This is a genomic window from Pantoea graminicola, from assembly GCF_048452665.1.
In the GTDB taxonomy this organism is placed as follows: domain Bacteria; phylum Pseudomonadota; class Gammaproteobacteria; order Enterobacterales; family Enterobacteriaceae; genus Pantoea.
The window spans coordinates 630,733-687,915 of sequence record NZ_JBLWSJ010000002.1 but is presented as its reverse complement, the minus strand read 5'-3'; the positions used below and the strand labels follow the sequence as shown (position 1 = coordinate 687,915).

Here is a 57,183-nt window from a genome sequence, read left to right as displayed (position 1 = left end):
AAGACCGGCTTCTGGCTCGGTTGAAGGTGGGTTGTGAGCCATGTGGATAACTGAAGCATGGCGTCCGCGGGGGCTATGCCGGTGGTAGCCAGTGCCTGAAGGTTAAATCCCGTCACTGCCAGCGCCTCAGGATCAAAGCCAGTGCAGTCAGGCTTCAACTCGGCATAAAAACGCACGTCGGGCGCATGCACCAGACAAGCCCCAATGGAAAGCAGACTAAATAATCCCGGGACCGGGCCGGATGTTTCAATATCGACTGAAACGAAAATCTCGCTAGCATTCATAATCACTCCTGCGATTGAGGGCACTGCTATTTGGCTTGTAAAAGAAAACGATACGCTATTACGGGTGGTAAGTATCTACCACACCACCCTTTAACTAATGCCTTTATCAGACTAAAACCATATGCGAACTTCCGCTGTTCGCTCAAAGCAGACTGTCAGATTTGATAGTCTGCTGCCAAATAAAACTGTCAGGTCAAGTCTGAGCTAATACAGATAAAGCGCCTATGGCTGGCGCTTGTAACTATGTCATCCGACGAGCCTTATACCTCGAATACCATCTCCAATCATATTTCCACGATCCGCAGCCATTACAAAATCAGCCCACCACTGCATCATCGGGCGGCGCTGCTCAAGGTAATCGCTTCGGTTATAGGCTCGACGTACTTCATTCTTGTCAACATGGGCAAGCGCAGCCTCAATCACATCGGGTGGAAAGCCTTGCTCATTAAGAGCTGTGCTTGCAATAGATCGCAGACCATGTGACACGAGGATACCGCCGAATCCTGCTCTCTTAAGCGAAGCATTTACCGTTTGGCTATTCATTGACTGAGTAGGCTTCAAACGACTTGGGAAAATGAATTCCCGATTGCCACTTAACGGTTTCATCATTTCCAGAACAGCAATGGCTTCATCTGACAATGGAACAGTATGGTCGCGGTTCATTTTCATGCGTGCTGCAGGAATCTTCCACTCTCGCGCTTCCATGTCTACCTCTTCCCAGCGAGCTTCAGCCGCTTCAGCAGGGCGGGTAATAGTAAGAAGTTGCCACATGAACAGGCAGCGTGTGGAAAGGCTAATGCTGGCTGTTCGCATTGTTTGCATCAGTTGAGGTAGCTGGTCCGGTCGAATGCTGGGCATGTTCTTTTTCTGAGGCTTCTCGAAGGCTTTACCGATATTAACGCTGGGAACAGCATCAATCAGCCCTGTGTTTTGGGCATAGATCATGACCTCATTAATGCGTTGGCACAGTCGACGAACGGTTTCCAGTGCTCCTCTGGCCTGAACAGGTTGAACGGCCTGAACCAGTGTGTGAGCTTTAATATCTGTAACGCTAACGTCCCCAATTGCAGGAAAGACATCTCTCTCAAGAGAGCGCCAGATATCTTCTGCATAGTCCGCTGTCACGCTTGCTTTCTTCACATTCCACCAACGTTCAGCTACGAGCTGGAAAGTATTGGTTTTGGCTTCAATTGAACTGCGCAGTTGTTCCTGCTGATGTTCCTGGGGATCAATTTGTTTCGCCAGAAGAGAGCGGGACTCTGCCCGATAGTTTCGGGCATCGGCAAGGGTAACTGACGGGTAGGGACCTATGCTCTTCTTCGCACGTTTCTTAGTGACAGGGCGAATGTAGCGAAACTGCCAGATTTTACTTCCGCTGGATTTGATGAGTAGCTCAAGGCCATCACCATCCTAGAGAACGTAGTCTGCTTCTTTGGGTTTGGCGGATTCGATTTCTTTAACGGATAGAGGTTTGGTTTGTCTTGCCATTACCGGGTTTCCATAGTTTTAGGCACCTCAAAAACAATAAAGCTTTATGAGGTGCCTAACAAGGTGCCTAAAAGGTTCGGATTTAATTAGTTGGCTTCAGACTTCGCGAAACAAATTGAGGACACAAAAAAGCCCGCAGGGCTTGTGCCGTGCGGGCTTTCAGGACTTCTGCGGATGGCACTGGAACCATCTTTGAAGAATTTTGGTGGAGCTGGCGGGAGTTGAACCCGCGTCCGAAATTACTACACCGTCGGCACTACATGCTTAGTCAGTTTTTACATTCGCCGGTTAGCTGCGAACAGACACGCCACTAACAGACTATCCTGATTGGATTTAACGCTTCAACCCCAGGCAAGGCATCCACGCGATCTCTTTTGGGTTTGACCTCTCTTGATCCCCGTCTTAAGAGCGGAAGCTAGGGAGAGAGGGCTCAGAGCAGGTTATTAAGCTGCTAAAGCGTAGTTTTCGTCGTTTGCGACTATTTTTTTGCGGCTTTTTACGAGGCAAACCGCCCCTCGGCATGCTCCTAAGGCTTCACAATCCCGTCGAGTCCAGAATCAGCCCCAGAACTTCAAATACTAGCAACTAAACAGCTTAAAATCCAGTGGTTAGCGCGCTGAATTCTTCATAATACGTGCTTTATCCAGCTTCCATTCGCGGTCTTTGATGTCGTCACGCTTGTCGTGCTCTTTCTTACCGCGTGCAACACCAATCTTCAGTTTGCACCAGGCGTTCTTCCAGTACAGCGACAGCGCCACGATGGTGTAACCTTCGCGATTGACGCGGCCATAAAGGGAGTCAAGTTCACGTTGCTTCAGCAGCAGCTTACGGCTGCGCGTCGGGTCACAGACCACATGGCTGGAGGCAACGGCTAAGGGTTGAAAGGTTGAACCGAACAGAAAGGCTTCCCCATCGCGCAGCAGAATATAGCTGTCGCTGATGTTGGCTTTACCGGCACGAAGCGATTTGACTTCCCATCCTTGTAACGATAATCCCGCCTCATACTCCTCTTCGATGAAGTATTCGTGACGGGCGCGTTTGTTCATGGCAATAGTGGCAGAACCGGGTTTGTGTGCTTTTTTCTTTGTCATAGTGCGGCGTATTTTACATCACTTAGTCGGTTATCGCATCCCCAGTCCAGCAGGGCGGCAGGAAACGGGATATTCTAGCACACCCTTACTCAGGGACATTTTTGTTTAATCGCTGAAAATGCTATTATTCAGCGGTTTCGTGATGAACAGGAACCATTATGGCTCAGATTAGTCGTTCGGCGCTGGTCCCGTTTAGTGCCGGGCAGATGTACCAACTTGTAAATGATGTGGATGCCTATCCGCAATTCCTGCCGGGCTGCACCGGTAGCCGCGTACTGGATGCGTCTGAAAATGAGATGACCGCGTCGGTGGACGTGTCGAAAGCGGGCATCAGCAAAACATTTACCACCCGCAACACCCTGACCGACAACCAGAGCATTCATATGCAGCTGGTTGACGGGCCGTTCCGCAAGCTGACCGGCGGCTGGAAGTTCGTCTCGCTGGGCGATGACGCCTGCAAGGTTGAGCTCAGCCTGGAGTTCGAATTCACCAATATGCTGGTTGAGATGGCCTTTGGACGCATTTTCAAAGAGCTGGCCAACAGCATGGTGCAGGCGTTCACGCAGCGCGCCAAAGAGGTCTACCGTGCCTGATGATATCACCGTCGAGGTGGTCTATGCGCTGCCCGATAAGCAGTATCAACTCTATGTGAAGGTGGAGCAGGGCAGCACGGTCGAACAGGCCATCAACGCCTCCGGATTACTTGAGCTGCGTCGGGAGATCGATCTCAGCAGCAACAAAGTGGGCGTTTACAGCCGTCCGGTGAAGCTGGATGACGTGATTAATGAGGGCGATCGTATCGAGATTTATCGTCCGCTGATTGCCGATCCTAAAGAGCTGCGGCGTCAGCGCGCAGAGCGCGCGGCGGAAAGCAAAAAGTAGGGCCATGTCGCGCCAGTGCTGGCGGATAACGGCCATAAAAAAAGGCGCTCAGTGCGCCTTTTTGCTGTCTGTCGTGCAGACTCTCCGGGATGCAGACGGTCTGCTGTTCGATCAGTTGCCGCTCTGGGAGAGATTCTGCTTGTTATCGATGTTGGTCAGTACACCGTTGCCATCGAAGGTCAGCGTCAGCGTCTGCTGTTTCACATCTTCATGACCCGGCTCCTGACGGAAAATGTAATACCAGACGTTGCTGCCGAACGGATCTTTCATCATCGGTGTGCCCAGCGTATAGGCCACCTGCTGCTGTGTCATACCGTTATGGATCTTGGCCACATCGTTGGCAACCAGGTAGTTGCCCTGGTTGATATCAGGACGATAGACCACGCGCTCTAAGGTGGAACATCCGGCGGTCATCATTAACATTACCACTGCCGCGGCAGTCAGCGTTTTACAGCGCATCTAAACATTCCTTTTCCGGGGCCAAACGCCTTTAACAGGCGGTTTCTTGCCATCAAAATCTGAACTCTGCCTGCGGCAGGCTTTATTACTCTGGCGACATAAGTGCCGATGATAATAAACCTTTTCGCTGTTGGAAACCTCTACAGAGCAAGCATATGACCACGGTGGGTTAAAAAAGTGCGCTGCTATGCGGCTAAAAGTTCTTTTGCGTTCGCCAGGGTATTGCGGGTGACCTCGCTGCCGCCCAGCAGTCGCGCCAGTTCCTGCAGACGCGCCCGCTTGTCCAGCGGCTGCATGTGGGTTTCGGTCATCGCGCCATCGGTCTCTTTACTCACGTAGAAGTGCTGATGACCACAACCCGCGACCTGCGGCAGGTGCGTCACACACATGACCTGCGTGGACTCGCCCAGCTGACGCAGCAGTTTACCGACCACCGCAGCGGTCGGGCCGCTGATCCCGACATCGACTTCATCGAAAATCATCGCCGGGGTTTCCATTTTCTTCGCGGTGATCACCTGAATCGCCAGCGCGATACGGGACAGCTCACCACCGGAGGCGACTTTGCCCAGCGGCTGCAGAGGCTGGCCCGGGTTGGTTGTCACCTGGAAATCGACGCGGGTGGCACCGTCTGCGGTAAGCTGGTCCGGATTAAAGGCCAGCGCGATGCGGAACTGGCCATGCGGCATAGAGAGCAGATGCATACTCTGGGTAATCAGCTGCTGCAGTTCATCGGCGTAGTGACCGCGCTGCTGATGCAGCTGCTCCGCGCTTTTCAGGGCGGCCTGATAGTGCTCGCCAACCAGCGACTGCAGGCTCTCCTGGTCGCTCTCATGCTGTGACAGCAGCTCGGCTTCTGCCAGCAGCTGCTGATGCAGTTCAGGCAGACCTTCCGGCGTGACGTGATGCTTACGCGCCAGGGCAATCTGACGCGAGATACGCTGTTCCAGTTCATACAGGCGGTTCGGATCCAGATCCAGGCTGTCGCAGTAGTGGCGCAGCTCGTCGCTGGCTTCGCTCAGCTGAATCGCCGCCTCTTCCAGCAGGTTGTGCACGCCGTTCAGCTTCTCATCCAGCGAGGTGAGTTCAGCGATCATCTCACGCGCGCTGTAGAGCAGACTGTGAAGGTTGTTGTCATCGCTGTCAGCTAACAGTTGCAGCGCCTGCTGACTGGTGGAGAGCAGCTGGCCGCTGTTGGCCAGACGCTTGTACTCTTCGTCGATCTGCTCATATTCGCCCTGCTGCGGCGCAAAGTCATTCAGCTCTTTCAGCTGATACTGCAGCAGCTCGCGACGTGCTTCGCGCTCCTGCGCCTGCTGCTGATGCAGCGCCAGGGTGCGACAGCTCTGGTGCCAGGTCTGATAGCTGGCGCGCATCTGCTGCAGCAGATCGTCGTGACCGGCATAGGCATCCAGCAGATGTTTCTGGTGATCGGGCTTAAGCAGAAGCTGATGGGCATGCTGACCGTGGATCTGAATCAGTAACTGGCCGAGATCGCGCAGCTGAGAAAGCGGCACGGCCGTGCCGTTGATAAAGCCGCGGGAGCGACCGTCTGCACTGATGACGCGGCGCAGCAGACACTCGTTGCCGTCATCCAGATGGTTTTCTGTCAGCCAGCGCTGGGCAGAAGGGGAGGATTTAAGCTGGAAGCGGGCGCAGAGATCGGCCCGGCTGGCACCCTGACGCACCATGTCGGCATCGGCACGACCACCCAGACATAACCCCAGCGCATCGATCGCAATGGACTTACCGGCACCGGTCTCACCCGTGATTGCTGTCATACCGCGTTGGAAATCAATGTCGAGCTCACGAACGATAGCAAAGTTACTGATGGTCAGTTGGGCCAGCATAGGTTCACCTGTACGAATAAACATATATGGTTTTTCATACAGTATAAACTGGTTTTTTATCCAGTAAAGAGGGGAGGCCGGATTTCAGAACAATTTTTTTGACCAGCCCAGTTTAGAGCTCAGCGTATTGAAATAACTGTAATTTTTTGGGTGAATCAGGTTGAGATGATGGGCGCTGCGCCGGATAAGCACATCCTCACCTTCCTGGATCGGCAGTGCGATCTGGCTGTCGCAGCTGATTTCCAGGTCGCTGCGGCGCGAAGAAAAGCGCAGGCGAATGGTGCTGCTGCTATTGATCACCAGCGGTCTTGCCGAGAGCGTATGCGGGAACATCGGCACCAGCACGATAGCTTCCAGAGAAGGTGTCAGGATAGGCCCGCCCGCAGAGAGAGAGTAGGCTGTCGAGCCGGTCGGCGTGGAGATAATCAGTCCGTCGGAGCGCTGAGAGAAGGCGAACACTTCATCGATATAGACTTCGAATTCGATCATGTGCGCGACTTTACCGGGATGCAGCACCACCTCATTGATGGCGGAGCCGATGCGCGGCGAGCAGTCCGACTTACAGACCTGCGCTTCCAGCAGAAAGCGGCTCTCGACGAAATAGTTGCCCTGCAGCACCTCATCCAGCTGCTGCTGCGCATTGTCCGGGTCCAGGTCAGTCAGAAAGCCCAGGTTCCCGCGGTTAATGCCGATCACTTTGATGTCATAACGCGCCAGCACGCGCGCCGCGCCCAGCATGTTGCCGTCACCGCCGACCACGACCGCTAAATCCGCCTGCTGACCAATCTCCGCCAGCGTGCCCGTTTCTACGTCGTGAAGCGACAGCTCCTGCGCAATCTGCTTCTCAACGATCACTTGATAACCTTTGGCCGTCAGCCAGCGCCAGAGCATCTCATGCGTGGTTAACGCGGTGGGATGGCGCGGATGACCCACAATACCAATGCAGTTAAAGTGTTTGTTCATCTGGTCGGTGTTCCTTATAAGCCAAAACGGCAAGGCAATGTGATAGGTTCCCTTGAATCCGTCATACCAATCCCCATAATAAGCCAACCAGCGAAATGAATGTGCAAAACGCGGAGAAATTCATGAGTAGTAAAGAACAGAACACCCCAAACGAGCAAGTCTCAGACGAAATTCAGCAGGATCAGCAGCAACCTCAGGACGCGGAGACAGCAACAGAGGTGGATCCGCGTGATGAGCGTATTGCTCAGCTCGAAGCTGAATTAGCGCAGTCGCAGACCGGTGTACGCGATGCTCAGCTGCGTGCGCAGGCTGAAATCGAGAACATTCGTCGTCGTACTGAGATGGACGTTGAGAAGGCGCACAAGTTCGCGCTGGAAAAGTTTGCCAACGAACTGCTGCCGGTTATCGACAGCCTGGAACGTGCGCTGGAAGTCGCGAACAAAGAAGACCCACAGCTGGCGTCGATGATTGAAGGGATCGAACTGACCCTGAAAGGCCTGCTGGGTGCCGTGCGTAAGTTCGGTGTCGAAGTGGTCGGAGAGACAGGCGTGCCGTTCAACCCGGAAGTGCATCAGGCGATGTCGATGATGGAGTCTGAAGAGTTTGAGCCGAACCATGTCATGCTGGTGATGCAGCGTGGCTATACGCTGAATGGTCGCCTGCTGCGTCCGGCGATGGTGGCGGTGGCCAAAGCCAAAGGCTGATTCATCCCGGAATCCCTGACACGGCCGCGCACTGACGCGGCCGTGTGCGTTCTGGCGTTAAGCCGGTAACACCGGCGTCCAGTCCACCGGCTTTTTACCGGCCGTAGTCAGCAGTTCATTGGTGGTGGAAAAGTGTCTGCTGCCGAAAAAGCCGCGATGCGCGGAGAGCGGCGACGGATGCGGCGCGTGCAACACATGATGGCGCTGGCGATCGATGATGCTGCCTTTCTTCTGCGCGTGGGATCCCCACAGCAGGAAAATCACCCCTTCGCAGTGCTGATTGATCGCCGCGATCACGTTGTCCGTAAACGTCTCCCAGCCGAATTTCGCATGAGAATGCGCTTTCCCCGCCTCAACCGTTAACACCGTGTTCAGCAGCAGCACACCCTGTTTAGCCCAGCTTTCGAGAAAACCGTGATCAGGCTTCTCAAAGCCGGGGATATCCTGCACCAGCTCTTTATAGATATTCTGCAGCGATGGCGGCACCTGAACGCCAGGCAGCACCGAGAAGGCCAGGCCGTGCGCCTGATGCGGGCCGTGATACGGATCCTGCCCCAGGATCACCACGTTAACGTCTCCCAGTTCCGTCAGGCGAAAGGCGTTGAACACATCTTTCTGGGGCGGATAGACGGTCACGCCCGCCGCACGTCGATCGGCGACCTGTTTCAGCGTCTCGACAAAATAGGGTTTCTCTTTCTCTTCGGCCAGCACGTCGTGCCAGGTCAGCTTCTCAGCCATATTTCACTCCCTTCGCGTTAATGTCAGTAATCTTAGCGGTTCCGGACACAGAGCAGAAGGTAAAATAATTTGAAAAAATACAAATTAAGTTGAAGGTGAGGGCGTTGTGAGATCAAGGGGTTAGCGTGAAAGGCGCTTTTATGGCTGATTAATATTGATACAGGTCAAAGCTGCCATAAATTTAGGGTGGTATACCGGGGCCTCAAAATTGATTTATTCACGTATTACCCGGGAGACGCAATTATGATCACTGGAATCCAGATCACTCAATGCAGCAATGCAGAATTACTGAACTCATTCTGGCTGCTGGACGAAGAGAAAGGCGAAGCACGCTGCCTCTGTGCCAAAGCGGGCTATGAAGAAGATCAGGTCGTCGCCATCCGTGAACTGGGCGAATTTACTTACCGTGAAGTGCCGGTTGAAATCAAGCCTCAGGTGCGTGTGGAAGGCGGACAGCATCTGAATGTCAACGTTCTGCGCCGCGAAACGCTGGAAGATGCCGTTAAGCATCCGGAAAACTATCCGCAGTTGACCATCCGTGTGTCAGGCTACGCGGTGCGTTTTAACTCCCTGACGCCAGAGCAGCAGCGCGACGTTATTACCCGTACTTTTACTGAAAGCCTTTAAGCGCCTGAGTTTACGGGTGCTGAAAAAGAGCGCAAAGCGCACACAGCAACTATTAGCAGACAAATTAAGGGGATAGGGCATCTGACTCTGGATGCCCGGCCAACACTCTTTTAAAGCGCGTATGCTGACCGTAAAAACGGGATGAAAGGGCTGTTACTCTCTGTTAAATAAAAAAAATCGCCTCCTGTGAGGCGATTTTTTTATTGCGGCGACGATTTATTCCGCATTCTCGTTCGCTGGTGCACTGCCGCTTGCCTTGCGGCGTTTGCCGACATTTTTCGCGTCGCGATGACGTTTCTTCACGCGCGGTTTTTCCGTTTCGCTTGCTTTCTTCTCGGCACGCTTCGCCAGCACCTTTTTCGACGGTTTTCCGGTAGTTTTAGGACTCGGTGCGCGCGTGACCGGGCGCAGCTCATCAATCACACGCGCTTTGATCGGCTCGTTCACGTAACGGGTGATCTTGCCCAGCAGAACGAAGTCATGCGCCTCAACCAGCGAAATGGCAATGCCTTTACGGCCCGCGCGACCGGTACGGCCAATGCGGTGCAGATAGGTATCGGCGGTGCGTGGCATGTCATAGTTGAAGACGTGGCTGACCTCCTCAACATCGATACCGCGTGCGGCAACATCGGTCGCCACCAGCACGTTTACGCGACCTTCGCTCAGGCGTTTAATCGCTTCGTTACGTTTGGCCTGCACCATTTCGCCTTCGAGATAGCTGGTGCGAATCCCCGCTTCGTGCAGCCAGCTCACCAGCTCATGCAGACGTTCACGCTTGCGCACGAAGACGATGCTGCGCGTGACATCCGGCTGTTTCAGCAGGTGGATCAGTAATTTAGTCTTGTGATCCAGATCGTCCGCGCGATAGTACCACTGCTGGATCTTTTTACGTTCGCGGCGGCTTGGATCGGCCTCCAGCTCCACCGGATCGTTCAGCAGACGCTCCGCGAAGTCGCGGATGTTGTCGCCTTCCAGCGTGGCGGAAAAGAGCAGCGTCTGTTTGCGCCAGCGGGTTTCTGCCGCGATGGTTTCGATATCCTGGGCAAAGCCCATATCAAGCATACGGTCCGCTTCATCCAGCACCAGCGTCTCGACGGCGCGGCAGTCGAAGTTCTCTTCTTTGATGTACTGCAGCAGGCGGCCGGTGGTGGCGACCACGATGTCCTGGTTTTCGCTGAACACTTCAGCGTGGTTCATATAGGCCACACCGCCCGTGATGGTGGCGATATCCAGATGGGTATGTTTCGCCAGCTCACGCGCATGGTCGGCGACCTGCATCGCCAGTTCGCGGGTCGGGGTCACGATCAGGATACGTGGCGGGCCGGATTTCTTGCGCGGAAAATCAAGCAGGTGCTGCAGCGCCGGTAACAGATACGCGGCCGTTTTCCCGGTCCCGGTAGGTGCCGAACCCAGAACGTCGCGGCCCTCCAGTGCGGGCGGAATTGCAGCAGCCTGGATCACTGTTGGGCGCGTAAAGCCTTTTTCCTGCAACGCTTGTAGCAGGCTTTCGTCAAGTTCGAGTTCGGAAAATGTGGTTACTGTCATGGTCTACCTCAGTTTGGGGCGCTGATTATAGACAGATCAGACTGAATCTTCATCTGTTAATCCGTTCCGGCTGTGTCCGGCGTTGTCTGTTACGTGAAATCACGCTGTTGTCACGTTACACTCATGCGCTGCCGGACGGCAGGAAAAATCGATGGTAGTGACGAATGATGCAGGATAAGCCGCGTAAACGGCCACAGTTAAACAATAACGGATTTACCTTTAAACAATTTTTTGTCGCACACGACCGCTGTGCGATGAAGGTGGGCACCGATGCCATTCTGCTGGGGGCCTGGGCGCCGGTTGCCGGGGTCAGGCGCATTCTTGATATCGGCAGCGGCAGCGGACTGATCGCGCTGATGCTGGCGCAGCGCACACCCTCAAATGTCGCCATCGATGCGGTGGAGCTGGATGCCGACGCCGCGCAGCAGGCGCAGGAGAATGTCCAGCAGTCACCCTGGCCGGCGCGTATCGCAGTTCATCAGCAGGATATCGCCAGCTGGGCGGAAGCGTGCGATAAACGGTATTCGCTGATTGTCAGCAATCCTCCCTATTTTGCGCCGGGCGTAGCCTGCGCCAGCGCGGCCCGCGACAGCGCCCGCGCCACGGCCTCGCTGGACCATCAGACGCTGTTGCGCAGTGCGGCGTTACTCATCGAAGAGGAGGGGATGTTCTGCGTGGTGCTGCCCGTGGACATTGGTCAGACATTTATCACGCTGGCGCAGGCCGATGGCTGGCATCTGCGCTTCCGGCTGGACGTGGCGGAGTATGCTCATCGTCCGCCACACCGCGTCGTGCTGGGGCTCTCGCCGCAGGCCGGAGAAACGCTGCTGGAGCGCCTCGCTATCCGCGCGCCCGACACCCGCTATTCGGATGAGTGGTGCGGCCTGACGCAGGCGTTCTACCTTTTTATGTAGCCAGAAGGGGCCAGCACGGTCGGCAGCGCCTCCGGCAGCAGTGCCGGATAGTCGCGGATAAAGTGCAGGCCGCGACTCTCTTTCCGCGCCAGCGCACAGCGCACCATCAGTTCCGCCACCTGCACCAGGTTCCGCAGCTCCAGCAGATTATTGGAGAGGCGGAAATGACGATAATATTCATCTATCTCATGCTGAAGCAGATTAATGCGGCGTAACGCCCGCTCAAGCCGCCGGGTCGTGCGGACAATACCGACGTAATCCCACATGAACAGCCGCAGCTCGTGCCAGTTGTGCTGGATCACCACGCGCTCATCCGCATCATCCACCTGGCTCTCATCCCAGGCGGGCAGCTCTGTGACGGCCTCAATGGCGGGCAGGGTACGCATCAGCTCTTCGGCGGCAGACCAGCCGTAGACCAGACACTCCAGCAGCGAATTGGACGCCATGCGGTTTGCGCCGTGCAGGCCGGTGTAGCTCACTTCACCGATGGCAAACAGGCCGCTGACGTCGGTCTGTCCATGCTGGTCGACGACCACGCCGCCACAGGTGTAGTGCGCGGCGGGCACAATCGGGATCGGCTCTTTGGTGAGATCAAAGCCAAAGGTCAGCAGCTTCTCGTAGATCATCGGGAAGTGGGCGCGCACAAAGGCTTCGGGCTGGTGGCTGATATCCAGATACATACAGTCGACGCCGAGCCGCTTCATCTCATGGTCGATGGCCCGGGCGACGATATCGCGCGGGGCCAGCTCTGCGCGTTCATCGAAGTCGGGCATAAAACGGCTGCCGTCGGGACGCAGCAGCCAGGCCCCTTCGCCGCGCAGGGCTTCGGTTAACAGGAAATTCTGCGCCTGCGGATGAAACAGGCAGGTTGGATGAAACTGATTAAACTCCAGATTGGCGACCCGGCAGCCCGCACGCCACGCCATCGCGATGCCGTCACCGGAGGCGATATCGGGGTTGGTGGTGTATTGATAGACTTTGGCCGCGCCGCCGGTGGCGACCACCACGGCTCGCGCCTGACAGGTTTCAACCTGCTCGCGATTCCGGTTCCAGATCCAGGCCCCTATCACCCGGCGGGGGCCAGGCAGTCCGCTTTTATCTGAAAGGATCAGATCGACCGCGTTGGTGCGCTCCAGAATCCGGATGTTGGGATGGCTTAGCGCCTGGCTTACCAGAGTGGTTTCCACCGCGTGGCCGGTGGCGTCCGCGCTGTGCAGAATACGGCGATGACTATGGCCGCCTTCACGCGTCAGGTGATAGCGCATATCGCCAGCGGCCTGGGGATCGAGGTCAAAGGCTACGCCATTGTCGATCAGCCACTGCACGCAGTGACGCGCATTGCTGGCCACAAAGGAGACCGCCTCGCGGTCGCACAAGCCTGCGCCAGCAATAAGCGTATCTTCGATGTGTGACTCGATGCTGTCTGTCTCATCAAATACCGCAGCAATGCCGCCCTGTGCATAGAGCGTCGAGCCTTCATTAACCTGCGCTTTACTGAGAACGGTCACCTGATACTGCTTTGCCAGCCGTAACGCCAGCGACAATCCGGCAGCACCGCTGCCGACAATTAAAACATCACACTGATAATCCGGGGTTGTTTTCATCATAATGTTTAATTTACTAAACAGGACCTGACCTGAGCATAAGCCCGAACGGGTCTGCTGTGAAGTATTTTAAACAGCGCAGGGTGTGTTTTGGCGAACGGCTTTCTGAATCCGAATCTGATCAATGAGTTAAAATGGTGCGCTTCTTCGTCATGTTTTTTATAGCAAACGCATAAAACCTGACGGATTTAATGATGAAAAAGCTGTTGTCATAGGTTACTCTGCCAGCGATTTGTGCTCCTTACACTGAACGAAAACGAACAACCCGTGTAACGGCCATCGGAGCAGTAAATATCAGGGCGAAAAGTGAACTTCGCACCACATCACAACTCTAAGCGCATGCTTGCTCAGAATGATGAGATGTGCTGGCAGTTACTTTATGCATTTAGAATTTGGGGAGACATTACCTCGGATGAGCGAGCAGTTAACGGATCAGGTCCTTGTCGAGCGGGTACAGAAGGGAGATCAAAAAGCGTTTAACTTACTGGTGATTCGTTACCAGCACAAAGTGGCGAGTTTGGTTTCACGCTATGTTCCTTCGGGCGACGTGCCAGACGTAGTACAGGAATCCTTTATTAAAGCGTATCGCGCACTGGACTCTTTCCGGGGCGATAGCGCGTTTTATACCTGGCTGTACCGCATTGCGGTTAACACAGCGAAAAATTACCTGGTTGCTCAGGGGCGTCGTCCGCCATCCAGCGATGTGGATGCGATTGACGCGGAAAATTTCGAAAGTGCGAGTGCATTAAAAGAAATTTCGAACCCTGAGAACTTAATGTTGTCTGACGAATTGAAACAAATTGTCTTTCGTACCATCGAGGCGCTACCCGAGGACTTGCGTATGGCAATCACCCTCAGGGAACTGGACGGTCTGAGTTATGAAGAGATCGCCGTCATTATGGATTGCCCGGTAGGCACTGTTCGATCACGTATCTTTCGTGCGCGAGAGGCCATTGATAACAAAGTTCAACCGCTTATCCAACGTTAGTGATAACGGCTACTGGAAGGGTACATAGGCATGCAGAAAGAAAAACTTTCCGCTTTAATGGATGGTGAAACCTTAGACAACGAGCTGTTTTCCGCCCTGTCGAAGGACGCAGAATTACAGAAAAGCTGGGCGAGCTATCATCTGATTCGCGACACAATGCGCGGTGATGTTGGCGAGCATCTGCATTTTGATATCTCTGCGCGCGTTGCGGCGGCCATTGAAAAAGAGCCGCTGCGTACGGTGACTACGCTGATCCCTGAAGCTCAGCCAGAACCTTCCCGCTGGGAAAAAATGCCGTTCTGGAAAAAAGCGCGTCCGTGGGCTGCGCAACTGACCCAGGTGGGCGTCGCGGCCTGTGTTTCTCTGGCGGTCATTGTGGGTGTTCAGCACTACAACCAGCCGCAGGGCAGTGCCACGCAGACATCCGACTCGCCGGTCTTCAACACGCTGCCAATGATGGGCAAAGCCTCTCCGGTCAGCCTGGGCGTACCTTCTGATGCGTTTGATACCAACAGCGCCAATCAGCAGGTGCAGGACCAGCGTCGTCGTGTAAACGCTATGCTGCAGGACTATGAACTTCAGCGTCGCCTGCACGCGGATCAGCTGCAGTTTGAAACCAGTGCGCCAAAACAGGCACAGGTTGATGTTCCCGGAAACCAATCATTAGGACAGCAGCAGCAGTAATGAAGCCGCTTTGGTATGCTGTTAGCCTGCTGGCAGGCAGTCTGTTCTGGTCATCTGCGGCCCCGGCGCAAACCTCTGCGTCCGGGGCGCTATTGCAGCAGATGGAGCAGGCAAGCCAGAACCTCAACTACGAATTCGCCTATATCAACGTCTCCCGCATCGGCATTGAATCGCTGCGTTATCGTCACGCGGTGATCGATAACCGGATTTTTGCGCAGCTGCTGCAGATGGATGGACCGCGCCGGGAAGTGATCCAGCGTGGCAACGATATCAGCTATTTCGAACCCGGACTCGATCCCTTTTCCCTTCCCGGCACGCACATCATCGATGCACTGCCTTCGGTGATTTTTGCGGATTTCGCCAGGCTCTCCTCCGCCTACGATTTCATCACGGTTGGCCGCTCGCGCATCGCCGATCAGATGTGCGATGTGCTGCGCATCGTGTCGCGTGACGGCACCCGCTACAGTTATGTGGTCTGGCTGGACGTGGACACCAGGCTGCCGCTGCGCATCGACCTGCTCGACCGCGATGGTGAAACGCTGGAGCAGTTCCGTGTTATCAGCTTTGCGGTGGATGAGGGCGTGCGCAACCTGATGCAGGGGCTGGAAAAGGCGAATCTGCCGCCATCGCTCTCCGTGCCGAAAGGGGACGCGGTGACGCTCAGCTGGCAGCCTGGCTGGTTACCCGCCGGGATGTCGCTGGTGTCGCAGAACCGTCGTACGCTGCCGGGCCTGAATAAAAATATGGAGTCGAAGCTCTACAGCGATGGGCTGTTTAGCTTTGCCATTAACGTGACGCCGGCCGATAAAACCAGTAACACGCAGACATTGCGCACTGGACGTCGTACGGTCCAGACCGTTGTGCGCAATAATAGCGAGATTGCGGTGATCGGCGAACTGCCGCCCTCTACCGCGAAACGTATTGCGGACAGTATTGACCTGGGGTCACAAAAATGATGAGAGAATGGGCCACCGTGGTGGCATGGCAGGATGGTATCGCCACGCTGCACACGGAAGCAAAAACCTCCTGCAACAGCTGCCAGGCCCGTAAAGGCTGCGGCAGCCATATGCTCAACAAGCTCGGCCCGAAGAATGCGCATGTGATGCAGATCGCCAGCAGCAAGCCGCTGCAGCCGGGCCAGCGCATTGAGCTGGGCATCAAAGAGAGCAGCCTGCTCGGATCGGCACTGCTGGTCTACATGACGCCGCTCTTTGGCCTGTTTCTGGTGGCGGGGCTGTTTCAGTCGCTCTTCGGCAGCGACCTGGCGGCCGCCTGTGGCGCGCTGCTGGGCGGCATCGGTGGATTCATCGTCGCCAAAGGCGTGTCGATGAAATTTGGCGATCGCGAAGCCTTTCAGCCCGTCATTCTCAGCGTTGCCTTACCGCCCGATGCGCTGCGTGTTGAAAGCGAAGCGTAACCTGTGTCCAGGCCGCGTACTCCGCGGCCTTTGTCTGTTCTGCCCTGCGCAGATATCTGTTTCGCTTCCACCACGTTCCATTCTTTTATGCGCGGCGTTAACAGTGTAATATGCGTCGTCATTAATGAGGCTGACAGGATTGTGGGTAAAGAGCGATCTTCCTGAATGTGTCTGTGCTCAGATTTTCAACTGAATTTTAAGCGAAGATATCCCAATAAATGAAGCACATAAGAAATTTCTCCATCATCGCTCACATCGACCATGGTAAATCTACGCTCTCTGACCGCCTTATTCAGATCTGTGGTGGCCTCACTGACCGTGAGATGGCTGCGCAGGTTCTCGATTCCATGGATCTGGAGCGCGAGCGTGGCATTACCATCAAAGCCCAGAGCGTGACACTCGATTACCACGCGAAAGACGGCGAAACTTACCAGCTCAATTTCATCGATACCCCGGGCCACGTTGACTTCTCCTACGAAGTCTCCCGCTCACTGGCAGCCTGTGAAGGCGCACTGCTGGTGGTGGACGCCGGTCAGGGTGTTGAAGCGCAGACACTGGCGAACTGCTACACCGCGATGGAGATGGATCTGGAAGTGGTGCCGGTTCTGAACAAGATTGACCTGCCCGCCGCCGATCCCGAGCGCGCCGCGCAGGAAATTGAAGATATCGTCGGTATCGACGCTGCCGATGCGGTGCGCTGTTCCGCCAAGACCGGCGTTGGCGTACCGGACGTGCTGGAACGTCTGGTGCGCGATATCCCGCCGCCGGAAGGCGACCCGGATGGCCCGCTGCAGGCGCTGATCATCGACTCCTGGTTCGATAACTACCTGGGTGTTGTCTCGCTGGTGCGTGTGAAAAACGGCACCATGCGCAAAGGCGACAAGATCAAAGTCCTGAGTACCGGTCAGACCTACAATGCTGACCGTCTGGGGATCTTCACGCCGAAACAGGTCGACCGCACCGAACTGAACTGCGGCGAAGTGGGCTGGCTGGTCTGCGCCATCAAAGACATTCTCGGCGCACCTGTGGGCGATACGCTGACCACCGCGCGTAATCCGGCGGACAAAGCGCTGCCAGGCTTTAAAAAAGTGAAGCCGCAGGTTTATGCCGGTCTGTTCCCGATCAGCTCTGATGACTATGAAGCCTTCCGCGACGCGCTCGGCAAACTGAGCCTGAACGACGCCTCCCTGTTCTATGAGCCGGAAAGCTCAACGGCGCTGGGCTTTGGTTTCCGCTGCGGCTTCCTGGGTCTGCTGCACATGGAGATCATTCAGGAGCGTCTGGAGCGCGAATATGACCTCGATCTGATCACTACCGCCCCGACGGTAGTCTATGAAGTGGTGACCACCAGTGGTGAAGTGGTGTATGTCGACAGCCCGTCCAAGCTGCCGCCGCTGAACAACATCGAAGAGCTGCGTGAGCCGATTGCCGAATGTCACATGCTGCTGCCGCAGGAGTACCTGGGCAACGTCATTACGCTCTGTATTGAGAAGCGTGGCGTGCAGACCAACATGGTTTATCACGGCAAGCAGGTTGCGCTGACCTATGAAATTCCGATGGCAGAAGTGGTGCTCGACTTCTTCGACCGTCTGAAGTCAACCTCGCGCGGTTACGCCTCGCTGGATTACAACTTCAAACGCTTCCAGCCTTCGGACATGGTGCGCGTTGACGTTCTGATTAACAGTGAACGTGTGGATGCGCTGGCGCTGATTACGCACCGCGACAACGCCCCTTATCGCGGACGCGACCTGGTGGAGAAGATGAAAGATCTGATCCCGCGTCAGCAGTTCGACATCGCGATTCAGGCTGCCATCGGCAACCACATCATCGCCCGTTCGACGGTAAAACAGCTGCGTAAAAACGTGCTGGCCAAATGTTATGGCGGCGACGTCAGCCGTAAGAAGAAACTGTTGCAGAAACAGAAAGATGGTAAGAAACGCATGAAGCAGGTAGGTAACGTTGAGCTGCCACAGGAAGCGTTCCTCGCCATTCTGCATGTCGGTAAGGACAGCAAATAAGGATTTCTGATGGCTAATATGTTCGCCCTGATTCTGGCGATAGCGACGCTGATTACTGGCATCGTCTGGGTTATTGATCGGTTCAAATGGGCGCCTGAGCGTCGTGCGAAACAGGCGGCGGCCCAGGCCCAGACCGGTAATGCGCTCGACAGCAAAACGCTGGCGAAGGTCTCTTCTCAGCCAGGCTGGGTGGAAACCACCGCCTCCGTGTTCCCGGTGCTGGCCGTGGTCTTCATCGTGCGTTCGTTTATTTACGAGCCGTTCCAGATCCCGTCGGGCTCGATGATGCCGACTCTGCTGATTGGCGATTTTATTCTGGTGGAGAAGTTTGCCTACGGCATCAAGGATCCGATTACCCAGACCACGCTGATCCCGACCGGTGAGCCAAAACGGGGTGATATCGCGGTATTCAAATACCCGAAAGATCCGAGCCTGGACTACATCAAGCGCGTGATTGGCCTGCCGGGCGACAAAGTCATCTATGATCCTTACAGCAAAACGCTGACGGTGAAACCGGCCTGCACCGATGAAAAAGCCTGCGTGTCGGCGTTAGCGGTGACCTACACTGACGTGGAACCGAGCAATTTTATTCAGACCTTCAGCGGCTTTGATGGCAACGAAACCGGCAACGGCTTCTATCAGGTGCCGCAGGGCGATACGCTGCGCGGCGGACTGCGCCTGGGAACCCGCAAAGAGACCATCGGCAACGTTACGCATGACATCCTGCTGGTTAACGAAGCGCAGAGTCAGGCGGGCATGTATTTTCAGCAGCCGGGTCAGCCGCAGGCGACCTGGGTAGTGCCGAAAGGGCAATACTTCATGATGGGCGACAACCGTGATAACAGCGCCGACAGCCGCTACTGGGGCTTTGTCCCTGAGCGTAATCTGGTGGGTAAAGCGGTCGCTATCTGGATGAGCTTTGAGAAACAAGAAGGGCAGTGGCCAACCGGCGTGCGATTCAGTCGCATCGGCGGTATTCACTAAATTATTGTCTGATTAACAGGCAAATCGGGTGGCCTCCTCAGGGAGGCCACTGCACACCAAACGGAACGTGTTGGATTGCCAGCCCCGTTTGGTATGCAGAGTCACAGACGCAACAAAGAACTGGAATCGCATGAACCCCATCCTGATTAACAAGCTTCAGCGCAAACTGGGCTACACTTTTACTCATTCGGAACTGTTACAGCAGGCCCTGACTCACCGCAGCGCCAGCAGTAAGCACAATGAACGCCTGGAATTTCTTGGCGACTCTATTCTTAGCTATGTGATTGCAAATGCCCTCTATCACCGCTTCCCGCGGGTTGACGAAGGTGACATGAGCCGCATGCGCGCCACGCTGGTACGCGGTAATACGCTGGCGGAGATGGCGCGCGAATTTGACCTCGGCGAGTGCCTGCGTTTAGGGCCGGGTGAGCTGAAAAGCGGCGGTTTCCGTCGCGAATCAATCCTCGCTGATACGGTGGAAGCGCTGATTGGCGGTATCTTCCTCGACAGCAGCATTGAACGGGTTGAGCAGCTGATCCTGGACTGGTATCAGACCCGCCTCGACGAAATCAGTCCGGGCGACAAGCAAAAAGATCCGAAAACGCGACTGCAGGAGTATCTGCAGGGGCGTCATCTGCCGCTGCCCAGTTATCTGGTGGTGCAGGTCCGTGGCGAAGCCCACGATCAGGAATTTACCATTCACTGTCAGGTGAGTGGCATGGCCGACCCGGTTGTCGGTGTCGGCTCCAGCCGCCGTAAAGCTGAGCAGGCAGCAGCGGAACAGGCGCTGATAAAATTAGGTCTCGAATAGTTCTGCCGGCGTCACGGCGTCCGCTGTGGCGCGATAACACCAGACGCAGAGCTGTCCCGGCGTCAGCAGACGCTGAATGACACACGATTCAAATAGCACTCTTTCGGCGCCCTTTCAGGCGCTGAACAATTCAGGACTCGAATGAGCGAAAACGTTACTTATTGCGGCTTTGTCGCGATTGTTGGCCGACCCAACGTCGGTAAATCCACCTTACTGAACCAGTTGCTGGGGCAGAAGGTGTCGATCACCTCGCGCAAGCCGCAAACCACGCGCCACCGCATCATGGGCATTCACACCGAGGGCGACTATCAGGCGATCTACGTCGATACCCCCGGCCTGCACATGGAAGAGAAGCGTGCCATTAACCGTCTGATGAACCGCGCAGCCAGCAGTTCCATCGGCGACGTTGAGCTGGTGATCTTTGTGGTCGAAGGCACGCGCTGGACACCCGATGACGAGATGGTGCTGAACAAACTGCGCGACAACAAAGTGCCGGTGGTGCTGGCGGTCAATAAGGTCGACAACATCCAGGACAAAACCGTTCTGCTGCCGCATCTGCAGTTCCTGAGCCAGCAGATGAACTTCCTCGATATCGTGCCGATCTCGGCGGAAAGCGGCAAGAACGTCGATACCATTGCGGCGATTACCCGCAAGCATCTGCCGCAGGCCGATCATCACTTCCCGGAAGATTACATCACCGACCGCTCTCAGCGTTTCATGGCGTCGGAGATGATCCGTGAAAAACTGATGCGCTTCCTGGGCGCGGAACTGCCTTACTCGGTGACGGTGGAGATCGAGCGTTTCGTGACGAACGAACGCGGCGGTTACGACATCCACGGCCTGATTCTGGTTGAGCGCGAAGGCCAGAAGAAGATGGTGATTGGCAACAAAGGGGCCAAAATTAAAGTCATCGGCACCGAAGCGCGCAGGGATATGGAAGAGATGTTTGAAGCCAAAGTGCATCTCGAACTGTGGGTGAAAGTGAAATCCGGTTGGGCAGACGACGAACGTGCGCTGCGCAGCCTGGGTTATACAGACGATCTCTGATTCAATGGAAGGCTGGCAACGCGCCTTTGTGCTGCATAGTCGTCCCTACAGCGAAACCAGTCTGCTGCTCGACCTGTTCAGCGAAAACGAAGGGCGGGTGCGGGTACTGGCTAAGGGCGCCCGGTCGCGGCGCTCGCAGCTGAAAGGTGCGTTACAGCCTTTTACTCCGCTGCTGGTGCGCTGGAGCGGACGCGGTGAAGTTAAAACCCTGCGCAATGCCGAAGCGGTGTCGCTGGCCTTACCGCTCAGCGGCATCACGCTCTACTGCGGTCTTTACGTCAATGAGCTGGTCTCCCGCGTGCTGCAGCAGGAGTTTCCCTTCTCCGAACTCTTCTTCGATTATCTCAACTGCCTTCAGGCGTTAGCCTCCACCCACGGTCAGCCGGAACCGGCGCTGCGCCGCTTTGAGCTGGCGCTGCTCGGTCATCTGGGTTATGGCGTCGACTTCCTGCACTGCGCCGGCAGTGGCGAGGCGGTCAGCGATGAGATGACCTACAGCTACCGCGAAGAGCGCGGCTTTATCGCCAGCCTGGTGGTCGGTCAGCGCAGCTTTACCGGCCGCGAACTGCGGGCCCTGTCTGAGCGGAATTTTCCTGACGCCGCCACGCTGCGCGCCGCCAAACGCTTTACCCGCATCGCCCTCAAACCCTATCTGGGCGGCAAGCCGCTGAAAAGTCAGGAGCTGTTTCGCCAGTTTGTCCCGAAGAAAAAGCCTGAACAGGCAGATGAATAGCGCGGGTCGTACCGCCTGGCGTGGTTTGCGCGGTACACTCAACATCACGATGGAAAAGAAGTGAGGATGGTCATGGCTGAATTGCTGTTAGGCGTCAATATCGATCACATTGCCACGGTGCGTAATGCCCGCGGCACAAACTATCCCGATCCGGTGCAGGCGGCGTTTATCGCCGAGCAGGCGGGCGCGGATGGCATTACCGTTCACCTGCGCGAAGATCGGCGTCATATCACCGACCGTGATGTGCGTATCCTGCGTGACACCATCCAGACGCGCATGAATCTGGAGATGGCCGTTACCGATGAGATGATCGGCATCGCCTGTGATATCCGCCCCCATTTCTGCTGCCTGGTGCCGGAAAAACGTCAGGAAGTGACAACCGAAGGCGGTCTGGATGTGGCCGGGCAGCAGGAGAAGATGAACGCGGCCGTGCGTCTGCTGAGTGATGCGGGCATCCTGGTGTCGCTGTTTATCGATGCCGACCATCGCCAGATCGAGGCGGCGGTGGCCAGCGGCGCACCCTACATCGAGATCCACACCGGTGCCTACGCCGAAGCACCAGAGGGGCTGGCGCGCGACGCCGAGCTGGCGCGGATCCGTCACGCCGCGACCTTTGCCGCCAGCCTGGGGCTGAAGGTGAATGCCGGTCACGGTCTGACCTACCACAACGTGCTGCCGATTGCGGCGCTGCCGGAAATGCACGAGCTGAACATCGGCCATGCCATTATCGGCCGGGCCGTGATGAGTGGCCTGCCGGATGCCGTGAAAGAGATGAAACAGCTGCTGCGTGAAGCGCGTCGCTGATGGCTATTCTGGGACTGGGCACCGACATCGTTGAGATTGAACGCATCGCCGGGGTGATTGAACGCGCCGGTGACAGGCTGGCGCGTCGGGTCCTGAGCGAAGCGGAATGGCAGCAGTATCAGGCCCATCATCAGCCGGTGCGCTTTCTCGCCAAGCGGTTTGCGGTCAAAGAGGCGGCGGCCAAAGCCTTTGGCACCGGCATTCGCGGTGGGCTGGCGTTTAATCAGTTTGAAGTTTACAACGATGAGCTGGGCAAGCCGGGGCTCCGTTTCTTCCAGCATGCGGCGGAAGTGGCGCAGAACCTGGGGGTAAACCGGGTTCATGTCACCCTGGCCGATGAGCGTCACTACGCCTGTGCCACGGTGATTATCGAAAGCTAGCCGTGCAGCAGCACAAACTTCTCCCACAGCGCATCGCGTGATTCGATGTGCTGTGGGTTGGTAATAATGGTGTTGTCGATAGGGCAGACCTGCTGACAGGTCGGCACCTCATAGTGGCCGACGCATTCGGTACAGCGACTGACATCGATTTCATAGATCGCATCGCCCAGTGAAATGGCCTGGTTCGGGCACTCCGGTTCACACATATCGCAGTTAATGCATCGGGACGTAATCAACAGCGCCATCTTTCCCACCTGATAACAACAGAAAAAGCGCGGGTATTATACGCGCTGCTGCTGATCAGACCAGCTTTTTCACCAGCGCCTCGCTGTGGCGGATATGGCTGGAAGCGCGTTCAGGATCGTTCTGCACCAGCGCCATAAACAGCAGATCGGTCAGCGCCAGCTGCGCCGTGGTGGAGGAGATCGCCGCACTGCGGGTGCTCTGCTCTTCGGCCACTGTGTAGAGACAGTAGCTGGCACTTTGCTGCAGCGTATTAGGGGTAAAGCCGGTAAAGGCCACCACGTCGGCGCCCACCTGCGCGGCTTCCTGCGCCGCCAGATTGATCTCTCGCCGCTCTCCGGTATAGGAGATAGCGAGCAGCACGTCGCCAGGCCCCATCGCCTGAACGCTGGCCAGCAGCGCGTGCATGTCCTGCTCCGCGACCGCATTGATGCCGATCTTCATCAGCTTCCAGGAGAAATCTTTTGCCACCAGGCCCGATGCGCCGATGCCCACCAGCAGAATACGCCGGGCATTCTTCAGCAGCTGCAGCACGTCGTTAAGCTTCTCTTCGCTGTTAATATCCAGCGTGGCACGGATCGCCGAAAGTTTTTCGGTCAGCAGCTTTTCGCCCACCATCTTGAGCGGGTCGTCGCTGAGGATATGGTTATGCACGGTAATGGCATCCTTGTCCGCCAGTGACTCACTCAGGGCCAGCTTCAGCGCCGGGAAACCTTTGTATCCCAGTTTCTGGGCAAACTTGACGACGCTTGACTGGCTGACGCCGGACTCTTCCGCCAGCTTCTGGGAACTCAGGTGGCGCGCCCGATCGGGCTGCGACAGTAAAAAATCCGCCAGCCGACGCTCGTTCAATGCCAGACGGGGATAAAGCTGGCGAATGCGCAGCAATGAACTCATGCCCAATCCTCAATATTCAGGGATAATCGGAGAAGAATAAACTATTCATCAGGCATTGTAGTCATCGGAATTAAAAATGACACGCATCGCCGAGCCGCCTGATGATGGCTACACTACTCTTAACATCCCGGAATCTGTCTGAAGGAGAGCTGTTTGACCAGGGGAACACATCGTCGCATCGTATTTTTCGACCTGGATGGCACATTGCACCAGCAGGATATGTTTGGCACCTTTATGCGCTATCTGCTGCGTCGCCGCCCGCTCAATCTGCTGCTGGTGGTACCACTGCTGCCGGTGGTGGGGATCGGCCTGCTGCTGAAAGGGCGGGCCGCCCGCTGGCCCATGAGCCTGCTGCTCTGGTCGATTACCTTTGGCCGCTCAGAACAGACCCTGCTGCGGCTGGAAGCGGAATTTGCGCAGTGGTTCCGTCTGCGCGTCAGAGCCTTTCCGGTGGTGCAGCAGCGCCTGACCGAATACCTGGGCAGTGATGATGCCGATGTCTGGCTGATTACCGGATCGCCGCAGTCGCTGGTGGAGCAGGTCTATTACGACTCGGCGTTTCTGCCACGGGTCAAACTGATCGCCAGCCAGATGCAGCGCGGCTGGGGCGGCCGGGTACTGTCGATGCGCTGCCTGGGGCATGAAAAGGTGGCGCAACTCGAAGAGAAAATCGGCACACCGCTGCAGCTCTACAGCGGCTACAGCGACAGCAAGCAGGACAACCCGCTGCTCTTTTTCTGTCAGCATCGCTGGCGCGTGACACCTGCCGGTGAGCTGCAACAGCTGGAATAAGTTTCGACACGCAGGAGGAGATCGCTATAATGCGCCGCTTTTCAGTCGCCCGGAGTGGTCTGCATGATAGAACAAGATGAATACTGGATGCGCCATGCGCTTGACCTGGCACGCCGTGCCTGGGCGCAGGGGGAGGTGCCGGTCGGGGCCGTGCTGGTGCAGAACGAACGGGTGATTGGCGAGGGGTGGAACCGGCCCATCGGCCAGCACGATCCCACGGCGCATGCGGAGATCATGGCGCTGCGGCAGGGCGGCAAGGTGCTGGAGAATTATCGTCTGCTGGATACCACGCTCTACGTCACGCTGGAGCCGTGCGTGATGTGCGCCGGTGCGATGGTGCACAGCCGCATCACCCGGCTGGTCTATGGCGCGCACGATATCAAAAGCGGGGCGGCGGGGTCACTGCTGGATGTGCTCGGCCATCCCGGCATGAACCATCAGGTTGAATTACACAGCGGCGTGCTGGCAGAGGAGTGTGCTGCCATGCTGAGCGACTTCTTCCGTATGCGGCGCGAGCAGAAAAAAGCGCTGCGCCAGGCGCAACGCCAGGGTTAGTTCATGGCGATCGTCGGTTCGACCGCCGGATAGCCTCTGGCCAGCTCCGCCTGCGCTTCGGCCTGCCGCGCCAGGCGCTTCTCCTGCTCCTGCAGGTAACCCACCAGGCTTATCTGATATTTGCGGATATTTTCGACATAGTTATAGGCTTCGTGCCCGCGCGCGTAGCCATAGGTCGTCTGCGCGTAGTAGCGCTTCTGGCTCAGCATCGGCAGGCGCAGCTTCACATCCGCCCAGCTATCGGGGTTTCCGCCCTGACGCGCCGTCAGCTTGCGCACATCCAGCATATGGGCATAGCCCATGTTATAGGCCGCCAGTGCAAACCAGATGCGCTCATCTTCAGGGATGGTCTGCGGCACCTTCGACATCATATCCTGCAGGTACTGACTGCCGCCGCGAATGCTCTGTTCCGGATCGGTCCGGTCGCCCACGTCCAGACTGTCGGCAGTGTTACGGGTCAGCATCATCATGCCGCGCACGCCGGTGGGCGAGGTGGCCTGCGGATTCCAGTGCGACTCCTGATAAGAGATGGCCGCCAGCAGCCGCCAGTCGATGCTGGTGGCATACTTCTCAAACAGCGGTTTGATGTCGGGCAGCGTATTGTCGATGGCGCGCAGGAAGGTGCGGGTATCGACATAATCGAAGGTGCCGACATGGCCGAGGTATTTCTCCTCCAGCCGCGCCATCGCCCCTTCTTCGCCCATGCCATTAAAGAAGTCGAGCATCGCGGCATTCAGGCTGTCATCGTCGCTGTGACGCACATACCAGGTGACCGGCTCTTCATCAGTTACGTCGAATGCCACCGCCAGTTGCGGATAGATGCGCTGCAGCAGGGCGATCGTCACGGAGTCGCCAATCGTGTAATCCAGCTTGCCGTCGGCCACCGCTTCCAGCAGGGCTTTAGGACTCTGATCGGTGGCGATCGCCCAGTCCAGATCGGGGAACTGGCTGGAACGCGCGCTCTTCAGCGTGGAGAGGTAGGCCGAACCGGAGGCGACCGTGAGCCGCCCCTTTAAATCACCGAGGTTTTTAGGGCGCGGCTTATCCACGCGATAGACCAGCTGCTGCGAAACATTGTAGTAACCCGGCCCGGTCTGATAGCGGGTCAGGCGCTCGCGGTTGTAGTTCAGGCCCGCAGCCAGCACATCGGCTTTGCCATCGTCCAGATCGTCAAACAGGTCGCTCAGGTTAGGTCGAACCGTCACTTTGAGTTTAACGCCCAGATAATCGGCGAAGCGTTTTGCCAGCTCATAATCCATACCGGCCGGAGATCGGTTCACTGTGTAGTAAGTTAACGGGGAATTGATGGTACTGACACGCAGCACTCCCCGTGATTTGATCTGTGAAATCGCGTCCTGACCGCCCCCATACCAGGGAACGGAGGGCCACAGCGCCAACGCAAGCAGCACGGCAACCAGACCGATAAACAGATAATTAAATTTTAGGCGTTTCAAATAGTTATCTCTCGCTGGCTCTAAGGCCTCTGTCTTTTAAAGGCAGTATTTATCTTCTTTGAACTCCCAGAGCGAGGGGCATTCTGCGCAACAAAATGACGCTGAGCAACTTTTATAGCAGCTTTTGCGCAAAATTCAGGCAAATCCGGGTCGCCAAAAATTCTGCGCAAACGGTTTCGTCGCGAGGTCGCTTTCTCTATAATACGCCCCGTTTTCCCTGTTGCGCCCAATTTGCGTCGCCCGGCGCCCTGACGAGAGACTTATTAATGGAAATTCTGCGTGGTTCGCCCGCCCTGTCGGCATTTCGTGTAAACAAACTGCTGACCCGCTTTCAGGACGCTCATCTGCCGGTGAGTGATATTTACGCTGAGTACATCCATTTCGCTGATGTCAGCACGCCCTTAAGCGCCGACGAACAGAGCCGTCTGCAGCGCCTGCTGAAATATGGTCCCTCTCTGGCTGAACATGCCCCGCAGGGGCGTCTGCTGCTGGTGACGCCCCGTCCCGGTACCATCTCCCCCTGGTCCTCCAAAGCCACCGACATTGCCCACAACTGCGGACTGCCGCAGGTGCGCCGTCTGGAGCGCGGTCTGGCCTTTTATGTGCAGGCTCCGCAGCTGACGGAAGCACAGTGGCAGACGCTGGGTACGCTGCTGCACGATCGCATGATGGAAACGGTCTTCAGCGATCTGGCGCAGGCTGAGCAACTCTTCGCGCACCATACGCCGCAGCCGGTGAAAAGTGTGGATCTGCTGGGCGAGGGCCGTGAGGCGCTGGTTCAGGCAAACACCGCCTTGGGTCTGGCGCTGGCCGACGATGAAATCGACTATCTGGTGGCAGCGTTTACTGCCCTGGGCCGCAATCCAAACGACATCGAACTCTATATGTTCGCCCAGGCGAACTCAGAGCACTGTCGTCACAAGATCTTCAACGCCGACTGGGTGATCGACGGCGAGAAGCAGCCGAAATCGCTGTTTAAGATGATCAAGAATACGATGGAGCAGACGCCGGACTACGTGCTCTCTGCTTATAAAGATAACGCCGCCGTCATGGAAGGCTCCGAAGTGGGACGCTTCTTTGCGGACGCCGGAGAGAATGAATATCACTGGCATCAGGAAGCGGCACACATCCTGATGAAGGTCGAAACGCATAACCACCCAACGGCGATCTCGCCGTGGCCAGGTGCGGCGACCGGTTCCGGGGGGGAAATCCGTGATGAGGGTGCCACCGGACGCGGCTCCAAGCCAAAAGCGGGCCTGGTGGGCTTCTCGGTCTCTGACCTGCGTATCCCGGGCTTCGAACAGCCGTGGGAAGAGGACTTCGGCAAACCGGTCCGCATCGTCAGTGCGCTGGAGATCATGACCGAAGGCCCTCTCGGCGGCGCGGCGTTTAACAATGAATTTGGTCGTCCTGCGCTGAACGGTTACTTCCGTACCTATGAAGAGCAGGTGACCAGCCACAACGGCACCGAACTGCGCGGCTATCACAAGCCGATCATGCTGGCGGGCGGCATCGGTAATATCCGTGCCGACCATGTGCAGAAAGGGGAGATCTCCGTAGGCGCGAAGCTGGTGGTGCTGGGCGGTCCGGCCATGAATATCGGCCTGGGCGGCGGTGCGGCGTCATCAATGGCCTCAGGTCAGTCGGATGCCGATCTCGACTTCGCCTCGGTCCAGCGTGACAACCCGGAGATGGAACGCCGCTGTCAGGAAGTGATCGACCGCTGCTGGCAGCTGGGCGACAAAAACCCGATTCTGTTTATCCACGACGTGGGTGCCGGCGGTCTCTCCAACGCCATGCCGGAGCTGGTCAGCGACGGCGGTCGTGGCGGCCGCTTTAACCTGCGCGACATCCTGAGCGACGAGCCAGGCATGAGCCCGCTGGAAGTGTGGTGCAACGAATCGCAGGAACGTTATGTGATGGCCGTGGCCCCTGACCAGCTGGCGCAGTTTGAGGCGATCTGCCAGCGCGAGCGCGCGCCGTTCGCCGTCATCGGCGAAGCGACCGAAGAGCTGCATCTGAGCCTGGAAGACAGTCACTTCGGCAATAAGCCGATCGACATGCCGCTTGATGTCCTGCTGGGTAAAACACCGAAGATGACGCGGGATGTCGTCACCCTGCAGGCTCAGGGCGAGGCTCTGCAGCGTGACGGGATCACGCTGGTCGATGCGGTGAACCGTGTCCTGCATCTGCCCGCCGTGGCAGAAAAAACCTTCCTGATCACCATCGGTGACCGCAGCGTGACCGGCATGGTGGCGCGCGACCAGATGGTCGGTCCGTGGCAGATCCCGGTTGCCAACTGCGCGGTCACCACCGCCAGCCTCGACAGCTATCACGGCGAAGCCTTTGCGCTGGGCGAACGTTCGCCGGTGGCGCTGCTGGACTTCGCGGCCTCGGGACGCCTGGCGGTCGGTGAAGCCCTGACAAACCTGGCGGCCACTCAGATTGGTTCACTGAAGCGCGTGAAGCTCTCGGCCAACTGGATGTCCGCAGCCGGTCATCCGGGTGAAGATGCCGGGTTATATGCGGCGGTGAAAGCGGTCGGCGAAGAGCTTTGCCCGGCGCTGGGGATCACCATCCCGGTCGGCAAAGATTCGATGTCGATGAAAACCCGCTGGCAGGAAGGCACCGAACAGCGTGAGATGACCTCGCCGCTGTCGCTGGTCATCACCGCCTTTGCGCGCGTCGAAGATGTCCGCCGCACGGTTACGCCACAGCTGCAGGCCGATCAGGATAACCTGCTGCTGCTGATCGACCTTGGTAATGGCGCGAACACGCTGGGCGCAACCGCGCTGTCGCAGGTCTATCGCCAGCTTGGCGACAAACCGGCGGACGTGCGTGATGCCACACAGCTGGCCGGTTTCTTCAATGCGATTCAGGCGCTGGTGGCGGAGCAGAAACTGCTGGCCTATCACGACCGTTCCGATGGCGGTCTGCTGGTGACACTGGCGGAGATGGCCTTTGCGGGTCACTGCGGCGTCGACGTGGATATCGCCTCGCTGGGCAGCGATGCCCTGGCCGCGCTCTTCACCGAAGAGCTGGGCGCGGTGATCCAGATCAACGCCGCCGATCGCGCAGCGGTTGAGCAGATCCTGGCGGATCACGGCCTGGCGGCCTGCACTCATCTGCTGGGCAGCGCACAGCCGGGCGATCGCTTTGTGATCCGCGCCGGAGAGAGCGCGGTCTACAACGAAAGCCGGACCACGCTGCGCACCTGGTGGGCTGAAACCACCTGGCAGATGCAGCGCCTGCGTGACAACCCGGCGTGTGCCGATCAGGAGCATGATGCGAAGAAAAACGACAGCGATCCTGGCCTGAACGTCCATCTGACCTTTAATCCGCAGGAAGATGTGGCGGCGCCGATGATCGCGACGGGCGCACGGCCAAAAGTGGCGGTGCTGCGTGAGCAGGGCGTTAACTCACATGTAGAGATGGCGGCCGCCTTTGACCGGGCCGGTTTTACCGCGATTGACGTGCACATGAGCGATCTGCTGGCCGGACGCCGCGATCTGGATGGCTTCCAGGCGCTGGTTGCCTGCGGCGGCTTCTCCTACGGCGACGTGCTGGGTGCCGGTGAAGGCTGGGCGAAATCGATTCTGTTTAACCCACGCGTGCGTGACACGTTCGAAACCTTCTTCCACCGCCCGCAGACCCTGGCGCTGGGCGTCTGTAACGGCTGCCAGATGATGTCGAATCTGCGCGAGCTGATCCCGGGCAGCGACCTCTGGCCGCGCTTCGTCCGCAACCAGTCTGAGCGTTTTGAAGCACGCTTCAGCCTGGTCGAAGTGGCCGCCAGTCCGTCACTGCTGCTGGATGGCATGGCCGGTTCACATATGCCGATCGCCGTTTCCCACGGTGAAGGCTTTGTGGAAGTTCGTGACGCTGCGCACCTGGCGGCGCTGGAGTCGAAAGGCCTGGTGGCCCTGCGCTTTGTCGATAACTTCGGCAAGGTGACAGAAACCTATCCGGCTAACCCGAACGGTTCACCGAACGGCATCACCGCCGTGACCAACGAAAGTGGTCGCGTCACCATCATGATGCCGCATCCGGAGCGCGTGTTCCGTACCGTCAGCAACTCCTGGCATCCGGCCGAGTGGGGCGAGGATGGTCCTTGGATGCGTATCTTCCGTAATGCGCGCAGGCAACTGGGTTAATACCGACCGCTGAAAAAAAACAGGAGGCCAGTGTGCCTCCTGTTTTTTTGTGATGCTGTTGGCAAATAGCGACAGCGGGTACAGGGCACTGTCGCTGTATGGCGACATCTATCCTGTTGATTTTCAATGACAGCGTCCGGGCCGCCGATTAGTGTCGCCTGCCGGAGACAGATCGGACAATGTCCATCAGACTTTTCGCAGCCTCTCAGCGGCATAAAGATTCAATCCGCTGAAAAATATAATGATTTATTTTCTGGCACGGAACTTGCTATAATTCTGGCACTGCTCATTCACCTGTTTATGATTGCCCCGCCTGGCGGAAAAGAGCTCATAAAGCCCGAATGACGCACCAAACGGAGCCTGCCGTCCACCTGACCGATAATCGCTTGCGTTATCAACCACCGGACGTCACGTTGAGTAAGGCTCCACCCATTTTTACGCGATGCCTCACGCGTCGCGCCAGCGGCAGGCCATTGAGCCTGCCGTTTTCTTTTCTTCCCCTTTCTTCCGCCAGCAGAGTCCGCTAGCATCCAGACAGCAACTTTCTGAGGAAACGGCTGCGTGAAAAAATGGCGTTTATTTCCCCGCTCGCTGCGTCAGCTGGTGCTGATGGCGTTTGTTCTGGTCCTGCTGCCGTTACTGGTGCTGGCCTGGCAGGCGTGGGAGAGTCTCTCTGCGTTAAGCGAACAGGCCGCGGACACCAACCGCAACACCTTCACCGACGTGCGCAGAAGTGAGGCGATGGCACGAACGGCTGTTGAGCTGGAGCGCGGCTATCGTCAGTATTGTGTGCTGGATGATGCCTCGCTGGCTCGCCTCTATCAGACTCAGCATACCCGTTACAGTCAGATGCTGAACTCGCACAGCGCCAGCCTGCCTGAGCTGCCGGTGTTCCGGATTTTGCAGGCGACCCTGCCGCTGCTGACGCCGCTGCAATGTGATAACGGCAACCCCGTTCCGCGCGCCGCCGAGGCGCTGGACCGCTTCTCCGTCACCAACGCGCAGATGGTGCAGGAGACGCGCGAGGTGGTCTTTTCGCGCGGCCTGCAACTGCAGCGCGAAATCGCCGATCGTGGCCAGTTTTTCGGCTGGCAGGCGCTGATTCTGTTTATCATCAGCCTGGCGCTGATGCTGCTGTTTACCGGCATGATCATCGGCCCGGTTAAGCGCATCGAACGCATGATCAACCGGCTGGGAGAGGGCCGGGAGCTGGGCAACAGCGTAATATTTCGCGGCCCGCGTGAGCTGCGCTCGCTGGGGCAGCGTATCGTCTGGCTCAGCGAACGGCTGCAGTGGCTGGAGTCGCAGCGTCACGAGTTTCTGCGCCATCTCTCTCACGAGCTGAAAACGCCGCTGGCCAGCCTGCGCGAAGGCACCGAGCTGCTGGCTGATGAAGTCGCCGGATCGCTGAACGCCGACCAGAAAGAGGTGGTGACCATCCTCGACGGCAGCAGCCGCCATCTGCAGCGCCTGATCGAGCAACTGCTGGATTACAACCGCAAACTGGCGGATGGCCCGATTCAGCTTGAACCGGTCAGCGTGACGGAGATCGTGGAGAACGTGGTTAACGCCCATGCACTCTCTGCGCGCGCCAAACTGATGCAGACGGTGGTCGATCTCCAGGTCAGCCACTGCCTTGCTGAACCGACGTTACTGATGCGGGTCATTGATAACCTCTATTCGAACGCCGTGAACTACGGCAGCGAATCCGGTACCATCTGGCTGCGCAGTCAGCAGCAGGGCGACAGGATATGGATTGAGGTCGCGAACAGCGGAACGCCGATCCCGCCGGAAGAGCAGGCGATGATTTTCGAACCCTTCTTCCAGGGCAGCCAGCAGCGCAAAGGGCCGGTAAAAGGCAGCGGGCTGGGACTCAGTATTGCCAAGGATTGCCTGCGCCGGATGCACGGCGACCTGACGCTGGTCCCCTGCGAGCAGGCTGACGTCTGTTTTCGAATTGAACTGAACACCACAGCCGGGAATGTCTGACCGATGAAATATTTACCCGCTTTGCTGCTGAGCACGCTGCTGCTCTGCGGCTGTACGACCTCCCCGGCCACCTCCTCTCTGCCGTCAGGCCATCAGGTGGCGGAACCCGAGGTCAGAGTCGCTGATTATCTGGCGATCCGCTGCAACGACCTGTGGCCGGTGGAGAAGGGCGAGGCGCTGAATAATCCCCTCTACTGGATGCGGGCGATCGACTGCGCGGAGCATCTTTCCCCCGCCGAAGCCCGGGCAGAAGCCCACCGCTGGCCAGCTGAGAGCTGGTCGCGCGCCTTTAAGCAGGGCGTGCTGATGTCCAACGGCAACGTCACGCCCGTCGAGCGTCGTCGCTATGTGGAAACCCTGGATCGCTACAGCAGCGACTTCCCCTCCTCTTTGCGCCCGCTGATTCAGCTCTGGCGCAGCAATCAGACCGCGCAGCTCGACCTGAGCGAGGCACGCACCCGTTATGCGCATCTCCAGCAGAGCAGCGATGCCCAGCTGGAGGCGACGCGCCAGCAGATGGTGAAACAACAGCAACAACTCAGTGACACACAGCATAAGCTGGAGCGGCTGACTGACATTGAGCGTCAGCTCTCGTCACGCAAAGCGCCGGATGTCTCTGACAACGGTCACGGCACGGCGCTGCCGCAGGAGGAGGAACAGTAATGGTCAGACAGGCGGCAAAACTGCTGCTGGTGGATGACGATCCCAGCCTGCTGAAGCTGCTGGGAATGCGTCTGCGCAGCGAAGGTTATCAGGTCACCACAGCGGCCAGCGGACCCGAAGCGTTACGTCTGCTGCAGAAAGAGAAAATCGAACTGGTGATCAGCGATCTGCGGATGGATGAAATGGATGGCCTGGCGCTGTTTGGCGAGATTCAGAAACGCCATACCGGTCTGCCGGTGATTATCCTGACCGCGCATGGCTCCATCCCGGATGCTGTTTCCGCCACTCAGCAGGGCGTGTTCAGCTTCCTGACCAAACCGGTGGATCGGGATGCGCTCTATAAAGCAATTGATGAGGCGCTGGCTCAGCAGGCACCGGTCAGCGACGACCGCTGGCGCGAAGCGATTGTTACCCGCAGTCCGCTGATGCTGCGGCTGCTGGAGCAGGCGCACATGGTGGCGCAGTCAGATGTCAGCGTGCTGATTAACGGCCAGAGCGGCACCGGCAAAGAGATGCTGGCACAGGCGATCCACGCCGCCAGCCCGCGCAACGGTAAACCCTTTGTGGCCATCAACTGCGGCGCACTGCCGGAGCAGCTGCTGGAGTCCGAGCTGTTCGGACATGCGAAAGGGGCTTTCACCGGTGCGGTCAGCGCCCGTGACGGCCTGTTTAAAACCGCGGGCGGCGGCACGCTGTTCCTGGATGAGATCGGCGACATGCCTCAGCCGCTGCAGGTAAAGCTTCTGCGGGTGTTGCAGGAACGCAAGGTCAGGCCGCTGGGCAGCGATCACGATATTGATATCGATGTACGTATCATCTCTGCGACGCATCGCGATCTGCCAAAAGCGATGGAGAAAAAAGAGTTCCGCGAAGATCTCTTCTATCGCCTCAACGTGGTGAACCTGAAAATTCCGGCGCTGCATCAGCGCACGGAGGATATCCCGCTGCTGGCGAATCATCTGCTGCGTCAGGCCGCGGAGCGCCATAAACCTCAGGTGCGCAGTTTTTCGGTCGATGCGATGAAGCGCCTGATGGCCGCCAGCTGGCCGGGCAACGTCCGCCAGCTGGTGAACGTGATTGAGCAGTGCGTTGCGCTCAGCTCATCGCCGGTGATCAGCGATGCGCTGGTGGAGCAGGCGTTAAGCGGCGAAAACAGCGCGTTGCCGACCTTTGCGGAGGCCCGCAATCAGTTCGAGCTGAACTACCTGCGAAAACTGCTGCAGATGACCAAAGGCAACGTCACCAATGCCGCACGCCTGGCCGGACGCAACCGCACCGAGTTTTACAAGCTGCTCTCCCGCCATGAACTGGATGCCAGTGATTTTAAAGAGTAGCCCGGAAACACCTTGTGCTGACCGGGTGTGCCACGGCCCGGATCGGTCGCAGTACCTGGCGTAGTCTGACAGCGCTTGCGGCCGCCCGAAGAATCCCGGATATTACCGCCCGACAGCGCCAGCAACATTTATACTTGATATACCCTCTGACCATGGAGGGAGTGAAAAAGGGTCTGACATGAAAAAGATTGATGCGATTATTAAACCATTCAAACTCGATGATGTTCGTGAAGCCTTAGCGGAAGTGGGCATCACCGGGATGACCGTGAGCGAAGTCAAAGGTTTTGGCCGCCAGAAAGGGCACACCGAGCTCTATCGCGGCGCAGAATATATGGTCGACTTTTTACCGAAAGTGAAAATCGAGATAGTGGTTGGCGACGATATCGTTGATACCTGCGTCGAGACCATTATGCGCACCGCGCAGACCGGCAAAATCGGTGACGGTAAGATCTTTGTCTTTGACGTGGCGCGCGTCGTGCGTATCCGTACCGGCGAAGAGGATGAAGAGGCGATCTGATTCTCTCTTCGGCAGAACAAAAAGCCCGCGCTGCGGGCTTTTTTTATGGGGCTGTCACATCCCTTTATGCGGGCCAAAGAGTTCGTAGTGGATATGTGTTTCTGTCACCCCGGCATCACGCAGCTGCGCCACCACATGCTGCATGAAGGCCAGCGGACCACAGAGGTAAAAGTGCGTTTCGGGTAAGGTGAGCCGCGCAGAGAGCTGACTGATATCCATCACGCCCTCCGCATCATAACGACCGGCATCGTCAGCCGTAGGATGGCGATACCAGACCCGGCTGGCGAAATCGCAGAGCGGTGCCCCCGTGTCACGAACTTCTTCGGCAAAGGCGTGCTGTTTACCGTTCTCCGCCGCGTGCAGCCAGCTGACAGGCGCAGGATGGTGGCTGGCCGCCAGCGCATGCAGCATCGCCAGCATCGGCGTCTGCCCGACGCCCGCAGAGATCAGCGCCACCGGGGTGACAGAGTCGATATCCAGGAAGAAGTCGCCGTGCGGCGCGGCCAGCTGCAGCACATCGCCCACCCGGCCGTGCTCATGCAGCCAGCCTGAGACCGTGCCCTGCGCCTCACGTTTCACCGCGATACGATAATCTTTGCCGTTGCTGAGGTGCGTCAGTGAATACTGACGAATCTGGTGATGGGCGAAACTGGCGGGTTGCAGATGAATCGTCAGATACTGACCTGGTTTAAAGGCGGCAACCGGGCCGTCACCGACCGGCGTGAAGGTAAAGCTCTTGATCGCCTCGCTCTGCGGCTCAATGGCGCTGATGCGAAAGGCGCGGGTGCCGCGCCAGCCGCCGGTCTGCTGTTCTGTTGCCTGATAGATCTCCTCTTCCCGCCGGATAAACAGATCCGCCAGCACGCCATAGGCGCGTCCCCATGCCGCCAGCACCTCATCGCCCGGATTCAGCATTTCCTGAATGGTCGCCAGCAGATTCTCGCCAACGATGGCGTACTGCTCAGGCTGAATATTCAGGCTGGTGTGTTTCTGGGCGATCTTCTCTACCGCAGGCAGCAGCACGGCCAGGTTCTCCAGGTTAGCACCGTAGGCGCAGATCGCATTGAACAGTGCTTCCCGCTGATCGCCGTTGCGCTGGTTGTTCATGTTAAAGACATTTTTGAGTTCCGGATGGCGCGACAGCATGCGGTCATAGAAGTGTGCGGTCAGCGCCGGGCCGCAGGCGGCGATGGCAGGCAGGGTCGATTTAACGGTGGCGATTGTCTGGGCATCAAGCATAAAAAGGACCTCAGGTTAAAAGATGTATTTTAAATGCATCTTATGGCTGAACGGTCCACGCTGTAAATATGCGGCTCCTTTTTCAGGCTGTCAGAGTGGCAACTTTTGTGTGCATGGCAAAAAACGGCGGTCGCGGGCGGGGGAGGAACACCGTGTGGCAGGCACGGCAAAAGGTGTAAAAAGGCGATGCCAGTCGCCAGCCAAACGTTTGCGTAAAAAGAGGCGGTTCACCCTACCTTCACCTGTTAAAACGGTTTACACTGTGGGCCTTCGCCCCTGAAGAGGGGTAAATACCGTCAGAAAGTTAGCTGAGTCAGGAGATCCGGATGTTAAAGCGTGATATGAACATTGCCGATTACGATGCCGAGTTGTGGCAGGCAATGGAGCAGGAGACAGTGCGTCAGGAAGAGCACATTGAACTGATTGCTTCTGAAAACTACACCAGCCCGCGTGTTATGCAGGCGCAGGGTTCTCAGCTCACCAACAAATACGCTGAAGGTTATCCGGGCAAACGCTACTACGGCGGTTGTGAATACGTTGATATCGTTGAGCAACTGGCTATCGACCGCGCTAAAGCGCTGTTTGGTGCTGATTACGCTAACGTGCAGCCACACTCCGGTTCCCAGGCTAACTTTGCGGTTTACACGGCGCTGCTGCAGCCGGGCGATACTATTCTTGGCATGAACCTGGCGCACGGTGGACACCTGACTCACGGTTCACCGGTTAACCTGTCAGGCAAACTCTATAACGTCGTGGCTTACGGTATCGATGAAGCCGGTAAAATTGACTACGACGAACTGGCTGAACTGGCGAAAACCCACAAGCCAAAAATGATTGTCGGCGGCTTCTCAGCTTACTCCGGCGTCTGCGACTGGGCGAAAATGCGCGAGATCGCGGACAGCGTCGGCGCCTGGCTGTTTGTTGATATGGCACACGTTGCCGGTCTGGTGGCCGCTGAGGTCTACCCAAGCCCGATCCCGCATGCCCATATCGTGACCTCCACCACCCACAAAACCCTGGCGGGTCCGCGCGGCGGCATCATCCTGGCGAAAAACGGCGACGAAGAGTTCTACAAGAAACTGAACTCGGCGGTCTTCCCGGGCGGTCAGGGTGGTCCTCTGATGCACGTTATCGCCGGTAAAGCCGTGGCCTTCAAAGAGGCGATGGAGCCGGAATTCAAAACCTACCAGCAGCAGGTAGCAAAAAACGCCAAAGCGATGGTAGAGGTGCTGATTGCGCGCGGCTACGACATCGTTTCTGGCGGCACGCACAACCATCTGTTCCTGATCGATCTGGTGAGCAAGAACCTGACCGGTAAAGAGGCGGATGCGGCGCTGGGCCGTGCCAACATCACCGTCAACAAAAACAGCGTACCAAACGATCCGAAAAGCCCGTTTGTTACCTCCGGTATCCGTATCGGCACTCCGGCAGTAACCCGTCGTGGCTTCAAAGAAGCTGATGTGCGTGAACTGGCGGGCTGGATCGCCGACGTGCTGGACAACATCAATGACGAAGCGACCATTGAGCGCACCAAACAGAAAGTGCTGGATATCTGCGGCCGTCTGCCGGTTTATGCATAATCGCTAACCCGTTGTGAAACAGCATAAAAAGGATGGCATCTGCCATCCTTTTTTATTGCCTGTACCGCGGCGCTCTGCCAGAGTAGCGCCCACTTATGCTGCCATGCGGCACACCTGCTGGAGGGAATATGGCAATCGCGTCTGCCAGATGGCTCGGACTGGGCTACTTCACTTACTTCTTCTGTTACGGCATCTATCTGCCATTCTGGGGCGTCTGGCTGAAAGGCACCGGGCTGGATGCGGAAAAAATTGGCCTGCTGCTGGGCTGCGGTATGGTGGCGCGTTTTGTCGGCAGCCTGCTGATCGCCTCGCAGGTCCGTAATCCCGGCCGGCTGATCACCGCACTGCGCCTGCTGGCACTGATGACCTCTCTGTTTGCTGCTGGTTTCTGGGCAGGGGAGCAGTGGATGTGGCTGCTGACCGTGATGATCGGTTTTAACCTCTTCTTCTCGCCGCTGGTGCCGCTTAGCGATGCACTGGCCGCGACCTGGACGCAGCAGATTGGCCTGGCGTACGGGCCGGTCAGATTGTGGGGATCGCTGGCCTTTGTGGTCAGCTCAGCCTTAACCGGCGTGCTGGTCAGTGCTTACTCCTCTCAGGCGATTCTGCTGCTGCTCTCTGTCGGCGTTATCGCCATGCTGAGTGGGATGATGCTGAAGCCCGCGACTCAGCCGCACGGCAGCGAACGGCAGAGCGCCGCAGGCGGCGGCTGGCAGGTCTGGCGTGACCTGCTGCGGGAAAAGGCGGTCTGGCGATTTATGCTCTGCGTGACGCTGCTGCAGGGGGCGCATGCCGCCTATTACGGCTTCAGTGCGATCTGGTGGCAGGAGAGCGGCTATTCTGCCTCGATGGTGGGCTATCTCTGGTCGCTGGGCGTGGTGGCGGAAATCATCATCTTTGCCCTGAGCAATCGCCTGTTCCGCCGCTGGAGCGCGCGCGATCTGCTGCTGCTCTCGGGCGTCTGTGCCCTGATCCGCTGGAGCCTGATGGGAGCCAGCACCGCGCTGCCGCTGCTGATTGTGGCGCAGATCCTTCACTGCGGCAGCTTTACTGTCTGTCATCTGGCGGCGATGCGCTTTATTGCCGCGCGGCAGGGCGCGGAGGTAATCCGGCTGCAGTCGCTCTATTCGGCGCTGGCGATGGGCGGCGGGATTGCGATCATGACCATGATCTGCGGGGTGCTGTTCGCCCATCTGCAGGGGCATCTTTTCTGGGTGATGGCACTGGTCGCGCTGCCTGCGCTGTTTCTGCGTCCGGGCTACGACTCCAGCAAATAACGAATGCGCTGCTGATGGTGTAGCGTCAGCGGCAATTCAGCATGCACCAGCGGCGGCGAGAAGAGCGGCAGTGAGGTGGGGTAGGGTGAAATGATAATGTCCACATCCCGCGGCGCGCCCTCCCGCTGAAACAGTTTCACATCCTGATAGGTAATGTTGACGGGCAGCAGGGTAATCTCCCGGATCTGCTGCTCAACATCCTGTTCCAGATCGGCATCGTCACCGGTCAGCAGCAGCACCTGCTTCTCCTGCAGCGCGCTGCCCTGCATCAGCCAGGCCCCAAAAATGATGGTCACTAAACTGACCTCTTCCTGAGAAAACGTCACCTGATAGTGCTGCTCAAACCGCTGCAATGCCTGTTGCGTGGTGCGCAGCAGCCGGGGATAGAGGCGGCTGACATCCAGGGCCACGCTATTATCAATACCGATACTGAAATGGGTGCGGTCCAGCGCCTGGGTCAGGTGCGGATAGAGCTGGTGCAGCAACTCGGCGCGGTCGGCGAAGGTGACCCCGGCACACTGCTCAAAGTCATCGATCAGCTGCTGAGTGGCCTGCAGAAGTTGCGTTTCCGCAGGATGGGCAACTGTCTCCACGCCAGGCGTATGGATCTGGCTGAACAGCAACGTCCAGAAGTCTGTTTCACTGACGGGCGGGGCAGGATTGCAGCGTTTTCGCCAGTGATGAATCACATCCTCTGCGGCCTGGCGTTCAGCTTTATGCTGTAGCCACGCGCGCTGGGTTTCACTGAACAGCACCGGCTGACGCTGACACAGGCCATACTTCATATAGATCTGCAAAAACAGCCGGTCGCGGTCGCTGAAATCACGCTTCATGCGCAGGCTGCAGTGCTGGATCAGCGCCTGCAGATTGGTCTCATCCCACAGCGCCTTCTCGATCTTCATTACCTTCAGGCGCTGACGCAGGGGCGCGGCGAACTGCTCGCAGACGAAATCCGTCGACAGGCGCAGACTGCGTCGCAGGTTGTGCAGCAGACAAAGGCGTCGATCCAACTCTGTACCATGAAGGCGAAAGCTGCCATCGACCATCTGGTGCAACTCCAGCTGGTGATATCGCTGTATCTCAAGGCCCACATCCGCGATATCCTGTCGGGCAACAGCAGGATCGACGCCATTCAGCTGGCAGACTTTTTCAAGTGTAAGCGCGGGTGTTGGCAGAAATAGCAGCAATAAAAGATGGCACTGACGCTGTGAACGGGTGAAGAGTGGTGCCAAAGGGGTAGCAGAACTCATCAATCAGATTTCCAGCAGGCTATTTTGAGCTAAGAATAGTCAACCCCGTTAGCGGTTGCGCGGTTTGCGCGGTTTATTTGCCGGAGGTTTAAGGCGGGTCACAAAATTTTGTTACCTCTGGATCCTTTTCATCGGAAACGTTACTTTATAACATTATGAAACGTGCACTTTTTCTTTTGCTGATGACCGCGAGTCCGGCGCTGCTGGCCCATCCGCATAGCTTCATCGACATGAAAACTGAGCTGGTGGCGAAGGATGACACCTTTACCGGCCTGAAGATGATCTGGACCATGGATGAGATTACCTCTGCCGATCTGCTCTATGACGCAGGCGAGGCGAAGCCTGGCAGCGTGGTGTGGAAGAAGCTGGCGGCGGAAGTGATGGCCAACGTGCTGGGACAGCACTACTTTTCGGAAATCTGGCATAACCAACAGCGGGTAAAGTTTTTGAATCTGCCAACGGAATACAACCTGTCGCGCAGCGGCCACAAAGCAGTGCTGGAGTTCATTCTGCCGCTGGCGGAACCGCCAACGCTGGCCGGACAGCGCTTTGAGATCCTGACGTACGATCCCACCTATTTTGTCGATATGTTCTATGACAACCCCGGTGCCCTGACGCTGCCACCCGCGCTGCAGACGCGCTGCCGGTTTACCCTGAACACGCCAAAGCCTGACGAAGCGCTGAAGCAGTATGCGCTGTCACTGGATAAGGCGGACGCACCGGCGGAAGAACTCGATCTGGGTCGCCAGTTTGCGCAGACGGTGGTGCTGACATGTCAGTGATCGCCCGGTCGAACCGGATCGCCCGGCGCTGGCCACTCTGGCTGATGGCGGCACTGTTTATCAGCACTGCGGGGCTGGTCTGGTTCTGCTGGCCGCAGATCCTGCTGCAGAGCGTCCTGTGGCAGAAAGATCTGCACCAGCAGATGACCTGGCTGTTACAGCAGGTGGCGGCGCAGCCTCATCAGGCTGGCCTTTCACTGGTGATCTTCAGCCTGCTCTATGGCGTGCTGCACGCGCTGGGGCCGGGCCACGGTAAAGTGGTGATCACTACCTTTCTGGCGACCCATCCGGGCCGCGTAAAAACCAGTATCAGACTCACGCTGCTGGCCTCCCTGCTGCAGGGCTCGGTGGCGATCGCCCTGGTGACGGTGATGCTGGTGCTGCTGAAAACCTCGTCGCGTCAGCTGCACCTCAGCAGTTTCTGGCTGGAGAGGGGCAGTTACCTGCTGGTGATGGGGCTGGGGATCGTGATGGGGTATCGGGCGCTGCGGGCGCTGTGGCGGGCGCTGCGTCCGCGAGCGGCACCGCCGTTTCAGTCGTTCCAGCCGCTGACGCCGCATTCCCCTCACCATCAGCACAGCGATCAGTGTGGGTGTGGTCATGCCCATCTGCCGACTCCGCAGCAGCTGAGCGGCAATGTCAGCGTGAAAACCCAGCTGCTGGTGGTGGTGTCGATGGGACTGCGCCCCTGTTCCGGCGCGATTATGATGCTGCTGTTCGCCAAAGTGATCGGAGTCTATCTCTGGGGCGTTCTCTCCGCTGCGGTGATGGCGCTGGGCACGGCGCTGACGATTTCGGCCATTGGTCTGCTGGTTCAGCAGGCGCGTACGGTGGCGCAGCGCCTGGCGCAGCCGAGCGAAGAGGCCGGAACGTCCCGGCTGCTCATGCCGCTGCTGACCCTGATCGGGAGCCTGATTTTAATCGTAGCCGGAGTGGCCTTATGGCAGGCCGCCCGGATGACGCCAGCCGGTGGCATTCGTCCTTTCTGACTGAAACGCAGCGGGAATTAAATTCCCGCCGTCCGCGTTTCCCCGTTAATTATCTTTAAATTCACTCCGTTAATTTTTTCTCTATCCGCTTTAGTGGAGAAAAAACTATTCCCTGTCTACGCTGTTAATACCAAAACGGCATTCCGCCGTCAGGATGATAAAAGTTCAGAACAGTTTCTGTTTATTGTGAGGAGTATATTTCATGGCTGATACCCGTTTTAATAATGGCTACACCGAAACGCTGGCGACCGGGCCCGCGGGATTACCGTTAAAGCGTATTTCCTGGAGCGCCGTATTTGCCGGTGTTATTTGTGCGTTAATCGTTCATATCATTCTGACGCTGCTGGGTACGGCCATTGGTGCCACCACCATTGATCCGATGAAAGAACAGAACCCTCTCGACGGCATTGGTACTGGTGCACTGGTCTGGACGGCCATTGAAATGCTGGTCGCGATGGCCGCGGGTAGTTATGTCGCAGGCCGTCTGGCTCAGCGTGAAGGCGCCATGCACGGTTTACTGATGTTCGGCGTTAGCACAATTTTCACTATTTACCTGGCGATTGCGCTGGCAACCAGCGTATTAGGTGGTGCCATGAATATTCTGGGTTCCGGTTTCCAGGCACTGGGCAGTGGTATTTCCGCCGCCGCGCCTTCGGTTACTCAGATGGCGAAAGAAAAACTGCAGGAAAATAATATTAATCTCGACAGCCTTCAGAATGAACTGGAAACCACTTTACGTCAGACCGGCAAGCCGGAATTACAGCCAGAGAACCTGAAGCAGGATGCGAATAATGAAGCGCAGAACGCTGAGAACCAGGCAAGTAATACCGCGAATCATCCTGAGACAGCTGATACTGATCTGACTAACTGGTTAAAAGGCGTGATGGATCGTCACTCGGATACGCTGCAGGCTGCCGACCGCGATGCGCTGAAAAATATTATCAAAGCCCGCACCGGTAAAAGCGATGAAGAAGTGGATCAGATCGTAGCTAAAGCCGAGCAGAACTATCAGCAGGCGATGCAGAAATATCAGGAACTGAAACAGCAGGCTGAACAGAAAGCGCGTGAAGCCGGTGAGAAAGCCGCTGCCGCGACCGCTAAAGCAAGCTGGTATGCCCTGATCCTGCTGGTTATCGAAGCTGTGCTGGCTGGCGTGATGGGGATGGTGGGTCGTCGTACTCAGCCTCGTCAGGTGCTGTCACACGAACGTCGTTAATCGGCCTTAACAGGCAATAAAAAAGGCGGCCAGAAGGCCGCCTTTTTTTGCGTCTGCAACTTAGCGTTTTAACGCTTCGCTCAGCTCATCGCGCATGCCTGACAGCATCGCTTTCACCACGCGCGGGTTACCTGCCACCAGGTTTCCTGACAGCAGATAGCCGTGGTTACCGGTGAAGTCGGTGACCAGACCGCCCGCTTCACGCACCAGCAGTTCGCCCGCGGCGAAATCCCACGGCTTCAGGCCAATCTCGAAGTAGCCATCCACGCGACCGGCCGCGACATAAGCCAGATCCAGCGCAGCAGAACCGGTGCGGCGGAAATCGGCGCACTGCGTAAAGAGCTTAGTGAGGATGTTCATGTAGGCAGGCGCATGCTGCTTCATTTTGAACGGGAAACCGGTCGCCAGAACGGTGCCATCCAGATCGCGTGCAATGCTGCCGCGCAGACGGTAGCCGTTCAGCTGCGCGCCCTGACCGCGTGACGAGGTGAAGAGCTCATTACGCATCGGGTCGTAAACCACCGCGACTTCAGTGCGGCCTTTGATGCGCACTGCGATAGAGACGGCAAAGTGGGGTAAACGTTTAATAAAGTTGGAGGTGCCATCCAGCGGATCGATAACCCATTGAACGTCCTGATCTTCACCCGCCAGTTCACCGCTTTCTTCGGTGATGATGGTGTGTTTTGGATAAGATTTACGAATAATTTCGATAATCAGGCGTTCTGCTTCGCGGTCAACATTGGTTACGAAGTCGTTGCTGCCTTTCTGGCTGGCTTCGACGGCGTCCGGGGTTTCATAATATTTGGCAATTAAATTTCCGGCCTTGCGCGCTGCGCGCACGGCAATGTTGAGCATTGGATGCATCGGTATCTCTCGCTGGATGTTAAAGAACGGGGAAAACGGCGCGGAGTATAGCAGTGTGTTCGGTAAATGTCCTGCTTTATGTTAGGATTCTCTCCACTGATTTTACTGACCCGTTTCTGAGTATCCCTAATCATGTTGCAAAATATCCGTATCGTGCTGGTCGAAACTTCCCATACCGGTAACATGGGTTCCGTGGCCCGCGCCATGAAAACCATGGGCTTAACCAACCTCTATCTGGTGAATCCGCTGGTCAAGCCTGACTCCCAGGCGATCTCCCTGGCGGCCGGTGCCAGCGATGTGATCGGCGACGCTAAAATCGTCGACTCGCTGGATGAGGCGATTGCCGGATGCAGTCTGGTGGTGGGCACCAGCGCCCGTTCCCGTTCGCTGCCCTGGCCGATGCTGGATGGACGCGAATGTGGCGTGAAAAGTGTGGAAGAGGCCCAGCAGGCACCGGTTGCGCTGGTATTTGGTCGCGAACGTGTTGGCCTGACCAATGAAGAGCTGCAGAAGTGCCACTATCATGTCGCCATTCAGGCGAACCCGGAATACAGCTCGCTGAATCTGGCGATGGCCGTGCAGATCATCGCCTATGAAGTGCGTATGGCCTGGCTGCAGTCGCAGGAGCAGGCGACCCCACAACCGACGTATGAAGCGTCTCCCTATCCGCTGGTCGATGACCTCGAACGCTTCTATCAGCATATGGAACAGATGATGCTGAACAGCGGCTTTATCCGTGAAGCGACGCCGGGCCAGGTGATGAGTAAACTGCGCCGTCTCTACACCCGTGCGCGTCCCGAACGCGACGAACTCAATATTCTGCGCGGGATGCTCTCGTCGTTTGAAAAGCCGAAAAGCGATAAAAAATAAGCCGTTAATAGTTGAGTAAATTACCAGGTTAAATACCTGAGTGTTTTACCAGGTTAAATAGTTGACCAATTTACTCAGGAATGTCAGACTTCATCGCATCTGTTGCTAATCCTCCGATAACCGGACGCTATTGAGGTCGTACGCTATGAGACTGACATCCAAAGGACGTTATGCCGTGACTGCCATGCTGGACGTTGCCCTTCACTCTCATGAAGGCCCCGTTCCGCTGGCTGATATTTCTGAACGTCAGGGCATCTCGCTCTCCTATCTGGAGCAGTTATTTTCGCGGCTGCGTAAAAACGATCTGGTCTCCAGCGTCCGTGGGCCGGGCGGGGGTTATCTGCTGGGCAAAGCATCCAATACCATCTCCGTCGGGGAAGTGATCACCGCTGTTGATGAGTCCGTCGATGCCACGAAATGTCAGGGCAAAGAGGGCTGTCAGGGGGGCGAACGTTGCCTGACCCACGTCCTGTGGCGCGACCTGAGCGTGCGCATCAGTGATTTCCTGAACAACATCACGCTGGCGGAGCTGGTAAACAATCAGGAGATCCTGGATGTGGCCGACCGCCAGAATGCCAACGATAATCGTCGCTTCCAGAGCCCGCGCGCTCAGGAAATTAACGTTAACCAGCGCGCCTCCTGATCCCCGCTGTTCCGGCCCTTACTGCTAACGCGGTCAGGGCCGAATCTGCTATAAAGACGTATGATTTTTAATACGGAGCTGTAGCGCAATGAAATTACCGATTTACCTGGATTATGCCGCCACCACGCCGGCCGATCCGCGTGTGGCCAGCAAAATGATGCAGTTTCTGACGCTGGATGGCACGTTCGGTAATCCGGCCTCGCGATCGCACCGTTTTGGCTGGCAGTCTGAAGAGGCGGTGGATGTCGCCCGCAATCAGATCGCAGAACTGGTCAATGCCGATCCGCGCGAAATCGTCTTCACGTCCGGCGCTACCGAATCGGATAACCTCGCGATTAAAGGGGCGGCCCACGCTCATCAGGCGCGCGGCAGACATATCATCACCAGCCAGACAGAACATAAAGCGGTGCTCGACAGCTGCCAGCAGCTTGAGCGCGAAGGCTTTACGGTCACCTATCTGGCTCCGGCTGCAGACGGCATTATCTCGCCCGACCAGCTGCGCGCGGCGCTGCGTGATGACACCATTCTTGTCACCCTGATGCATGTGAATAATGAAACCGGCGTGATTCAGGATATCGCCGCCTTTGGCGAACTCTGCCGCGAACGGGCGATTCTGTTTCATGTGGATGCGACCCAGAGCGTTGGCAAACTGCCGATCGATCTCAGTGTGCTGCCGGTGGACCTGATGTCCTTCTCTGCCCACAAACTCTATGGCCCGAAAGGGATCGGTGCGCTTTATGTGCGGCGCAAACCGCGCGTGCAAATTGCGGCGCAGATCCACGGCGGCGGCCACGAGCGCGGTATGCGCTCCGGCACGCTGCCGGTGCATCAGATTGTTGGAATGGGGGAAGCCTATCGTATCGCCGCCGAAGAGCGCGAAACCGAGATGGCACGACTGCAGCGCCTGCGCCTGCGCCTGTGGGAGGGGATCAGCGTGCTGCCCGGCGTTTCTCTTAATGGCACTCTTCAGCAGGGCGCGCCGAACATTCTCAACCTCAGTTTTGCTGACGTTGAGGGGGAATCCCTGATTATGGCGCTGAAAGATCTGGCGCTCTCTTCCGGCTCCGCCTGTACTTCTGCCAGCCTGGAGCCCTCTTATGTCCTGCGGGCGATGGGGCTGAACGAGGAGCTGGCGCACAGTTCGCTGCGCTTCTCGCTGGGGCGTTTTACCACAGAAGAAGAGATTGACTACGCCATTGCCCTGGTGCAGAAATCCGTGACCCGCCTGCGCGCCGTCATGAAATCCTGACACCCGGCCATAATCCGGAAACGGCGTCCTGTGATGCCGTTCGCTGGCAACCGCTGACGGAATCTGTTATCAGGTCTCTGCGAGTTACATTTAACATCTTATTAAAGCCGTTATAACAATCAGGCTGGATGAAACAGATAACGACTATGGAGCTTTTCGATGACCACACAACCGATGAACATTACGCTTAGCAGCCAGCCCGCCGATGCGCGCTGGGGCGAGAAAGCGATTCTCAGCAGCAACGACAGCGGCATGACGCTGCATCTGACCGGCGCAGATGCGCTGAATATCATTCAGCGTGCGGCGCACAAAATCGACAGCCAGGGGATCCGCCATGTGGCGCTGACCGGCGAGGGCTGGCACCTTGAGCAGTGCTGGGCATTCTGGCAGGGCTTCCGTGGTCCCAAAGGCCAGCGTCAGGTAGAGTGGCCTGCGCTCGGTGAGCATGAGCAGGCCGAGTTCGATCGCCGCCTGAAAATCATCGACTGGGTGCGCAATGTCATTAACCTGCCAGCGGAAGATCTGGGGCCGGAGCAGCTGGCGCATAACGCCATCGATCTGATCAGCGAAGTGGGTGGCAGCGCGGTCAGCTACCGCATCACCAAGGGTGAGGATCTGCGTGAGCAGGGCTATATGGGCCTGCACACCGTTGGTCGCGGGTCGAACCGTCCGCCGGTCTTCCTGGCGCTCGACTACAACCCGACCGGTGACGACAACGCTCCGGTCTACGCCTGTCTGGTCGGTAAAGGCATCACCTTTGACACCGGCGGCTACAGCCTGAAGCAGAGCAGCTTCATGGACTCCATGAAATCGGACATGGGCGGCGCGGCAACCGTTACCGGTGCACTGGCGATGGCGATCTCACGCGGCCTCAACAAGCGCGTGAAACTCTATCTCTGCTGCGCCGACAACATGGTCAGCAGCAACGCCTTTAAGCTGGGCGACATCATTCGCTATCGCAACGGCAAATCGGTGGAAGTGATGAACACCGACGCGGAAGGGCGTCTGGTGCTGGCCGACGGATTGATCGACGCCAGCGAGCAGAATCCGACGATGATTATCGACGCCGCCACGCTGACCGGCGCTGCCAAAACCGCGCTGGGCAACGACTACCACGCGCTTTTTACCTTTGATGAGGTGATGGCGCAGTCGCTGATGGGCAGCGCGGTCAGTGAGAACGAACCCTTCTGGCGTCTGCCGCTGGCCGAGTTCCATCGCAGCCATCTGCCGTCTAACTTCGCCGATCTTAATAACATCGCCAGCCCCTCCCATGCGGCGGGTGCCAGCAGTGCGGCGGCCTTCCTCTCTTACTTCGTCAGCAATTATCAGCAGGGCTGGCTGCATATCGACTGTTCCGCGACCTATCGTAAAGGCGCGGTCGATCAATGGGCGGCGGGTGCCACCGGTCTGGGCGTGCGCACGATTGCCAATCTGTTACTGAAATAAGCCGAACGCTGCGGTGACCAGAGTCACCGCTGTTCAGAGGGGAAGTATGAACCGTCTTGAAGAGGTGCTGAAGCTGGCGGCGACCGAGCCCGCCCATCGGCCCGAATTTTTTCAACTGCTGCTGGCGTCGGATGTCTGGGTGCCAGGCGAAAGCACCCAACAGCAGTTTGATGCCAGCACGCCCGTCGATCTGCAGCACTGGGAAAAAGAGGATGGCAGCAGCGTCATTCCTTTTTTCACCTCGGAAGAGGCGATGAGCGAAGCGGTCAAAGGTGAACAGGCCTGGCTGCGTCTGCCGGTGCGGACGCTGTTTGAGATCACGCGCGGCGAGACGCTGTTTCTCAATCCCCGACTTCCTTCCGGCAAGGAGTTTACCGCCTCCGAGATCACGCATCTGCTGGCGGAAGAGGGCAGTGCGCTGACTCAGCAAACCGTGCTGGAGGGCGGCACCTCGCTGCTGCTTTCTGAAGTGGCCGAACCGCCTGCGCAGATGATCGACTCGCTGACGCAGCTGTTCAGCAAACACAAGCAGGTGCGTCGCGCGTTTATCGCCACCCTTCGTGAGCAGGCCGATGAGGCGCCGAATCTGTTGATTGGGATCGAAGCGGACAGCAACATCGAGGCGATTATTCAGGCAGCGGGCAGCGTGGCAACCGACACGCTGCCGGACGACGCGCCGATCGATATCTGTGAGGTGAGGGCAGAGGAACGCGGCATCAGCCACTTCTTCACCGCCCACATCACGCCCTTTTATGAACGTCGCTGGGGCAGTTTCCTGCGTGACTTTAAGGGCAGCGAACGGATTATCTGACAGGCAAAAAAAGAGGCGGCTCACGGGCCGCCTCTTTTTATTTCGCGATCGGTAAGTCGTCGCGACTGCCCCATTCACCCCAGGAGCCGTCATACAGCGTGGCATCCCGAACGCCCAGCGCGGTCAGTGCCAGAATCAGGACGACCGCCGTGACGCCTGAGCCGCAGCTGGCGACCACCGGGCGGCTGATATCCACGCCCGCGTCGGCAAACAGTTGGCGCAGTTCCGCATCCGGTTTCAGTTTTCCCTGCTCGACCAGCATATTCCACGGCACGTTCAGGCTGTTGGGAATATGCCCGCGATGCAGGCCGGGACGCGGCTCGTCCACCTCTGCGTTAAAGCGATTAGCGGCACGCGCATCCACGATCTGTGCGCCGCCCTCATGGCTGATCAGCAGCACATCCGTCAGGCGTTTCACCCGGCTGTCATCTGCGTGCGCCTCAAACTCACCCTCCGGCAGATCCACCTCGCCGGTTGCCAGCGCATACCCGGCGGCTTTCCAGCCCTGCAATCCGCCCGCCAGGATCGACACCTGCGCCACACCAAAGGTGTGCAGCATCCACCAGGCGCGCGGAGCGGAAAAGAGATTCCCCTCGTCATAGACGATCAGGTGCTTATCGCTGCTGATGCCCAGTTCGCGCATGGCGACGGCAAAAGCCTCGGCACGCGGCAGCATATGCGGATAGGGACTGGTGTGATCGGAAAGGGCTTCGATATCGAAGTAGGGCGCATCGGGCAGATGCTCCGCCAGATATTCAGCCTGAACATCGCGCACCGTCTCCATCCCGGGTGGCAGCAGCCGGGCATCCAGCACCTGAAGCCCCTCATCATCGTAGTGCTCATGCAGCCAGTCGGCGGACACAAACAGGGGAGTCGTCATAACAACCTCATCTCAGCAATCTGTCGTACCAGTGTCGGGGAATGTGCGCCCCATCTCAAGAGAAGCGTTGATTAAATGCGAGCATTGATATGAAATTGCCCTGCGTCATCAATTGACACTCTCTGCGTCCCGGTGAAGGAACTACCATGAAAAAACGCACTAACCGACTGCTGTTCAGCATGTTGTTCGGAGGGTCGCTGCTGGCAGCCACCCTGTTTCCCGTTCTGCCGCTCTACGCGGCTGAAGCCCCAGCGACAACCCAGGTCAGCAAACCGCTGACGATTATCGACCTTTCAGAACTGCAGATCGACGGTGCCGCCGCGCTGGTTCTGACCTTCAGTCAGCCGCTCGATGAGAAACAGGATTTCGCGCAGAGCGTCAGGCTGACCGACGACAAACAGGGCCGGGTGGATGGCGGCTGGGAGCTTTCCGGCAATCGCAGGACGCTGCGCTTCCGCCATCCCGAACCCTCACGTCACTTTACCGTCACGGTCGCGGCGGGCCTGCGCGCCGCCAGCGGTGAGACGCTGGCCGCCGGTTACAGCCAGAAAATCGTCACCCGTGATATCCAGCCGATGGTAGGCTTTGCCAGCCGCGGCTCTCTGCTGCCGCTGCGCATTACTCAGGGGCTGCCGGTGCTGGCGCTCAACGTGGATCAGGTCGATGTCGATTTCTTCCGGATAAAGAATGCGGGCCTGGCGGAATTTCTCGCGCAGTGGAACTACGGCAACAATCTCTCTACCTGGCAGTCTGAAGATCTGCTGAAAAGTAGCCAGCTGGTCTATTCCGGGCGCTTTGCACTCAATCCGGCGCGCAACACCCGCGAAAAACTGCAGCTGCCGATGAGTGATATCGCCGCGCTGCAGCAGCCAGGCGTCTATCTGGCCGTGATGAAGCAGGCCGGGACCTATCGCTACAGCCAGCCTGCCACGCTTTTCACCCTCAGTGATATCGGCCTGTCGCTGCATCGCTTCCCGGCGCAGCTCGAACTGTTCGCCCAGAGCCTGGCTAACGGCCAGCCGTTGTCTGGCGTCAGCGTCCGGTTGCTGGATGAGAAAGGGCAGGTGCTGCAGAGCGGCACCAGTGACGGGAGCGGCCATCTTCGCCTCAGAGCGGAGGAGAAGGGCAAGCTGCTGCTGGCCGTGCAGGGTGAGCAGACCTCGCTGATCGACCTGGCGCGTCCGGCGCTGGACCTGGCGGAGTTTCCGGTGGCCGGGCCGCAGGGCTACGAGAAACAGCTGTTTGTGTTCGGGCCGCGCGACATCTATCGACCCGGTGAAACGGTCATCGTCAATGCGCTGCTTCGCGATGCCGTTGGCAAGCCGTTGCCCGCCCAGCCGATTAAAGCCGAGCTGGTTCAGCCCGATGGTCAGGTGATGCGGACATTTGTCTGGCAGCCGGAAGCCGGGCTCTATCAGCAGCGTCTGCCGATCCCTGACGCCGCCATGACCGGCGACTGGATGCTGCGGCTCAATACCGGCGATAACCTTAAGCGCGAGTGGCGGTTCCACGTCGAGGATTTTCTGCCGGAGCGCATGGCTTTAACCCTGAAAAGCGACCCGCAGCCACAGCCCGCGGATGCCAGCATTGAGTTTGGTATCGAGGGGCGCTACCTCTACGGCGCGCCTGCGGCGGGTAACACGCTGCAGGGGCAACTCTATCTCCGGCCCGCGCGCGAAGCGGTGGCGGCCCTGCCGGGTTATCAGTTTGGCGACATTACCGAGGACGGGCTGAAGCGCACGCTGGATGAGGTGGAGCTGAAACTCGACGCCAGCGGTAAAGCGACGCTCGCGGTCGAAAATCAGTGGGATCAGCTGCACTCGCCGCTCAGCCTGATCCTGCAGGCCAGCCTGCTGGAAACCGGTGGCCGCCCGGTAACGCGCCGGATTACGCAGGCGATCTGGCCCGCCGGGGCGCTGCCCGGCATCCGGCCGCTGTTCGGCAACAAGGCGGTCTATGACTACCGCACTGACCGCTACCACGATGAGCCTACCGTACCGGAAGGCGGACTGGCCGAATTTGACATCGTCTATGCCAGCAGTCAGGGCAAAAAACTGGCGGCAGATAAGCTGACGGTGCGACTGATTCAGGAGCGCCGCGATGACTACTGGAGCTTCTCAGACAGCGAAGGCTGGCAGTCGCAGTACAGCAATAAAGATCTGCAGGAAGATGAGCGGATTATCGCGGTGCCTGCAGACGGCAGCACCCGGGTCAGTTTCCCGGTCGAGTGGGGCCACTACCGGCTGGAAGTCCAGGCGGGCGAAAAGATCGTCAGCAGCGTGCGGTTCCAGGCGGGATATGACTGGCAGGACAACACCAACGGCACGGGCGCATTGCGGCCCGATCAGGTCAGGCTGAAGCTGGATAAAGCGGCCTATCAGCCTGGTGACACGGTGCACCTGCAGGTTGAATCACCGGCCGCCGGGAAGGGCTATCTGATGGTGGAGTCGGCCAGCGGCACGCTCTGGTGGCAACCGCTGACGGTGCCGCAGGGTGGCATCCAGGTCGATGTGCCGGTAGCGGAGAGCTGGCGGCGACACGATCTTTACTTCAGCGCCATCGTGGTGCGCGACGGCGATAAGGCCAGCGGTGCCACGCCGAAACGTGCGGTGGGGCTGCTGCATCTGCCGATGGCAACAGAGGCGCGGCGTCTCACTCTGACGCTGGATGCGCCCGACAAAATCCGGCCTGAACAGACGCTGACGGTCAGGGTTCATGCCAGTCGTGACGGCGGCCCGCTGCCTGAAAAAGTCAACGTACTGCTCTCTGCGGTGGACAGCGGTGTGCTGAGCGTAACGGATTTCAGAACGCCCGATCCATGGCAGGCTTTCTTTGGCCGCAAACGCTACAACGCCGATCAGTATGATGTCTTCGGGCAGCTGATCGACGGCGGGGGCCGGCTGGCGGCGCTGCGGTTTGGCGGCGACGGGGATGACGATTCGATGATGCGCGGCGGTAAAAAACCGGTTACGCACGTCAATATTGTGGCGCAGCAGCTTCAGGCGGTAACACTGGATAAAGCGGGCAACGGCGTGATAACGCTGCCGGTTCCGGCTTTTAACGGAGAGCTGCGGCTGATGACCCAGGCCTGGAGCGAAGACAGCTTCGGGGCGGCAGAGCGCAGGCTGACCGTGGCGGCACCGCTCATCAGTGAGCTGGCGACCCCGCGCTTCCTCGCCAGCGGCGACTCGGCGTCCCTGGCGCTGGATATCACCAACCTGACGGATCTGCCGCAGACCCTGAGCGTGGATCTGAGCAGCACCGGGCTGGTGGATCTGGCCGGTGCGGCCAGCCAGCGCGTGACGCTGGCCAAAGGTGCGCGCACGACCCTGCAGATTCCGGTCACGGCGAAAACCGGCTTTGGTGATGGTGCGGTGACGGTGGCCATCTCCGGGCTGAATCTGCCCGGCGAGACGCTGCGGCCCATGAAACAGCAGTGGAAAATCGGTGTCAGGCCGCCTTATCCGGCCAGCACGCTGAGCTTTGATGCGGTCATTAATCCTGATCGGCCCTGGCAGGTCGCGGCCGCCGCCGCCGCCTTTACCGGGCTGGATCCTCAGACCCTGAGCGGACAGCTGACGCTGAGCAATCGTCCGCCGCTCAATATTGCCCGCTATATCAGCGCGCTTTATGCCTATCCGTACGGCTGCCTGGAGCAGACCACCAGTGGCCTCTGGCCGTCTCTCTACAGCCGCCACGCCGAACTGAGCGCGATGGGAATAAAAACCAGCAGCGATGAGGCGCGCCGGGCCGCGATCGATACTGGCATAGCCCGCCTGGCCGGGATGCAGCGGGCCAACGGCAGTTTCGGGCTGTGGGATAAACAGAGTGAAGAGGAGTTCTGGCTGACGCCTTACGTAACGGACTTCCTGCTGCGTGCCAGCGAGGCGGGCTATGCGCTGCCGGATAATGTGGTGGATCGCGCGAACGCCCGTCTGCTGCGCTATCTGCAGGATCCCACGCAGATTAGCGGTGGCGACAGTGACAGTCACGCCGCCCTGCGGTTCAGCGTTCAGGCTTACGCCGGACTGGTGCTGGCGCGTCAGCAGCGCGCGCCGCTGGGGGCGCTGCGCGCGATCTATGAGCAGCGTGAGCATGCCCGTTCCGGTCTGGCGCTGATGCAGCTGGGTGTGGCGCTGAAGCTGATGGGTGACGGGCAGCGCGCGCAGCAGGCGATCATGCAGGGGGCCACGCTGACGCGACCAGAAAAAACCTGGTATGGCGATTACGGCAGCACGGTGCGCGATGAGGGGATGATGATCGCCCTGTTAGCGGAGTATAAGCTGCAGCCTCAGCTGCAGAACAGTCTGCTGCTGGCGCTGTCGAAAGAGGTCAACGGTAAACGCTGGTTCTCAACCCAGGAAAATAACGCGCTCTGGCTGGCGGCTCACACGCTGCAGCAGGGGCAGGGTGGCGGCTGGCAGGCGCTGCTGGCGGGCTCGCCACAGCCTTTGCAGGGCGATGCGCCACTGAACAGAGGGCTGGGGGCGGAGCGGTTATTGCAGGGCGTTGAGGTGCAAAATCCGGGCAGTGCGCCGCTCTATGGTCGTCTGGATGTCACGGGCTATCCGCTGACCGCGCCACCACCGGAGAGCAACCAGCTCGGAATAAAACGCGACTATTTCACTCTGGATGGTAAAGCTGCCGATCTCAGCAATCTGCGCAGCGGTGAACTGCTGGTGGTCCGTCTGACCGTTTCTTCGAAGCGTAGCATCAGCGATGCGCTGGTGGTGGATCTGCTGCCTGCCGGACTGGAGCTGGAAAACCAGAACCTGGCAGACAGCAGCGCCAGCCTCGGTGACAGTGCGGATGCGCTCAAAGAGAGCATGGGTGACATGCAGCAGGCGGACATCAGGCACATCGAGTTCCGCGACGACCGCTTTGTTGCCGCGCTGGCGATCGACACTTATCGTCCCGCGACGCTGGTCTATCTGGCGCGGGCGGTAACGCCGGGCCGTTTCCTGATGCCGCCACCCCAGGTCGAATCGATGTATGTGCCGGAGTGGCGCGCGACCGGTAGCACACCGTCGCAGCTGCACATTCAGTAAGTGACGGGACCTGTGATAAAACGCAGTCGCCTCAACAGGCGGTGGCTCGCGCTGCCGCTTTTTTTCCTGATGCTGTGGCTGGCGGTCTGGGGGCTGGATCGTCTGTTCCCGCTGCCGCTTAAGCAGGTGCAGCCCGCGCGGGTAGTGGTGGCCAGCGACGGTACGCCATTATGGCGTTTTGCCGACGGCAACGGGATCTGGCGTTATCCGGTAACGCCGGAGGAGGTCGCACCGGCCTATCTGCAGGCGCTGCTCACCTATGAAGATCGCTGGTTCTGGTATCACCCTGGCATCAATCCGCTGGCGCTGCTCCGTGCCGCCTGGCAGGATCTGCGTCATCAGAGCGTCATTTCTGGCGGCAGTACGCTGACGATGCAGGTGGCGCGTTTGATCGATCCGCAACCCCGGACGCTGCGCGGCAAGCTGATTCAGGCGTGGCGGGCGCTGCAGCTGGAGTGGCATCTCTCCAAACGTGACATCCTGACGCTCTACCTGAACCGCGCCCCCTTTGGTGGCACGCTGGAGGGTGTGGGGGCGGCCAGCTGGAGCTGGCTCGGAAAAGCGCCGTCGCAGCTGACGCCGGGCGAGGCGGCGCTGCTGGCCGTCCTGCCCCAGGCGCCCAGCCGCCTGCGCCCCGACCGCTGGCCCGACAGGGCGGAGGCCGCCCGCAACAAAGTGCTGGATCGGCTGGCGGAGTATCACATCTGGTCTGCCGGACAGGTCGCCGAAATCCGTCAGGAGCCGGTCTGGTTGCCGCCGCGCCAGATGCCGCAGATGGCGCCGCTGCTGGCCCGGCGACTGCTGTCCGTCAGTCACCGCGACAAGATTGTCTCTACGCTCGATCCCGCCCTGCAGCGTGAACTGGAAAACCTGGCGCTGAATGTTAAAAATCAGCTCCCGCCACGCACCTCGCTGGCGATGCTGGTGGTCGATCACACCACGATGGCGGTGCGCGGCTACGTGGGCTCGGCTGATTTCAGCGATGACAGCCGGTTTGGTCATGTCGATATGATCGCCAGCGTGCGGTCGCCCGGCTCGGTGTTAAAACCCTTTGTTTACGGCATGGCGCTGGATGAGGGGCTGATCCATGCCGAATCGCTGCTGCAGGATGTGCCTCGTCGCTTCGGCGATTACCGGCCCGGCAACTTCGACACCGGCTTTCACGGGCCGGTCAGCGCCAGTGATGCGCTGGTCCGATCCCTGAATCTCCCCGCTGTTCAGCTGCTGGAGGCGCTGGGACCGAAGAATGTTACAGCGCGCCTGCGCAATGTCGGTCTGCCGTTACGTTTTCCATCTGGCGCCGAACCGAATCTTTCGCTGATTCTGGGCGGCACCGGCGCGCGCATGGATGAGCTTGTGGCGGCCTACAGCGCCTTTGCCCGCCACGGCTACGCCGCTCAGCTGCGCTGGATGCCCGATCAACCCTTGC

The 57,183-nt window shown here is 58.1% G+C and carries 50 protein-coding genes, 1 other RNA gene and 1 pseudogene (2 of these 52 cut by a window edge); 35 read left to right on the top strand and 17 right to left on the bottom strand.

The genetic code is table 11. The annotated features are described in order from the left end of the window. From ACNY69_RS07205 to smpB, 4 genes and pseudogenes are all read right to left on the bottom strand, one after another. Positions 1 to 284, bottom strand: the 5' portion of a protein-coding gene (locus ACNY69_RS07205) for a 3'-5' exonuclease (protein WP_038869357.1). The gene continues 259 nt to the left of window position 1, outside the view; 284 of the gene's 543 nt are visible here — the first part of the coding sequence; the start codon lies at positions 282 to 284; the stop codon falls past the left edge of the window. 246 nt (positions 285 to 530) lie between these two features. Then, positions 531 to 1,772 (bottom strand): annotated as a pseudogene (locus tag ACNY69_RS07200) (integrase). Positions 1,773 to 1,975: 203 nt separating this feature from the next. Beyond that, positions 1,976 to 2,337: a transfer-messenger RNA gene (gene ssrA / locus ACNY69_RS07195) on the bottom strand. Positions 2,338 to 2,380: 43 nt separating this feature from the next. Continuing rightward, positions 2,381 to 2,863: an SsrA-binding protein SmpB gene (smpB, locus tag ACNY69_RS07190; protein WP_111140615.1), complete on the bottom strand. Its 483-nt coding sequence runs from the start codon at positions 2,861 to 2,863 to the stop codon at positions 2,381 to 2,383. Between the two features lie 158 nt (positions 2,864 to 3,021). Between smpB and ACNY69_RS07185 the strand changes: the two genes are divergently transcribed. After that, positions 3,022 to 3,456 (top strand): type II toxin-antitoxin system RatA family toxin, encoded by a 435-nt coding sequence (locus ACNY69_RS07185; protein WP_111140614.1) that lies wholly within the window; start codon positions 3,022 to 3,024, stop codon positions 3,454 to 3,456. Further along, a complete protein-coding gene (locus ACNY69_RS07180) occupies positions 3,449 to 3,745 on the top strand; it encodes an RnfH family protein (protein WP_418797717.1) in 297 nt (98 codons plus the stop codon). Before ACNY69_RS07185 ends, ACNY69_RS07180 begins: the two co-directional genes overlap by 8 nt. A 111-nt stretch (positions 3,746 to 3,856) precedes the next feature. Here ACNY69_RS07180 and bamE read toward each other — a convergent pair whose 3' ends face one another. The 3 genes from bamE to nadK all read right to left on the bottom strand — a co-directional run bounded on the left by bamE (position 3,857) and on the right by nadK (position 7,014). Then, positions 3,857 to 4,204, bottom strand: a complete 348-nt coding sequence (gene bamE, locus ACNY69_RS07175; RefSeq protein ID WP_111140612.1) for an outer membrane protein assembly factor BamE — start codon at positions 4,202 to 4,204, stop codon at positions 3,857 to 3,859. 185 nt (positions 4,205 to 4,389) lie between these two features. After that, positions 4,390 to 6,051, bottom strand: a complete 1,662-nt coding sequence (recN, locus tag ACNY69_RS07170) for a DNA repair protein RecN (protein ID WP_293772992.1) — start codon at positions 6,049 to 6,051, stop codon at positions 4,390 to 4,392. Positions 6,052 to 6,135: 84 nt separating this feature from the next. After that, positions 6,136 to 7,014, bottom strand: coding sequence for an NAD(+) kinase (gene nadK, locus ACNY69_RS07165; protein ID WP_313655405.1), 879 nt, complete (start codon positions 7,012 to 7,014; stop codon positions 6,136 to 6,138). A 122-nt stretch (positions 7,015 to 7,136) separates the two neighbouring features. On the opposite strand from nadK, the gene grpE reads away from it, so the two are divergent. Beyond that, entirely contained in the window at positions 7,137 to 7,718 is a 582-nt protein-coding gene (gene grpE / locus ACNY69_RS07160) for a nucleotide exchange factor GrpE (protein WP_288476905.1), read from the top strand. Between the two features lie 57 nt (positions 7,719 to 7,775). Here the strand turns inward: grpE and ung are convergent, their stop codons facing one another. Further along, complete coding sequence (gene ung, locus ACNY69_RS07155) at positions 7,776 to 8,456, bottom strand: uracil-DNA glycosylase (RefSeq protein WP_418797714.1); 681 nt, start codon at positions 8,454 to 8,456, stop codon at positions 7,776 to 7,778. A gap of 243 nt (positions 8,457 to 8,699) precedes the next feature. Between ung and grcA the strand changes: the two genes are divergently transcribed. Next, entirely contained in the window at positions 8,700 to 9,083 is a 384-nt protein-coding gene (gene grcA, locus ACNY69_RS07150) for an autonomous glycyl radical cofactor GrcA (RefSeq protein ID WP_111140608.1), read from the top strand. Between the two features lie 216 nt (positions 9,084 to 9,299). Here the strand turns inward: grcA and srmB are convergent, their stop codons facing one another. Next, positions 9,300 to 10,628, bottom strand: a complete 1,329-nt coding sequence (gene srmB / locus ACNY69_RS07145; RefSeq protein WP_111140607.1) for an ATP-dependent RNA helicase SrmB — start codon at positions 10,626 to 10,628, stop codon at positions 9,300 to 9,302. Between the two features lie 164 nt (positions 10,629 to 10,792). On the opposite strand from srmB, the gene trmN reads away from it, so the two are divergent. Continuing rightward, positions 10,793 to 11,542: a tRNA(1)(Val) (adenine(37)-N(6))-methyltransferase TrmN gene (gene trmN, locus ACNY69_RS07140; protein WP_111142292.1), complete on the top strand. Its 750-nt coding sequence runs from the start codon at positions 10,793 to 10,795 to the stop codon at positions 11,540 to 11,542. Here trmN and nadB read toward each other — a convergent pair. Further along, complete coding sequence (gene nadB, locus ACNY69_RS07135; RefSeq protein WP_418797792.1) at positions 11,527 to 13,146, bottom strand: L-aspartate oxidase; 1,620 nt, start codon at positions 13,144 to 13,146, stop codon at positions 11,527 to 11,529. The two genes, trmN and nadB, sit on opposite strands and share 16 nt — an antisense overlap. A gap of 412 nt (positions 13,147 to 13,558) precedes the next feature. On the opposite strand from nadB, the gene rpoE reads away from it, so the two are divergent. The 11 genes from rpoE (at position 13,559) to acpS (ending at position 23,012) form a co-directional block, all read left to right on the top strand. Beyond that, positions 13,559 to 14,134 (top strand): RNA polymerase sigma factor RpoE, encoded by a 576-nt coding sequence (gene rpoE / locus ACNY69_RS07130; protein WP_111139166.1) that lies wholly within the window; start codon positions 13,559 to 13,561, stop codon positions 14,132 to 14,134. 30 nt (positions 14,135 to 14,164) lie between these two features. Beyond that, positions 14,165 to 14,818 (top strand): anti-sigma-E factor RseA, encoded by a 654-nt coding sequence (gene rseA / locus ACNY69_RS07125; RefSeq protein WP_111139114.1) that lies wholly within the window; start codon positions 14,165 to 14,167, stop codon positions 14,816 to 14,818. Then, positions 14,818 to 15,774: a sigma-E factor regulatory protein RseB gene (gene rseB / locus ACNY69_RS07120; protein ID WP_111139115.1), complete on the top strand. Its 957-nt coding sequence runs from the start codon at positions 14,818 to 14,820 to the stop codon at positions 15,772 to 15,774. The genes rseA and rseB overlap by 1 nt, the downstream gene beginning before the upstream one ends. Then, complete coding sequence (rseC, locus tag ACNY69_RS07115) at positions 15,771 to 16,235, top strand: SoxR-reducing system protein RseC (RefSeq protein WP_111139116.1); 465 nt, start codon at positions 15,771 to 15,773, stop codon at positions 16,233 to 16,235. The genes rseB and rseC overlap by 4 nt, the downstream gene beginning before the upstream one ends. Before the next feature lie 218 nt (positions 16,236 to 16,453). Beyond that, on the top strand, positions 16,454 to 18,253 hold the full coding sequence (lepA, locus tag ACNY69_RS07110; RefSeq protein WP_111139117.1) for a translation elongation factor 4: 1,800 nt from the start codon (positions 16,454 to 16,456) through the stop codon (positions 18,251 to 18,253). Between the two features lie 9 nt (positions 18,254 to 18,262). Continuing rightward, entirely contained in the window at positions 18,263 to 19,237 is a 975-nt protein-coding gene (lepB, locus tag ACNY69_RS07105) for a signal peptidase I (protein WP_367395702.1), read from the top strand. A 130-nt stretch (positions 19,238 to 19,367) separates the two neighbouring features. After that, positions 19,368 to 20,048, top strand: a complete 681-nt coding sequence (rnc, locus tag ACNY69_RS07100; protein ID WP_418797710.1) for a ribonuclease III — start codon at positions 19,368 to 19,370, stop codon at positions 20,046 to 20,048. Between the two features lie 141 nt (positions 20,049 to 20,189). After that, positions 20,190 to 21,095, top strand: coding sequence for a GTPase Era (gene era / locus ACNY69_RS07095; RefSeq protein ID WP_111139119.1), 906 nt, complete (start codon positions 20,190 to 20,192; stop codon positions 21,093 to 21,095). A 4-nt stretch (positions 21,096 to 21,099) separates the two neighbouring features. Continuing rightward, positions 21,100 to 21,828, top strand: a complete 729-nt coding sequence (gene recO / locus ACNY69_RS07090; RefSeq protein ID WP_111139120.1) for a DNA repair protein RecO — start codon at positions 21,100 to 21,102, stop codon at positions 21,826 to 21,828. Positions 21,829 to 21,900: 72 nt separating this feature from the next. Further along, a complete protein-coding gene (gene pdxJ / locus ACNY69_RS07085; RefSeq protein WP_111139167.1) occupies positions 21,901 to 22,632 on the top strand; it encodes a pyridoxine 5'-phosphate synthase in 732 nt (243 codons plus the stop codon). Continuing rightward, positions 22,632 to 23,012: a holo-ACP synthase gene (acpS, locus tag ACNY69_RS07080; protein ID WP_111139121.1), complete on the top strand. Its 381-nt coding sequence runs from the start codon at positions 22,632 to 22,634 to the stop codon at positions 23,010 to 23,012. The genes pdxJ and acpS overlap by 1 nt, the downstream gene beginning before the upstream one ends. Here acpS and ACNY69_RS07075 read toward each other — a convergent pair. Next, positions 23,009 to 23,257, bottom strand: coding sequence for a YfhL family 4Fe-4S dicluster ferredoxin (locus ACNY69_RS07075; RefSeq protein ID WP_111139122.1), 249 nt, complete (start codon positions 23,255 to 23,257; stop codon positions 23,009 to 23,011). The genes acpS and ACNY69_RS07075 overlap by 4 nt on opposite strands. Before the next feature lie 55 nt (positions 23,258 to 23,312). Next, complete coding sequence (locus ACNY69_RS07070) at positions 23,313 to 24,152, bottom strand: MurR/RpiR family transcriptional regulator (RefSeq protein WP_111139123.1); 840 nt, start codon at positions 24,150 to 24,152, stop codon at positions 23,313 to 23,315. A gap of 153 nt (positions 24,153 to 24,305) precedes the next feature. Between ACNY69_RS07070 and yfhb the strand changes: the two genes are divergently transcribed. Both yfhb and tadA read left to right on the top strand, forming a co-directional pair. Beyond that, complete coding sequence (gene yfhb, locus ACNY69_RS07065) at positions 24,306 to 24,944, top strand: phosphatidylglycerophosphatase C (RefSeq protein ID WP_111139124.1); 639 nt, start codon at positions 24,306 to 24,308, stop codon at positions 24,942 to 24,944. Positions 24,945 to 25,007: 63 nt separating this feature from the next. Then, positions 25,008 to 25,499 (top strand): tRNA adenosine(34) deaminase TadA, encoded by a 492-nt coding sequence (gene tadA, locus ACNY69_RS07060; protein ID WP_293772958.1) that lies wholly within the window; start codon positions 25,008 to 25,010, stop codon positions 25,497 to 25,499. Here the strand turns inward: tadA and mltF are convergent. After that, the gene (gene mltF / locus ACNY69_RS07055; protein WP_111139126.1) at positions 25,496 to 26,953 is read right to left on the bottom strand and encodes a membrane-bound lytic murein transglycosylase MltF; all 1,458 of its coding nucleotides are present in this window, start codon (positions 26,951 to 26,953) and stop codon (positions 25,496 to 25,498) included. The genes tadA and mltF overlap by 4 nt on opposite strands. Positions 26,954 to 27,219: 266 nt before the next feature. Here mltF and purL point away from each other — a divergent pair, with 266 nt between their 5' ends. The 5 genes from purL to glnB all read left to right on the top strand — a co-directional run bounded on the left by purL (position 27,220) and on the right by glnB (position 35,610). Continuing rightward, a complete protein-coding gene (gene purL, locus ACNY69_RS07050; protein ID WP_418797707.1) occupies positions 27,220 to 31,107 on the top strand; it encodes a phosphoribosylformylglycinamidine synthase in 3,888 nt (1,295 codons plus the stop codon). A 561-nt stretch (positions 31,108 to 31,668) separates the two neighbouring features. After that, positions 31,669 to 33,096: a sensor histidine kinase gene (locus ACNY69_RS07045; RefSeq protein WP_293772955.1), complete on the top strand. Its 1,428-nt coding sequence runs from the start codon at positions 31,669 to 31,671 to the stop codon at positions 33,094 to 33,096. A gap of 3 nt (positions 33,097 to 33,099) precedes the next feature. Then, positions 33,100 to 33,759: a two-component system QseEF-associated lipoprotein QseG gene (gene qseG / locus ACNY69_RS07040; RefSeq protein ID WP_111139129.1), complete on the top strand. Its 660-nt coding sequence runs from the start codon at positions 33,100 to 33,102 to the stop codon at positions 33,757 to 33,759. Next, positions 33,759 to 35,093, top strand: coding sequence for a two-component system response regulator GlrR (gene glrR / locus ACNY69_RS07035; protein ID WP_111139130.1), 1,335 nt, complete (start codon positions 33,759 to 33,761; stop codon positions 35,091 to 35,093). Before qseG ends, glrR begins: the two co-directional genes overlap by 1 nt. A 178-nt stretch (positions 35,094 to 35,271) precedes the next feature. Continuing rightward, the gene (glnB, locus tag ACNY69_RS07030) at positions 35,272 to 35,610 is read left to right on the top strand and encodes a nitrogen regulatory protein P-II (protein WP_111139131.1); all 339 of its coding nucleotides are present in this window, start codon (positions 35,272 to 35,274) and stop codon (positions 35,608 to 35,610) included. Between the two features lie 54 nt (positions 35,611 to 35,664). Here the strand turns inward: glnB and hmpA are convergent, their stop codons facing one another. Further along, a complete protein-coding gene (gene hmpA / locus ACNY69_RS07025) occupies positions 35,665 to 36,849 on the bottom strand; it encodes an NO-inducible flavohemoprotein (RefSeq protein WP_111139132.1) in 1,185 nt (394 codons plus the stop codon). 326 nt (positions 36,850 to 37,175) lie between these two features. Between hmpA and glyA the strand changes: the two genes are divergently transcribed. Both glyA and ACNY69_RS07015 read left to right on the top strand, forming a co-directional pair. After that, on the top strand, positions 37,176 to 38,429 hold the full coding sequence (gene glyA / locus ACNY69_RS07020) for a serine hydroxymethyltransferase (protein WP_111139133.1): 1,254 nt from the start codon (positions 37,176 to 37,178) through the stop codon (positions 38,427 to 38,429). Between the two features lie 128 nt (positions 38,430 to 38,557). Next, a complete protein-coding gene (locus ACNY69_RS07015; RefSeq protein WP_418797703.1) occupies positions 38,558 to 39,706 on the top strand; it encodes a 3-phenylpropionate MFS transporter in 1,149 nt (382 codons plus the stop codon). Here the strand turns inward: ACNY69_RS07015 and csiE are convergent. After that, positions 39,688 to 40,956, bottom strand: coding sequence for a stationary phase inducible protein CsiE (gene csiE / locus ACNY69_RS07010; protein WP_111139135.1), 1,269 nt, complete (start codon positions 40,954 to 40,956; stop codon positions 39,688 to 39,690). The genes ACNY69_RS07015 and csiE overlap by 19 nt on opposite strands. A gap of 155 nt (positions 40,957 to 41,111) precedes the next feature. Here csiE and ACNY69_RS07005 point away from each other — a divergent pair, with 155 nt between their 5' ends. The 3 genes from ACNY69_RS07005 to ACNY69_RS06995 all read left to right on the top strand — a co-directional run bounded on the left by ACNY69_RS07005 (position 41,112) and on the right by ACNY69_RS06995 (position 43,943). Next, entirely contained in the window at positions 41,112 to 41,738 is a 627-nt protein-coding gene (locus tag ACNY69_RS07005; RefSeq protein WP_418797700.1) for a DUF1007 family protein, read from the top strand. Continuing rightward, a complete protein-coding gene (locus ACNY69_RS07000; protein ID WP_418797698.1) occupies positions 41,729 to 42,727 on the top strand; it encodes a nickel/cobalt transporter in 999 nt (332 codons plus the stop codon). The genes ACNY69_RS07005 and ACNY69_RS07000 overlap by 10 nt, the downstream gene beginning before the upstream one ends. 202 nt (positions 42,728 to 42,929) lie before the next feature. Beyond that, positions 42,930 to 43,943, top strand: a complete 1,014-nt coding sequence (locus tag ACNY69_RS06995; RefSeq protein WP_111139138.1) for a TIGR04086 family membrane protein — start codon at positions 42,930 to 42,932, stop codon at positions 43,941 to 43,943. A 60-nt stretch (positions 43,944 to 44,003) separates the two neighbouring features. Here the strand turns inward: ACNY69_RS06995 and suhB are convergent, their stop codons facing one another. Further along, positions 44,004 to 44,807: an inositol-1-monophosphatase gene (gene suhB / locus ACNY69_RS06990; protein WP_111139139.1), complete on the bottom strand. Its 804-nt coding sequence runs from the start codon at positions 44,805 to 44,807 to the stop codon at positions 44,004 to 44,006. Positions 44,808 to 44,939: 132 nt separating this feature from the next. On the opposite strand from suhB, the gene trmJ reads away from it, so the two are divergent. From trmJ to sseB, 5 genes are all read left to right on the top strand, one after another. Further along, on the top strand, positions 44,940 to 45,677 hold the full coding sequence (trmJ, locus tag ACNY69_RS06985) for a tRNA (cytosine(32)/uridine(32)-2'-O)-methyltransferase TrmJ (RefSeq protein ID WP_367395695.1): 738 nt from the start codon (positions 44,940 to 44,942) through the stop codon (positions 45,675 to 45,677). A gap of 145 nt (positions 45,678 to 45,822) precedes the next feature. Next, positions 45,823 to 46,320 (top strand): Fe-S cluster assembly transcriptional regulator IscR, encoded by a 498-nt coding sequence (iscR, locus tag ACNY69_RS06980; RefSeq protein ID WP_111139141.1) that lies wholly within the window; start codon positions 45,823 to 45,825, stop codon positions 46,318 to 46,320. A gap of 88 nt (positions 46,321 to 46,408) precedes the next feature. Continuing rightward, complete coding sequence (locus ACNY69_RS06975) at positions 46,409 to 47,569, top strand: IscS subfamily cysteine desulfurase (protein WP_111139142.1); 1,161 nt, start codon at positions 46,409 to 46,411, stop codon at positions 47,567 to 47,569. Between the two features lie 159 nt (positions 47,570 to 47,728). Further along, the gene (gene pepB, locus ACNY69_RS06970) at positions 47,729 to 49,015 is read left to right on the top strand and encodes an aminopeptidase PepB (RefSeq protein WP_111139143.1); all 1,287 of its coding nucleotides are present in this window, start codon (positions 47,729 to 47,731) and stop codon (positions 49,013 to 49,015) included. A gap of 46 nt (positions 49,016 to 49,061) precedes the next feature. Then, entirely contained in the window at positions 49,062 to 49,826 is a 765-nt protein-coding gene (gene sseB / locus ACNY69_RS06965; RefSeq protein WP_111139144.1) for an enhanced serine sensitivity protein SseB, read from the top strand. 37 nt (positions 49,827 to 49,863) lie between these two features. Here sseB and sseA read toward each other — a convergent pair whose 3' ends face one another. Next, positions 49,864 to 50,706, bottom strand: coding sequence for a 3-mercaptopyruvate sulfurtransferase (gene sseA, locus ACNY69_RS06960; RefSeq protein WP_111139145.1), 843 nt, complete (start codon positions 50,704 to 50,706; stop codon positions 49,864 to 49,866). Between the two features lie 146 nt (positions 50,707 to 50,852). Between sseA and ACNY69_RS06955 the strand changes: the two genes are divergently transcribed. Both ACNY69_RS06955 and pbpC read left to right on the top strand, forming a co-directional pair. After that, positions 50,853 to 55,754, top strand: coding sequence for an alpha-2-macroglobulin family protein (locus ACNY69_RS06955; RefSeq protein ID WP_418797694.1), 4,902 nt, complete (start codon positions 50,853 to 50,855; stop codon positions 55,752 to 55,754). Positions 55,755 to 55,766: 12 nt separating this feature from the next. Then, positions 55,767 to 57,183: the 5' portion of a peptidoglycan glycosyltransferase PbpC gene (gene pbpC, locus ACNY69_RS06950; protein ID WP_418797692.1), read on the top strand. It continues 911 nt past the right edge of the window; the window shows 1,417 of its 2,328 coding nt (coding positions 1-1,417); the start codon lies at positions 55,767 to 55,769; its stop codon lies beyond the right edge, outside the window.

Excerpts from the sequence above, each read along its gene's own strand:
- smpB (WP_111140615.1), bottom strand. The coding sequence starts at position 2,863 with ATGACAAAGAAAAAAGCACACAAACCCGGTTCTGCCACTATTGCCATG.
- ACNY69_RS07185 (WP_111140614.1), top strand. The coding sequence starts at position 3,022 with ATGGCTCAGATTAGTCGTTCGGCGCTGGTCCCGTTTAGTGCCGGGCAG.
- bamE (WP_111140612.1), bottom strand. The coding sequence starts at position 4,204 with ATGCGCTGTAAAACGCTGACTGCCGCGGCAGTGGTAATGTTAATGATG.
- recN (WP_293772992.1), bottom strand. The coding sequence starts at position 6,051 with ATGCTGGCCCAACTGACCATCAGTAACTTTGCTATCGTTCGTGAGCTC.
- nadK (WP_313655405.1), bottom strand. The coding sequence starts at position 7,014 with ATGAACAAACACTTTAACTGCATTGGTATTGTGGGTCATCCGCGCCAT.
- grpE (WP_288476905.1), top strand. The coding sequence starts at position 7,137 with ATGAGTAGTAAAGAACAGAACACCCCAAACGAGCAAGTCTCAGACGAA.
- ung (WP_418797714.1), bottom strand. The coding sequence starts at position 8,456 with ATGGCTGAGAAGCTGACCTGGCACGACGTGCTGGCCGAAGAGAAAGAG.
- grcA (WP_111140608.1), top strand. The coding sequence starts at position 8,700 with ATGATCACTGGAATCCAGATCACTCAATGCAGCAATGCAGAATTACTG.
- srmB (WP_111140607.1), bottom strand. The coding sequence starts at position 10,628 with ATGACAGTAACCACATTTTCCGAACTCGAACTTGACGAAAGCCTGCTA.
- trmN (WP_111142292.1), top strand. The coding sequence starts at position 10,793 with ATGATGCAGGATAAGCCGCGTAAACGGCCACAGTTAAACAATAACGGA.
- nadB (WP_418797792.1), bottom strand. The coding sequence starts at position 13,146 with ATGAAAACAACCCCGGATTATCAGTGTGATGTTTTAATTGTCGGCAGC.
- rpoE (WP_111139166.1), top strand. The coding sequence starts at position 13,559 with ATGAGCGAGCAGTTAACGGATCAGGTCCTTGTCGAGCGGGTACAGAAG.
- rseA (WP_111139114.1), top strand. The coding sequence starts at position 14,165 with ATGCAGAAAGAAAAACTTTCCGCTTTAATGGATGGTGAAACCTTAGAC.
- rseB (WP_111139115.1), top strand. The coding sequence starts at position 14,818 with ATGAAGCCGCTTTGGTATGCTGTTAGCCTGCTGGCAGGCAGTCTGTTC.
- rseC (WP_111139116.1), top strand. The coding sequence starts at position 15,771 with ATGATGAGAGAATGGGCCACCGTGGTGGCATGGCAGGATGGTATCGCC.
- lepA (WP_111139117.1), top strand. The coding sequence starts at position 16,454 with ATGAAGCACATAAGAAATTTCTCCATCATCGCTCACATCGACCATGGT.
- lepB (WP_367395702.1), top strand. The coding sequence starts at position 18,263 with ATGGCTAATATGTTCGCCCTGATTCTGGCGATAGCGACGCTGATTACT.
- rnc (WP_418797710.1), top strand. The coding sequence starts at position 19,368 with ATGAACCCCATCCTGATTAACAAGCTTCAGCGCAAACTGGGCTACACT.
- era (WP_111139119.1), top strand. The coding sequence starts at position 20,190 with ATGAGCGAAAACGTTACTTATTGCGGCTTTGTCGCGATTGTTGGCCGA.
- recO (WP_111139120.1), top strand. The coding sequence starts at position 21,100 with ATGGAAGGCTGGCAACGCGCCTTTGTGCTGCATAGTCGTCCCTACAGC.
- pdxJ (WP_111139167.1), top strand. The coding sequence starts at position 21,901 with ATGGCTGAATTGCTGTTAGGCGTCAATATCGATCACATTGCCACGGTG.
- acpS (WP_111139121.1), top strand. The coding sequence starts at position 22,632 with ATGGCTATTCTGGGACTGGGCACCGACATCGTTGAGATTGAACGCATC.
- ACNY69_RS07075 (WP_111139122.1), bottom strand. The coding sequence starts at position 23,257 with ATGGCGCTGTTGATTACGTCCCGATGCATTAACTGCGATATGTGTGAA.
- ACNY69_RS07070 (WP_111139123.1), bottom strand. The coding sequence starts at position 24,152 with ATGAGTTCATTGCTGCGCATTCGCCAGCTTTATCCCCGTCTGGCATTG.
- tadA (WP_293772958.1), top strand. The coding sequence starts at position 25,008 with ATGATAGAACAAGATGAATACTGGATGCGCCATGCGCTTGACCTGGCA.
- purL (WP_418797707.1), top strand. The coding sequence starts at position 27,220 with ATGGAAATTCTGCGTGGTTCGCCCGCCCTGTCGGCATTTCGTGTAAAC.
- qseG (WP_111139129.1), top strand. The coding sequence starts at position 33,100 with ATGAAATATTTACCCGCTTTGCTGCTGAGCACGCTGCTGCTCTGCGGC.
- glrR (WP_111139130.1), top strand. The coding sequence starts at position 33,759 with ATGGTCAGACAGGCGGCAAAACTGCTGCTGGTGGATGACGATCCCAGC.
- glnB (WP_111139131.1), top strand. The coding sequence starts at position 35,272 with ATGAAAAAGATTGATGCGATTATTAAACCATTCAAACTCGATGATGTT.
- hmpA (WP_111139132.1), bottom strand. The coding sequence starts at position 36,849 with ATGCTTGATGCCCAGACAATCGCCACCGTTAAATCGACCCTGCCTGCC.
- glyA (WP_111139133.1), top strand. The coding sequence starts at position 37,176 with ATGTTAAAGCGTGATATGAACATTGCCGATTACGATGCCGAGTTGTGG.
- ACNY69_RS07015 (WP_418797703.1), top strand. The coding sequence starts at position 38,558 with ATGGCAATCGCGTCTGCCAGATGGCTCGGACTGGGCTACTTCACTTAC.
- csiE (WP_111139135.1), bottom strand. The coding sequence starts at position 40,956 with ATGAGTTCTGCTACCCCTTTGGCACCACTCTTCACCCGTTCACAGCGT.
- ACNY69_RS07005 (WP_418797700.1), top strand. The coding sequence starts at position 41,112 with ATGAAACGTGCACTTTTTCTTTTGCTGATGACCGCGAGTCCGGCGCTG.
- ACNY69_RS07000 (WP_418797698.1), top strand. The coding sequence starts at position 41,729 with ATGTCAGTGATCGCCCGGTCGAACCGGATCGCCCGGCGCTGGCCACTC.
- ACNY69_RS06995 (WP_111139138.1), top strand. The coding sequence starts at position 42,930 with ATGGCTGATACCCGTTTTAATAATGGCTACACCGAAACGCTGGCGACC.
- suhB (WP_111139139.1), bottom strand. The coding sequence starts at position 44,807 with ATGCATCCAATGCTCAACATTGCCGTGCGCGCAGCGCGCAAGGCCGGA.
- trmJ (WP_367395695.1), top strand. The coding sequence starts at position 44,940 with ATGTTGCAAAATATCCGTATCGTGCTGGTCGAAACTTCCCATACCGGT.
- iscR (WP_111139141.1), top strand. The coding sequence starts at position 45,823 with ATGAGACTGACATCCAAAGGACGTTATGCCGTGACTGCCATGCTGGAC.
- ACNY69_RS06975 (WP_111139142.1), top strand. The coding sequence starts at position 46,409 with ATGAAATTACCGATTTACCTGGATTATGCCGCCACCACGCCGGCCGAT.
- pepB (WP_111139143.1), top strand. The coding sequence starts at position 47,729 with ATGACCACACAACCGATGAACATTACGCTTAGCAGCCAGCCCGCCGAT.
- sseB (WP_111139144.1), top strand. The coding sequence starts at position 49,062 with ATGAACCGTCTTGAAGAGGTGCTGAAGCTGGCGGCGACCGAGCCCGCC.
- sseA (WP_111139145.1), bottom strand. The coding sequence starts at position 50,706 with ATGACGACTCCCCTGTTTGTGTCCGCCGACTGGCTGCATGAGCACTAC.
- ACNY69_RS06955 (WP_418797694.1), top strand. The coding sequence starts at position 50,853 with ATGAAAAAACGCACTAACCGACTGCTGTTCAGCATGTTGTTCGGAGGG.